This is a genomic window from Vibrio sp. V30_P3S12P165 (assembly GCF_009904905.1).
Classification (GTDB): Bacteria; Pseudomonadota; Gammaproteobacteria; order Enterobacterales; family Vibrionaceae; genus Vibrio; species Vibrio fujianensis.
On sequence record NZ_WXWH01000013.1, the window covers coordinates 1 to 57,671 of the forward strand.

Consider the following 57,671-nt stretch of genomic DNA (forward strand, 5'->3'; position numbering starts at 1 on the left):
TTATATGAATTAGAGATAATGTACTACCTACGATTAATTTTACAAAATTCTTATAATGGGGCGTTTTTCACAAAAAAACATTATTGCACTCACTTTTATTTGAATATATTTTTACGTAATATTGTACTATTATTGTCAAATCAATATTGCCAGAATAAATAACTACGTTTAGTATTATAATTGTAAAAAAATTAACCTCACAGGAAACAGAAATGTCGGAACTAACTAAAACGCTATTAAATATTCGTAGCTTACGCGCTTATGCTCGCGATCTTACTTTAGAACAACTTGAAGAAGCTCTTGATAAATTGACGGTTGTCGTGCAAGAACGTAAAGAAATTGAAGAACAAGAAAAAGCAGCTCAAGCCGAACAAGAAGCCAAACTCGCAGCCATTGCCGAACAAATCGCCAAAGATGGCATTGACGTTGATGCACTAATCTCGGCACTAGCTGGTGAAACAAAAACAAAAACCAAAAAAGGCAAAGCGAAACGTGCACCTCGCCCCGCTAAATATAAATACGTTGACAATGGCGTAGAAAAAACTTGGACAGGCCAAGGTCGAACACCTTCGGTTATCCAACAAGCATTAGATGAAGGAAAATCTCTCGAAGATTTTGCCCTTTAATCTCATTAAAAATATTATTAAAAATAAAAGGCTCATTACTGAGCCTTTTATTTTTCCTTATGATGGAAAAAGAGGAAGCCTACCGCTCCCAATAGGCTTCTTCTAAACTGTCTTCTCGTTCTGGTAAACCACGGGATAAACGAGGAGAGTGTTGTACCAGCACCTCATAGCTCGCACGGTTAGAGTATTTACACACCTGAGAAAAAGAAGAATAAGTTAAAAATTGATGCTGATGCTTACTGGAGTTCGGCACGTTTTCTTTATGATATTTATTGGCCGCCATATCATGTAATAGCGCGGATAGTGCGGCATCACCTGCACCATTGGTATTTTTTATTTTTTCAGGCCCCCCCATGTATGGGGCAATATGGGAATAAACTCGAATCGGATTATCACAGCTATAACGGCTGACAGGTCGACTAAACTCATATCGGTTAAATTCTGCAATAGAGCCAGGTAACAGCGGTAATGTCGTTTCTCGTTTTGCTGAATCTTCAGTATATCCCGCCATAAATAAGCCGACCGGCCCCGCAGTACACAGCACTAAGTCAACCCAATCTAACGCTTTATCAGAGGCCGCTAGTGGGTCTTGCTCTCCTGTCAACGCGCACGCTTCATCTTCATTCATAGCCACAACCGAAACATGGTCACGCAAAAAGTTTTGCCAAAATAGCGGATCTTCTTGAATCACAAATTTAGTTCCGAGTGTTAACACCACCGGCACGTTGTATTGTTTGGCATATTCTATTGCACGCATCGTTGCCTCTGGCATTGGATCGCCAGGTTTACAACGCACAAGATAAGCGGTCAGCACCAAAGCAGACGCATTTTGGAAAATCTTCTCAGGAATACTTTCTGGCCGTAATTGATTCATTTGCCCTTCACTGATAGCAAAGGTTCGTTCACCATCTTCCGTAATGAGAGCAAAACAGCGACCAATTGCTCCGTTCACACCTTGTAAATAATTCAAGTCAACTCGGCTGGATGTATTACATAAATAACGATACCCATAGCTACCAATTTTAATATCTTGGCTCATCACACCTAATAAGGTTGAACGATCATCCGCTAAGACCGAATAGTTATGAAGTGTATTTCCGATTGTTCCACCTGCGTACTCACTGCAGATCAATTGATTGTTTTTTAGCTCTTGGTATAGCGCTTCTGCCGCATCATCATCAATAACTAACGAATGCCCTTTACTTAAGCCATAACGTTCAATTAATTCTGAATCTACTTTCGCTTCAATATCGACTAAAGTTTGGTCAATACCAATAATATGAGTACGGGACATTTTTTTATTTTCTTGTGCCTGAATGACAAGAGGATCGCGAGCATGGACAGGAAAATAATGTTTTGACTTACGTTGGCCAGGGAATTTCATAACGGTGGTTCGGCATAGCAATAAAAGGATGGGCGATTCTAACTCGCGACACCGTAAAACAGCAACTGACAGAAAAAGAGCAAACGTTTTCGTAAGCGAGTTTTTTCCTCATCATACTCTACATCCATCAGTCAAAGCCGGAAAACATCGGGTAACCTCAAAATTGCGCCTTCTCAACTAAAAATAATGTATGCCATCAGTTTCTCCGGCTCTCTCAGCTCTCTTATTATTTCACATTAACTAAGAAATCAACGAGATGATTTGAGAATGAGAAGGTTACGCAGAGATAATTGACCGAAAGAAGTGTGATTGCAGTCTCGGATCTGTCCTCAAAAAAATCTTTCTGTTAGAATCTTCCCCCAAGTTCATCAAGTGGTATTGAGTTATGTCAGAAGCTCACAGTACAAATAGTCAAAAGAAAGTTATTGTTGGCATGTCAGGTGGTGTCGATTCGTCCGTTTCAGCGTATCTATTGCAACAACAGGGCTACCAAGTTGAAGGCCTGTTTATGAAAAACTGGGAAGAAGACGATAACGAAGAATATTGTACCGCAGCTGAAGATTTAGCCGATGCACAAGCCGTCTGTGATAAATTAGGCATCCACTTACATACCATTAATTTTGCAGCGGAATATTGGGATAATGTTTTTGAATACTTCCTTGCCGAATATAAAGCTGGAAGAACGCCTAACCCTGATATTTTATGTAATAAAGAGATCAAATTTAAAGCGTTTCTTGAATTTGCCGATGAAGTACTTGATGCCGATTATATAGCCATGGGTCACTACGTTCGGCGAACGTTTCCTGTCACAGGCGAAAAACCACAAATGTTACGCGGGCTTGATAGCAATAAAGATCAAAGCTACTTCTTGTATACACTTAGCCACCAACAGGTAGCCCGAAGCTTATTCCCAGTCGGTGAACTAGAAAAACCAGAAGTTCGTCGAATTGCAGAAGAGCAAGGCCTAGTGACGGCCAAGAAAAAAGATTCAACCGGTATCTGTTTTATTGGTGAACGCAAATTTACCGATTTCTTATCTCGCTATTTACCTGCACAACCCGGTAAAATTGAAACACCAGAAGGAAAAGTTGTCGGTGAACATCAAGGGTTGATGTACCATACGCTTGGCCAACGTAAAGGCTTACACATTGGTGGTCTTAAGGAAGGAACAGAACAACCTTGGTATGTTGCAGAAAAAGATCTCCAGCGAAATGTTTTGATTGCTGTGCAAGGCGCTGATCACCCTTTACTAAAATCTCGTGGTCTATTGGCATCACAACTGCACTGGGTAAATCGTCAACCAGTCACAGACACGCTACGTTGCACGGTTAAGACGCGTTATCGTCAAACAGATATTGCTTGTACCCTCATCCCTATCGATGACAATAACATCAAAGTAATGTTCGATGGGCCACAAGTTGCCGTAACCCCAGGTCAATCGGCGGTATTTTACCAAGGTGAAGTTTGCCTTGGCGGTGGTATTATTGAACAGCGTATCTCATAGTCAACCTTAGGAGTATTGACGTGGCTCACACGAATTATGATCGCACTATCGCTTTTGCTGGGCTCTGTCAAGCAGTGGCCCTGGTACAACAAGTTGCAAGAGATGGCCACTGTGATTCCAACGCGTTCGCCTCTTCACTTCAGGCCATTGTTAACACAAACCCGAGCAGTACACTGGATGTGTTTGGCGACGAGGCTAATTTAAAAGTGGGCCTCGAAAGTTTAGTCAATGGTATTGATAACACGCCTACGGGTAATGAAATGACCCGTTATATGATTAGCCTAATGGCATTAGAGCGGAAGTTAAGTAGCCGTAGAGATGCGATGGCACAACTGGGGGATCGCCTGCAAACGATCGAACGCCAAGTCGCGCACTTCGATTTACTTGATGAAACAATGATCAGTAATCTTGCTAATGTCTATCTTGATGTTATTAGTCCGATTGGCCCTCGCATTCAGGTTACCGGCACACCAGCGGTATTACAACAAACAGCCAATCAGCATAAAGTAAGAGCCTTGTTGCTTTCCGGAATTCGCTGTGCCGTACTTTGGCGTCAAGTCGGTGGTCGACGTCGCCATTTGATTTTTAGTCGTAAAAAGATGATCGAGCAAGCTCAACTGCTACTAGCAAGACTTTAAATGATCGACTTCAACTTCACCCACTTTCACATTTAACTCAAACTCCAGGAGAAAAACATGGAACTGTCAGCATTGACTGCTGTTTCACCGGTAGATGGCCGATACGGAAGTAAAACGATTGCGTTACGTAGTATCTTCAGTGAATATGGTCTCCTAAAGTACCGAACTATCGTTGAAATTCGTTGGCTACAAAAGCTGGCTGCTACTGCAGCAATTACTGAGGTCCCACAGCTCAGTGAGCAAGCAAATCAATTTCTTGATCAATTAGCTGACAACTTTAATGAACAAGATGCCCAACGTATTAAAGACATCGAACGTACTACGAACCACGATGTCAAAGCGGTTGAATATTTCTTAAAAGAAAAAGTCGCCGAAGTTCCTGAGCTGCATGCCATTAATGAATTCATTCATTTTGCCTGCACATCAGAAGATATTAATAACACGTCTCATGCCCTGATGCTGAAAGAAGCTCGTGATACGGTTATCCTGCCAGAAATTCGCAACATTATTGATGCGATTCGAAAATTAGCCGAAGAATATCGCGATATTCCCTTACTTTCACGAACTCATGGGCAGCCCGCTTCACCATCAACGATGGGGAAAGAAATGGCGAACGTGGCTTACCGTATGGAACGTCAGTATAAGCAAATCGCCAATATTGAAATTCTAGCTAAAATTAATGGTGCCGTCGGTAATTATAACGCTCATCTTTCTGCCTACCCTGAAGTCGATTGGCATAAATTCAGTGAAGAGTTTATTTGCGAATCTTTAGGGGTAGCATGGAACCCATACACAACTCAGATCGAACCTCACGATTATATTGCTGAGCTATTCGATGCGATTGCTCGTTTTAATACGATTTTGATTGATTTTGATCGTGATATTTGGGGTTATATCGCACTAGGTCACTTCAAACAAAGAACCATTGCTGGCGAAATTGGCTCCTCAACCATGCCACACAAAGTTAACCCTATTGATTTTGAAAATTCCGAAGGGAATCTCGGCTTAGCCAACGCCATTTTTACACATCTTGCGCAAAAGTTACCTATTTCTCGCTGGCAACGTGACCTCACTGACTCTACCGTTCTGCGTAACTTAGGGGTTGGTGTTGGCTATGCCATTATCGCTTATACTTCTACCTTGAAAGGGATCAGCAAATTAGAGGTGAATCGCGAGGCACTATTGGCCGAGTTAGATAAGAACTGGGAAGTGCTTGCCGAACCAGTACAAACGGTCATGCGCCGTTATGGTATTGAAAAACCATATGAAAAACTTAAAGAATTAACCCGAGGAAAACGGGTGGACGGTGAAGCCATGCGTGATTTTATTGATGGACTAGCGTTACCACAACCCGAGAAAGATCGCCTAAAACAGATGACTCCCGCCAGCTATATTGGCTATGCTATCGAACTGACTGATAAACTCTAACTCTAACTCTAACTGGATTAGATTAGTATTCAATACAAGGGCCATATATGGCCCTTTTTCATCACAACCATATGCTCTTGGTGATTATGGCTGCTTTTGAAAAAATAACGTAATTTTTCCGACTTCAATGCCGAATTTTTTAATCTTAGTCAGATTAAACATATGCTTTTCATCTTGACGATACATCCAATCATCAAATAAAACCTGAATCGCTTGTTGCTCAGTTTGTAATAAAAAAGTGTACTGCCAATGTAAAGTATTTCCGACCGCCTTTCCTTTAGCTTGGCCGATAATATCATCTGCTTCACCGAGGTATTCACCGCGATCAGTACGAGTAATTATCCAAATTCGCTGACTTTCTTCACCGTCATCAAACACAAAGTCTTCCACTAAAGTCAGAACCTCGCCTTCTACAGAGCCTTTAATTAAGACTTCAAAGCGTCGTGTTTGTTTATCTGTATAATCTTGCACCATCCCCCAGGCTTGAGTTGTGCCTGAAAAATATTCGAATAAATCAAACTTGGGTTCATTTTTTTGATAGTCCTGAATGTCTGCTGAGCAGGCAGTGAGTAAACATCCCCCCAACAACCAGAGCCATGCATAGAAGTATTTCATCAGTTTATTCCTATTAACTGCTTTCTTAATTGAGGATAATGGCTACGTGGCGATAGCCAAATAGCTAGGAAGGCCTCATTCATTACCGGATCTTGAACCAGGCCACGTATTTCAGACTCATCCTGTGAAGGAAAGAAAATAAGTTGACCCGTTTGTCCATCCGAGAGATACACCAAACGCTGCCCTTGTTCGACACTTGGAAACATGTGACTAAATTCACTCAGCCACCGCTCTATTTCTGCCGCTGAATAGCCAAGTTTTTGCCACTGCTTTTGGGTCGCCTCTAATAGTTGTTGCTGCGAGATTGATCGCAAGTAGTGAATTTCCAATGCAACTGGATGAGCTGGTAAATCATCAATATGATGATAGATACCATCTGGTGTACGGAGCTGGGAGGTATAAACATCAAACCATAACCACGAAAGGGTTGCCTGCCCAACCACTGGCCACATTGACCACATGGTTTGCGAATCTTGGATAGACGCCGCCCGAACAGGAAGTAATAAAGTTAAGCTTAAACTGAATTTAGTGATAGCGACTATCCATTTCATCGGTGAACACCTTTAGCAAAAAGAAGGTTAACAAGAACCACTGGATAAAGAGTATCCCTAATGTGATCGAAACTGGGTAAACCAGCGTAACAGCACCAAAACGATATCCTGCCCAATAGCTTAGAGCTCCCCCTAATCCGCCCAAAAACATCACCCATAGGCGAGGATAAGTACAAACAACGGTTAACAACCTTTGGCTATACCAAGCAAAGCCTCCCCATAGGGCAATGAGCCATAGCGGAATCCAAGTTGCCTCGGCAAAAATGAATAGCGCAAAGTAATGATTTGCCATATCCAGAGTTATACCGATGATCGTGATGACCAACACCGGAAATATGCGATAACGCGCATAGTAGACAGACGTCAACCAAGTCAAGAGTACCAAGCCAAGCGTGACGCCTTGCCAGTTGGTTTGCCCTAATACCGCGCACAACCAAATCACTTCAAACCATAATGATGGCCACAACAAGCTACGCATTATCCACTCTTCTGCAATGTCATATGAACAGCGCTGATCGTACGAGCGTTAAACCCACCCTCACAGTAGCAAAGATAATAGCGCCACATACGGACAAATCGTTCATCGTAGCCAAGTGCCCGTACCTGCTCCAGCGAAATTTCAAAACGTTGACGCCAGTCAGCTAACGTCTGTGCATAATCTAATCCGAGGTCAAAGAGATCACGAATCACAAGATCACTATATCGAGTGGCAGTTTCAGCCAGTACCGTAATTGAGGGTAAAAATCCACCGGGGAAAATATATTTCTGAATAAAATCAACATTATTACGATAATATTGATAACGTTGGTCGACAATAGTAATCGCTTGAATCGCCATTAGCCCTTGCGGTTTTAATCTCTCATTACACTGCTGAATATAGGACTTTAAGTAAGCATGACCGACTGCTTCAATCATCTCGATCGAAACAAGTTTGTCAAACTGCCCGGTCAACTGACGATAATCCTTTTTCAACAGAGTAATTTTATCGCTTAATCCGAGCTGTTTTACCAACGCTTCTGTATAGGCAAATTGCTGCTCTGAGATAGTCGTCGTGGTCACACGGCATCCATACTGCTGAGCCATATAGATCGCCATCGCTCCCCAACCTGTACCAATTTCTAATACATGATCTGTCGGTTGAAGTTGTAGCTGTTGACATAAACGATCCATTTTATTGATCTGAGCTTGCTCTAAGCTCTCTTCAGCAGAATGATAAAGCGCACTTGAATAGAGCATGTTTTTATCTAAAAAGGTTTGATAGAGCGTATTACCTAAATCGTAATGTGCCTCAATATTTTCCTTAGCTTGTCCAACCGTATTACGTTTTAACCAATGTCCAAGTTGGTTAACCGTACGTGTCCATACGCTACTTTTCGCTTCCAGTTGATCAAGTGCCGACAGGTTTCTCGCCATCAATTCCATCACCGCCGTCAAATCTGGACTATCCCACCACCCATCCATATATGCTTCTGCAGCGGCAATACTGCCTCCTTTGAGCAACCGAGCATAAAAATCAGGATGCTTCACTTCGATAAAGGCATGCAACTGGCCAGTATCACTAGAGCCAAATTGTTCCATGTTTTCATCATGATATGATTCTTTAATGGTCAAGCTACCAATACGTAATAAATGGAGAGACCTCAATGCCACCGCTCTGGCACCTTTGGAAAACATAGTCCGGGTTTTAGGCATTATTAAAGAAGCGGACGGTATCATTATTCTCTCTCCTTACTCTTGTCTTGTTCCGATTGTGGGTGTGCATAAAAGGGAGCACCTTTACGCCAAAGTTTAAAAGCATGCCAATAAATCCCCACCATCACTTTAACTGTCATCATCGGTGTTTTGAGCAATAACTTAATCAGTGCATTACTGGTAAAAGGTTGAGCACGCAAGGTCAATGTGGCATCAAACTCTTTATGCTGCCGATGACACTCTAAATGCACCATTAAATGATCAGTCAAGGGTTTCAGCTTCCAATGGTATTGTTGGTCGATGGGATTAAAAGGTGACACATGAAAGGCTTTATCTTGTTGCCAATGCTGATTATTGTTACCGGCATCTGCTGGGAGCGCATAATAGTGTCGCTCATTCCAGGGGGTATTGCTGACTTCAGCTAATAAATAACGCCACAGGCCTTGTTCATCATATAAGTAATAAAAATTAACGGGACTAAAATACAGCCCGAGGTAACGTAAATGGAGTACCGCGACGACTTTACCCGTTATCTTGTCACCAGTTAATTGCTCTACTTTACTTTGCACTGCACGCTTTAAATCACCCTCACCGAGATAATCTTGACGACGAAAGCGTGCCCAGTGCCACCATTTTTCACCTAACCCCCAGACTTGATTTTTCAATGCTTGCCATTCATCCAAATCAATACAGGGCATGAATAATCGGTAGTTCAGCGCATGTTGCACAGGGGTTAAGCGGCGATGCCGAATATGACCAACCATTAAGCAACTTCCGATATGAGATGGAACGTCACTCATTTCACAACTCCTTATTTAAACTTCGCCTGCAGAGCATTTAATTGTGTCACAACATCCAAGCCGCTTTTTACACCATCTTCATGAAAACCGTTGTGCCAATACGCACCACAAAACCAGGTATGATTAATACCATTCACCTCTGATTTACGTTGCTGGGCAGCAATCCCTTGTGTCGTAAACACTGGATGATGATAGATAAACCGCCTAAGCACTTTATCTGGATCAATATCTTGACCGCTATTGAGCGTGACACAAAAAGTGCTTGAAGAAGAAATATGCTGCAGAATATTCATATTGTAGGTTAAAGAGGGTAAACGGGTTTGCTGATCTTGCACGCCCTTCAACCAGTAGTTCCAAGATGCCCACGCAGCTTTCCTTTTTGGGAGTAACGAGGTATCGGTGTGTAAAATCACTTCATTCGCCTGATAAGTCATGGCCCCCAGAATGTTTTGTTCTTTTTCGGTCGGATCGGCCAACATCGCTAAAGCTTGATCGCTATGACAAGCAAAGATCACTTGATCAAACCGTTCTACTTGGTCATTGACGGTTAATTCTACCCCTGAGTCCATTCGGCGTACGGATGTGACCGGAGAATTTAGCCTGATCTGCTGCTGAAACCCTTTCGTTAAAGGCGTGATATACGACCGTGAGCCGCCTTGAATAACATACCACTGTGGACGATTAGCTACTTCAAGTAATCCATGGTTTAGAAAAAAGCGTAAGAAAAAACCCAACGGGAAAACTCGCATATCTGCCAATGAAGATGACCAAATGGCAGCTCCCATCGGTAAGATATAATTTTCACAGAAATAGTCAGAAAACTGATGGTGTTGTAAAAAGTCCCCCAACGTGAGTAACGTTTGTGCTGGCTGATGACTCGCCAACTTAGCCAACCGATTAAAGCGCAATATTTCGCCAATAAAACGATAAAACTTAGGGTTCAGCCAATTTCTTTTCTGCGCAAATAATGTCGTTAAGGTATGTCCGTTATATTCCAAGCCATTGCCATCATTACGGACACTAAAACTCATTTGTGTGGGCAGCCCTTTGACACCGATTTCGTCCATCATACGGATAAAATTTGGATAAGTGCGGTCGTTATAGACAATAAAGCCGGTATCAATTGCGTAATGCTGCCCTTCCCATTCAACATCGACCGTTGCCGTGTGACCCCCAATATAATCATTGGCCTCAAACACGGTGATATCATGATCAGTATGTAAATAGTGACCACACGTTAAGCCTGAAATTCCGCTGCCAATAATAGCAATTTTCATGATTTATCCTTTTTATACACGAACCAGCCACTTCACCCATTGCTGCTGCCAACGATAGGGTAATAAGGCGAGTAGTCGAATCATCCAAGTAAAACGGGCTGGAAAATAAATATTTTTTTTCCCCTTTGCTAACCCGGTACGAATGGCTTTTGATGCCTGTTGAACGGTAATCATCATAGGCATTGGGAAATTATTTTTGTCGGTTAAAGGCGTGGCGACAAAGCCTGGGAAAATGGTGGTGATAGCAACGCCTTTATTCTGCCAATCTAATGCCAGTGAACGAGCTAAATAACCCACGGCTGCTTTTGATGCTCCATAAGCTTCCGCTCTCGGAAGTGCTAACTCACTAGCTATCGATCCGACAATCGCCACTCGATGCCCTTTCATCAGTCTCGATTGAATCGCCTCAAGGCAAATTGCGACACCAAAAACATTGACAGCAAAAACACGAGCCAAGCGCTCTGTGTCCATTAATCCATCATCGATATATTCACAATTACCGGCATTTAAAATCCACAGCTCTGGAATAAATGGTAAGTTTGCAAACGCATTCAAGGTTTCTGTTCGATCTGTCACATCAGACACTAAAGGATAGATAGAACCATCATCTGCTGCGAGCTGCTCTAAAGCGGCTCGGTTGCGTCCACAAGCGATAACTTGCCAACCTTGTTGAGCATAATCTTGTGCCAGCTGTCGCCCGATTCCGGAACTGGCTCCGGTAATTAAGACTTTATTCATTGGCCCAATCTCCGCTTTATGCAACGAATCACACGACCAAGTAGCGGTAAGTGCTCGTACAACATCTCGCCTAGATCAAAGTAGTCACGATGATAAATCACTTTGCCATCCTCAAACTTAATACAACTGGTTCCTTGTACTGAAATCATAGTGCCGCCGGCTAACTTGGGATGTTGTAAATGCATCGTCCAAGTGAGAAAAGCATTTTGTCCCAACTGTTGCTGTTCATGGATGGTAAAATCACAACGCTGAACATTTTGATAAAGCTGAACAAAATAGCACTGCAACGCCGCTAAGCCTTCTATACGGTGAGCCGAATCTTCAAAGACGACATGTGGATGATAAAGTTCAGCAAGCTGATCAAGATTATGTTTACTTAACTGACGATAAAACTGACTGACGTCCTGTACATCCATACCATGCCCCATACTTATACAAAATTATTTCCCGTATAACCATTAATTAAGATAGTGCATTTTTCTATAGTTGTACAAATTTATTTTTGTACAACTATAGAAACCTCGACCTATCACTAAAAGCGCGGCAAGTAAAATAGAAAAATGACAAACGATCGTACGAATGAGGGGGGGTTGGTCATCTGATGTGGAAAAATTGAACCAGCATAACGCTGGTTCAATATAAAGTTAGAGTTGGCGCAAAGCGGCAATACGTTTATCTAAGGGAGGATGGCTCATCAAAAGTTCAGTTATGGTTCGTTTACCATTAATCCCAAATGCCATCATCGAGCCTTCAAGCTGAGGCTCATAGCTCATTTTTAACCGTTCTAAAGCGGCGATCATTTTGTGTCTTCCAACCAATTGTGCCGCACCAGCATCTGCATGATATTCTCGATGACGGCTGTACCACATAGTAATAAAGCTGGCTAAGAATCCAAAGACTAACTCAAGAACCATAGACACAGCAAAATAGACCATCATATTACTCCCTTCACCCTCATCGGAGTTTCGTGAAGAAATAATATTAGCAATGAAACGAGATAAGAAAATAACAAAGGTATTCACGACCCCTTGCATTAAAGTCATGGTAACCATATCGCCATTCGCAATATGACTAACTTCATGCGCTAACACCGCTTCAGCTTCATCTCTCGTCATGTTATGCAAAAGCCCAGTAGAAACGGCAACCAATGAGTCATCACGTTTCGCACCCGTAGCGAACGCATTCATATCCGGCGCATCGTAGATTGCGACCGTGGGCATGCCAATACCCGCTTGCTGTGCTTGGCGACGAACGGTTTGTAATAACCAATGTTCCATTTCATTACGAGGGCTTTCTATTACTCTTCCCCCGACCGAACGTAGTGCCATACCCTTTGACATCAGAAGTGAGATAAATGCACCGCCAAAACCAAATACCGCAGCCAGCACCAATAGGCCAGACAAGCTACCCGGTTGCATGCCTGTTACCGCATAAACAATATTCAAAACAACACTAAGAACCAGCACCACAGCTAAGTTTGTTGCTAAGAATAACAATACTCGCTTCATGACTTCTCTCCAAATCGGACTTTATTAAATAGACGCTGAATGAAGATCTTCAACGTCAGTATTTTAATACATAATGTCATCGATTGAATATTCAAGGCTAGCGGATAAATTGCAACATTTAATGTCTATAGCCAAACAACTTGGCGTTGCAGATAGGCACCGCGACGACTTCAACAAGTAGAACGGCGATCATCCAAAAGACTGATCCGATCAGTCCATCTTTATACTTTGGTCTTATTGAAGCGTCGACTTAAAGCCATTACATTGCCAGAAGTTAAGACAACGTTAAACCTCAGTAAAGGAAACGCTCATGACTGAAGTAAGTCGCTATCAAATGGCAATTGATTTATTACGCTGTCATCTAGGATTAAGTGAAGAAGAAGCAAAACAACAGTTAGGACTAAGCACAGAAGAGACCATTCCTTCTCACATCATGAATATGCCACACTCTTTAGTGGGGTTATCTCAAGAGAAATAGCAGAATAAAGAACAGGGCACATCCTCTGCCGCCCTGCTCTTTAGGGTTCTAAACGCGCGTTATTTGATGTTTAATAACGGAGAAATATCAATAAAGCGACCTAATTCGCGGCGCTTGACACTTGGCATATAGGGTATTTCACCTAATTTAGGTGCATCTAAGCGAGCTTCAAGTAGTGAAATAATATCGGCATAATGTTCAGTCCCTGGATTCACACGATTCGCCACCCAGCCAACTAAATTTAACCCGTCTGATCGAATAGACTCAGCAGTCAACAATGCGTGACTTAAACAGCCTAATTTAATCCCGACCACTAAAACGACGGGTAATTGCTCTTGTTGAACCCAACTCGAAAGACTTTCGTTATCTGAAATAGGCACACGCCAACCGCCAGCACCTTCGACGAGAACAACATCAGCATGAGCCTTTAATTTCAGCAGTTTTTCACTCAACACCGAATACTCAATGGTTTGGTGTTGATGTTTTGCTGCAATGTGTGGCGAAGTTGGTAGCTCTAATGCAAAGGGATTAATGTCCTCATACGGCATTTTTTCTGTTGCTGCTTGCAATAAATGCAGCGCATCACCGTTACGTAATCCTTGCTCTGTTTTCTCACAACCCGCCGAAACTGGCTTGTAGCCAATCGTCGATAACCCTTTTTCAGCATAGGCTTGAAGAATAGCTTTTGAAGCTACTGTTTTGCCTACATCAGTATCCGTACCCGCAATAAATAATGCATCTATCATCGATGTAAAACCCCTAAACAAACCTGATATGTTGCAGGTAGAAGACCTTGATGGTTACGAAACAATTGATATGCCTGCTCTACCTGAGCAAGTGTATGGCGTCGAGTCAATCCTTGCGCTCGACCTGGAACATGGTTAGCACCAATGCCTTTTAAGTCTCGCATCAAAGAGACTGCACTCTCATACCATACCGTGATTGCAGATAAGTCTAAGTGAATTTGTTGATAATCAGCTTGCGCTAACGCAATTTTTATCTGATTGAGCGACGTGAAGCGATTGACGTGTTGATATGAATCAACTTTTAGCCATGATTGTTGTAACTCAACTAACGATCCCTCTAATAGTGTTGAAAGACAAACCCGTCCTGTTGGCTTTAATACTCGATAGATTTCTTGTAAGGGCGTCGCTAAGTTTTCACACCATTGCAAAGCAAGACTTGAAAATACCACATCGAATACTGAAGAAGCAAAAGGCAACACTTCACCATCGGCTTGTAGGTAAGCCATTCGAGCAGTGCCACATCGTTGATAAGCTTGCTGCAACATCGCTAAAGAGAGATCGACACACACAACCGTCGCACCTCTTGATTGCAGTATTTGAGAGCAATACCCAGTTCCACACCCCAAATCAAGAATACGCCACCCATTCAGCTGTTGAGGTAGCTTATCAAGTAAACGCAGACCGACATCACGTTGGAAGGCGGCATGTTGATCATAGCGTGCTGCCGCTTTACTAAACGCTTGGGCAATGGCTACTTTATCACTTTGGACTGAAAATTCGTGATTCGTTACCTCGACCATTCATATTTCTCCAATGTATCCATCAAAGCTTGGGTCATCATTTTTACTTGTTCAATTGAATGGTTGGTGGTTAGGGTAATACGTAATCGCGCTGCGCCATGAGGAACCGTTGGTGGGCGAATCGCCGTTAGCCAAATCCCCCTTTCACGTAGGTGATGCGCAATTGTCATTGCACGTTGACTGCTCCCCAACAGAAAGGGTTTAATCGGCGTTTGACTGGCAATAAATCCAGCAACCGGAGACAATGCCTGATCATAAACCGCAGCAAGTTCTGCTAATTTATCACGTCGCCACGTTTGTTGCTGAACCATACCAATGGCATGAGTAATTGCATGGGCTTGTGCTGGTGGCATGGCAGTAGAATAGACATGGTGCCGAGCAAATTGGGTTACATAATCCCCAAGCTCGTCACGACAAAGAATAGCCGCACCGGCTACACCGAGAGCCTTACCAAACGTGACAACTAAAATATCAGGCCAAATCCCCGCCTGCTCACAACTACCTCGACCTTGCTGGCCTAAGACACCCACACCGTGTGCATCATCAACCATCAACCAAGCGTGCTGGTTAACCTGCTGATGTATCTCTGCTAATGGTGCACAATCACCATCCATACTAAAAACCCCTTCCGTCACCACTAAGCATGTCGCTGACTCGGTTAATAGCTGAGTTAGATGTTGTACATCATTGTGTTTGAAGCGTTTCATGGTGGCTAAAGACAACCTGCCCGCTTCCATCAGCGAAGCATGATTCAGCTTATCTTGCAGCAGTAAGTCACCTTTTTCTAATAAGGTAAAAAGTAACGCTTGATTCGCACTAAATCCGGAAGCAAATAAAATAGCGCGAGGATAACCGAACCAGTCACATAACGTTTTTTCAAGCCGTTCATGGGCAGCAGAAAATCCAGTGACCAGTGGCGATGCACCACTCCCGGCCCCATATAAACTCAAACCGTGTTGCCAAGCTTGAATTAAGCTTTTATCTGTCGCTAACCCTAAATAATCATTACTAGAAAAGTTAAAGTAGCCCTGGCCATTCCGCTCTAGATAAGGTTGATTGCCGCCTAGTAGAGGCTGTAACTGACGGATACCATCTTGCTGTTTTCGTGCCAGCAACGCTTGCTGAATACGAGCATTAAACCGTGCCGTCATAAAACGCTGGCATCATAAAATAGGTCATCGGGGCTAGGGCGAGCAGCGACACGCTCAATCACTTGATCAATCAGTTCATTCTCCGCCACTTGATCCGGTTTTTGTACCCGGTGTTGATGATTAATGCCTAATTTAGTAAATAGTAGCATATCGCTATCTTCGGCTGGATTGGGTGTGGTCAGTAGTTTACAACCATAGAAAATAGAGTTGGCTCCCGCCATAAAACAGAGTGCTTGCATCTGTTCGTTCATTTTCTCTCGTCCAGCCGATAAGCGAACGGCGGATTTCGGCATCATAATTCGTGCTGCCGCAATCAAACGAACAAAGTCAAAGGGTTCCACATCCTCCGCCGTTTCCAGCGGCGTACCTGGCACTTTCACCAACATATTAATCGGCACACTTTCCGGCTGAGTAGGAAGATTGGCCAACTCCACCAACAGTCCAGCGCGATCATGAGAACTTTCTCCCATACCAATAATGCCACCCGAACAGATCTTCATCCCTGCCTCTCGCACATGTGACAAGGTATCCAAACGGTCTTGATAGGTTCGCGTTGTAATAATGTGACTGTAAAATTCAGGTGACGTGTCTAAGTTATGGTTATAATAATCTAACCCCGCATTAGCTAGCTCTTTGGCTTGCTCAGGGGTTAGCATACCTAGCGTCATACAGGTTTCTAATCCCATCTCTTTCACACCGGCGATCATCGCTTTTAACAATGGCATATCACGCGCTTTCGGATTCTTCCATGCCGCTCCCATACAAAAGCGGGTCGATCCTGACTGCTTCGCTTTTTGTGCGGCCTCTAAAACGCGTGTAACTTCCATCAAACGTTCTTTATCAACATCGGTTCGATAATGAGCACTTTGCGGACAATACTTGCAATCTTCTGGGCAGGCTCCTGTTTTGATTGAAAGCAAGGTACTGACTTGTACATGGTTATGCGGATGATAATGACGATGAACTTGCTGTGCTTCAAACAACAGATCCATAAACGGTTTTTCAAGTAGTGCCTTCACTTCAGCCACTGTCCAGTTATGACGAACGTCCACAGGTAATCCTTAACAGGTAATGTTATTTCGTTAGCGTTATGCTTGGCTAGTTTACTGAGACACGCTAAACTGTCAATTAAAACAACAATCAATGGTTTACATCTGTTTATTGTTTAATCTTTTCTGGTTTGGATTTTTATGGATTTAGCGTTTGATCGCCAGCATATCTGGCATCCTTATACTTCGATATTGGCACCTCTACCCTGTTATCCTGTCAGTCGTGCCCAAGGTGTTTATCTCTATTTAGACGATGAAACACCATTGATTGATGGTATGTCTTCGTGGTGGGCTGCAATTCATGGATATAACCACCCCGAACTCACTCAAGCCGCTCACCAGCAATTGGATAAAATGGCCCATGTGATGTTTGGTGGAATTACTCATCAACCTGCGATTGAGGTCTGCCAACGTTTATTAGCATTAACGCCGAAAAACTTACAACACATTTTCCTTGCTGATTCCGGTTCTGTGGCGGTTGAAGTGAGCTTGAAAATGGCGTTGCAATATTGGCAAGCGAAAGGAGAGCCCCGGGCAAAATTTCTCACCTTACGTCATGGTTATCATGGCGACACCTTCGCCGCGATGTCAGTCACCGATCCTGACAATTCCATGCATCGCCTCTACAAAGGATTTCTTCCCGAACATATTTTTGCCGACTCACCACAAATCGGTTTTTGGCAACACTGGCAAGAACATGATATCGACAACTTCCGAACTCAACTCGCCGAGCATCACCTGCAGATTGCTGCGGTGATCTTAGAACCCATTGTACAAGGGGCAGGAGGGATGCGAATGTATCATCCCGAATTTCTACGCCAAGTTCGATCGCTGTGCGATGAATATGGCATCTTGTTGATCCTCGATGAAATTGCAACGGGTTTCGGACGCACTGGTAAACTATTTGCTTGTCAACATGCCGGTATTGAGCCAGATATTATGTGTGTAGGAAAAGCGTTAACTGGCGGTTATATGACTTTGGCGGCGACTCTCACCAGCAAACAGGTTGCCGAGACAGTTTGTCGTGGTGAAGCTCAGTGTTTTATGCATGGTCCAACCTTTATGGGTAATCCGTTAGCATGCGCAGTGGCTGCAGCAAGCCTAGCACTTATCGAGCAAGGCGACTGGCAAACACAAGTGGCACGAATAGAAACTCAATTTGCGGCCCGATTACCCAATTTCCAAGCTTATCCTATCGTCAAAGAGACTCGCTGGCTCGGCGCTATTGGTGTGATAGAAACCCACCACCCTGTCAACATGGAAGTCATTCAAGCCCTCTTTGTAAGCTTAGGCGTATGGATCCGACCCTTTGGTCATTTAATTTATTTAATGCCGCCTTATATCTGTACTGCTGAACAAATAGATACATTATTGCACGCGGTAGAGATTGCTTTACAAGACCAGCATAACTTTCAAATCACTTGACGTTTCTGATCATGAACCTATTGCAAAAAATGATAAAAAAACCGACGCCAATAGACGTCGGTTTTTTACAGTTCCATCCGGATTCATTAACCGATATGAGTCAGACCATTCATATATTTCTGTAGAACCGCTGGAATTTCAATCCGGCCATCCGCTTGTTGATAGTTTTCTAAAATCGCCACCATGGTACGGCCTACCGCCAAACCAGAACCGTTCAATGTATGCACCAATTCTGGTTTCTTTTCCCCTTTACGGCGGAAACGAGCTTGCATACGACGAGCTTGGAAATCCCACATATTGGAACATGATGAAATTTCACGATAGGTTTTTTGCGCCGGAACCCACACTTCTAAGTCATAGGTTTTACGCGCACCAAAGCCCATATCACCCGTACACAGCACCACTTTACGGTAAGGTAGGTCAAGCAACTGTAATACTTTTTCAGCATGACCCGTTAACTCTTCTAATGCCGCCATTGACGCTTCTGGTTTGGTGATCTGCACCAATTCCACCTTGTCAAACTGGTGCATACGGATCAAACCACGCGTATCACGGCCATAAGAGCCAGCTTCAGAGCGGAAACAAGGAGTATGGGCAGTCATCTTGAGCGGAAGTTCCGCTTCATCAAGAATTACATCACGCACCAAGTTCGTCACCGGCACTTCTGCGGTTGGAATCAATGACAAACGGCGAGGCTCTTCGTCACTCACTTTTTCTGTCAATGGCTCAGTATGAAACAGATCTTGGCCAAACTTTGGCAATTGCCCTGTTCCAAACAAGGTATCCGCGTTAACGAGATAAGGAACATACAACTCGGTATAGCCATGTTGCTCGGTATGCAAGTCGAGCATAAATTGAGCAATGGCACGATGTAGGCGGGCAAATTGACCTTTCATCACCACAAATCGGGCACCGGTAATTTTTGTCGCACTCGCGAAATCTAAGCCATCACCCATTTCGCCTAAATCAACATGATCTTTGACTGCAAAGTCATACTCTTTTGGCGTCCCCCAACGTGACACTTCCACGTTATCGTTTTCATCTTTTCCTTCAGGAACCGATTCATCAGGAAGGTTAGGGATACTTTGAGTTATCGCATCTAACCGTGCTTGAACTTTATCTAATTCGACCTTTTTAGCATCCAAATCATCACCCAGCGTCCCGATCTGTTTTTTGATCGCTTCTGCGCCCTCTTTATCGCCTTTCGACATCAGTTGGCCAATTTGCTTGGAGATGGAATTACGCGTGGATTGTAAATTTTCAACTTCTACTTGAATCGACTTGCGTTGTTCTTCAAGTGTGCGGATAGTTTCTACGTCAAGCTTAAAGCCACGACGTGCTAATTTTGCAGCTGTCTCATCCAGCTCAGTGCGAAGTAATTTAGAATCCAGCATTGCTAATCCTATGCTTTTAATGTTATGAAGAAACGTATGTGCTTGCTTTTTAAGCAAAGCCAGACGTATTGAAATTTACTTTGTCAAAGATAACGAAAAGCCACTACTTTTCATAGCGCTTTTGTGGGCTTTTTGCGTCTAACGCCGCCAGATACTCGAGTTTTTCAGAAATTTTAGTTTCTAAGCCTCGATTAGTCGGCTGATAATAGCGCTTACCCACCATTTCTGGCGGAAGGTAACGCTCTCCTGCCGCATAAGCTCCAAGTTCATCGTGAGCATAACGATATTCCGCTCCATAACCTAACTCTTGCATCAAACGTGTCGGAGCATTGCGTAGATGAACGGGTACCTCATACTCAGGGAGGTTGTGCACATCACTCAGCGCGTGTTTCCACGCCGTATACACGGCATTACTTTTCGGCGCACAAGCAAGATAAACCGCAGCTTGAGCGATAGCTCGCTCCCCTTCAGCTGGCCCAACTCGGGTAAAACAATCCCACGCAGAAAGCGCGACTTGCATCGCGCGTGGATCGGCATTCCCTACATCTTCAGAGGCTATCGCTAATAATCGACGAGCAATATATAACGGGTCGCACCCTGCAGAAATCATTCGCGCCATCCAATATAGCGCAGCATCTGGGTTAGACCCGCGTATTGATTTATGAAAAGCGGAGATTAAGTCATACCAAAGATCACCTTGGTTATCAAAACGAGCCACCTTTTCGCCCGCCACTTCGGCCAAGAGATTTAAGGTAATTTGCTTACAGCCTTGTGCATCAGTTTCTGCCATATCATACAAGAGTTCCAAGTAATTCAATGACATGCGAGCATCACCATTGACAAGTTCTGCTAGCCGCTCTAGCACTTGATCATGGAAACATGCTGGCGTTTTTCCTAAACCGCGCTCGACATCATGAACCGCTTGATTAAGTGCCTGAAGAATTTCTTGCTCGCTAAGCGACGTCAATTTATAGACTCGGGCACGTGATAACAGAGCGTTATTAAGTTCAAATGACGGATTCTCTGTGGTCGCACCAATAAAGGTGATGGTTCCATCTTCAATATGGGGTAAAAAGGCATCTTGCTGGGATTTGTTAAAGCGATGGACTTCGTCGACAAATAAAATCGTTCGTCTTCCGGCACGCTGGTTTTCTCGCGCTTTATCAATCGCCGCTCGAATCTCTTTCACCCCTGAAGTCACGGCAGAAACTCGCTCCACTTCCGCATTGGCATAATTGGCTGCTACTTCAGCTAGTGTTGTTTTCCCCGTTCCCGGTGGCCCCCATAAGATCATGGAATGGATATGGCCGGCTTGTAATGCGCGCCGGAGCGGCTTATCTGGCCCTAAAATATGCTGCTGGCCGATATATTGCTCGACTGTTTGAGGCCTCATACGTGCGGCAAGGGGACGAAAATCTTCGTCACCTGAAAAATCTAAACTGTAGTTACTCACGATTACTCATTATTCATGACATTAACGTTGGTCATCAACCTCAACCCCATCAGGGATGGTAAATTGAAACTGACTACTTGCTGGTGTTTGTAGCTTTACATTATAAAAGGTAAATCGGCTTTGTTGCCCATCTTGCTCAATCACATTGAACCCTTGCACAATACCTTGATCATTAATCTTTATTTGAAAATGACCTTGGTTAGATTCAAAAGAAATCGGAATGAGCGTAAACACATCCCCGACTTGTTCAACCTGATAAGCATCCCAATCACGAGCCTGATTGCGAGTCAGAAGAACAAACGGTGTTTGCTCTGTCGCTTGTTTTTGGTCATAAATGGTCACTTGTTCAATAAACGGACTGTAATACCAGAGTGATTGTCCATCAGAAACCAGTAGATTTTCGTCTGGCTCAGTGGTTTGCCAACGAAAAAATCCTGGCCGGGCAATATCAACAACCCCTTTGCCATCCATCACGGTATCCCCTTCGGGACTCACTACCTGTTGAGAAAATTGAGCACTAAACCCATCGGTTAACGCTAATCGTTCACTTAAGGTTTCTTTTGGCGTAGCGAACACAGAAAAACTACAAAAAATCAGGGCAACCCATTTTTTCATTCTCATTTGACTCCTAACAACCTTATTGACAAAGGTTATGGCTGTTTTTTATGGTTTATATGTCAATCTCAAGTTAATAAAGTTCTATTGCCCACAACACTGTTTAAACTTTTTACCACTGGCACAAGGGCAAGGATCATTACGCCCTACCGACTTATAAGGATTAACCTGTTGTGATTTGTCCCCCACCAACTGTTCATCTGCTGCAAGAGCGACTTCATGCACCATGAGATCGAGTTGTTCAATCATATGAGCTAGCGTCGGCAAGGCATCATAGCCTGCTGCTTGCATCTGTAAATGTGTTTGCTCTTCATCAATCGCCAACATCAAGGTGGTTAGTAGCGCCTGAAGCATACGATATGATCCATCAGATACTGGTGTCGATAACCATTGTGTTTCAATGCGTGGCCATAGCGTCATAAATCCTTCTGCAAAATCCGCTAACCCTTCTTCCCTACTTGGTGCGTGGGTTTTCAGTAATGACAACAGCGCATACTCATTACGTTTCAATTTTTGGTATTGGGCATGGATCTGCTGCGTCACGACAGGCTCAAGTTCATGAACATGATCAGGGAATAGCTCGCTAAGCCATGAGTTAGGATCAAGAGGTTGAATGGTTAAATTAGCAGCAAACACCATTCCTTCAATAAAAAGCGGAGACTCATCCACCGCTAATGATGACAAATTGACTAAGGGATAGATCATACTATGTTCTGTTTTTCGATAATAATGCCAACAGTATAAACGTAAAGACGATGAAGTTGCAGCCTAGGATCATTAGCGTTGAAGATCTGCCAATAAAAGAGGGTGACTCGGCTTGCTTCTCACTCTACAATCTCGCCTCGTTTCATCATTACAGTTCTTATTATGCGTGTTATTCTTGGCCCAATGGAGGGCGTTCTTGATCATTTGATGCGGCAGATGCTCACCGAAATCAATGATTATGATTTTTGTGTGACCGAATTCGTTCGGGTTATTAACCAGATTTTACCTGATCATCTATTCTATCGCCTCTGCCCAGAATTAAAACATGCCTCATGTACCCCATCAGGCACCCCCGTTAAAGTTCAATTGCTAGGACAAGAGCCTCTTTGGATGGCAGAGAATGCGCTGCGGGCTGCAGAGCTTGGAGCCAGTGGAATCGATCTGAACTTCGGATGCCCAGCAAAAACCGTCAATAAAAGTAAAGGGGGAGCGGCATTATTAGAGCACCCAGAATTGATTTATCAAGTGGTAAAAGCCTGTCGCGAAGCCGTTCCTAGCCACCTTGCTGTCAGTGCCAAAATTCGTTTAGGCTGGGAAGACCCGAATGACTGTTTTGAAATTGTTGATGCGATTACTCAAGCTGGCGCTGATGAATTAACCATTCATGCACGCACCAAAGCGGGTGGTTACAAAGCCAGTGAAATTCAATGGGATTATATCGGACAAATCCGCCAGAAAACCACTATTCCGCTGATAGCCAATGGTGAAATTTGGAATCATGCTGATGCACAAGCCTGTATCGAAACCACTGGCGTTGATTCTTTAATGGTTTGTCGTGGCGCGCTAAACATTCCAAACCTGGGCAATATGATTAAGTATAATCATCCACCGATGGCTTGGCATCAAGTGCTTGATCTCTTGCTCAAGTACTCCGATTATGAAGTTCGTGGAGATAAACGAAAATATTACCCTAATCGAGTCAAACAGTGGTTTGCCTACCTACGCCACGCTTATCCAGAAGCTGCGGATCTCTTTCGCGAAATTCGAACTTTTACCGATGTGGCCACTATTGTTACTCACTTTCATCACTACCGAGAAACATTAGCACGTTAACTTATATTGGTTGCCGTGCTAGCCATACTCGCCAATCGCGACGTTAGCGTAAGAAAAGTAGAATTTGAGATAATAAAAATAACTCGGCGATGGGAATGAGCTAGCGATTGAAAAATAGTCCACGGCCTTCTTGAGCATCGGAGAATGATAGAAGAAGGCGCAACATGATCAGGGGCGTAATATACAACAATTGGCATTCATCAGAACCAGCGTTCTAACACAGTTTTGTCGAGCTGACGAAACGCGCGATTCAAAACTAAAGCTAACTCTTTATAACGTGGCTTTGACTTCACCGGTTCAAGTGCAAACCCAGTTTCAATGATTTTTTGATGTAACTCCCGATACCATCCTGCTAACGAAGGAGGTAATTGAGTATTCGCTCGACTACCTAACCACCAAATCCCCTGCAATGGCAGGCTGATAGCAAACAATGCCATCACCACCGTTTGTGGCATGGCTTGCATATTCTGAAAGCTCATTTGGGTTAACACACTAATCGCGGCGATAGCTGGCATCACTTTAATACCAAATCGAGTCGCCTTAATAATACGAGTTTCAGGAAACAGTAGGTTCAGCTCTTTGCGTATCGGCCAAGTATCCATGTACTTTTGGCCATCTCGTAAACTATGAATAATGCCAGCTTTGTTACTCATACTCATTGCCCTCACTGTTTTACGACACTAACTACCGCCGACCCTTACTAAAAAATAGTTGAACAATTCAACGAAAGACGTAAAAAATTGACTAAAACTAGTATCGCTTCAAATTTTTTTTGTTATATTGAGTCATTATCGCTATCCTTTGCGAACTCTCAATCTCATTGTTGCCCTTATTTACAATTTAGGCAACTGTGAGAGGAAAAAAGCACGGAAAGCAACATGGATGAGGCCCTTTTGTCTCTCCTTTTTAATAGGGATATTCGCTGTTTTATTGACCAAGATTAGTTCTCACTTTCATCGAGTTCGGCTATTCTTGTGATTGAATTTTATCCTAACCGATCATTACAGGTAGTTATACATGTCTAAGCTAGTTTTAGTTTTAAACTGCGGTAGTTCTTCTTTAAAGTTCGCGGTTGTTGATGCAGAAAACGGTACAGAGCATCTCTCCGGTCTTGCAGAATGTCTACACCTTCCTGAAGCACGCATTAAGTGGAAACTTGATGGTAAACATGAAGCACAACTTGGAAATGGTGCAGCCCACGAAGAAGCACTTGCATTTATGGTAGATACCATTCTTGCTTCTAAACCAGAACTAGCTGAAAACCTTGCAGCTATTGGTCACCGTGTTGTGCATGGTGGTGAACAATTTACTCAATCAGCGCTAATTGACGATGCAGTAATCAAAGGCATTGAAGACGCTGCAACCTTCGCACCGCTGCATAACCCAGCGCATATTGTTGGTATTAAAGCCGCCAAAAAAGCATTCCCGAATCTGAAAAATGTTGCTGTATTCGATACTGCATTCCACCAAACAATGCCAGAACAAGCCTATTTGTATGCGCTGCCGTACCATCTATACAAAGAGCATGGTATTCGTCGCTACGGTATGCACGGAACATCTCATCTCTTTATTGCTCGTGAAGCAGCTGAACGCTTGGGCAAACCGGTTAATGAATTAAATATCATCAACTGTCACTTAGGCAATGGCGCTTCTGTCTGTGCAATTAAGAATGGCCAATCCGTTGATACCTCAATGGGCTTAACCCCACTAGAAGGTTTGGTCATGGGTACTCGTTGTGGTGAGATTGACCCAGCCATTATTTTCCACCTACATGATGCACTCGGTTATTCTGTCGAGCAAATTAACACCATGTTGACCAAAGAGTCTGGGCTGCTTGGTTTAACTCAAGTCACTTCTGACTGCCGATTTGTGGAAGATAACTACGGCCAAAAAGAAGAAGCGACTCGTGCGATGGATGTTTTCTGCCACCGCCTAGCAAAATATGTCGCTGGTTATACGGCAAGCCTTGATGGCCGTTTAGACGCTATCGTATTTACCGGTGGTATCGGTGAAAACTCAGCACCTATTCGTGAAATGGTATTAAACCGTCTTGCTATTTTTGGCATTGAAGTAGACAGTGAAGCAAACCTTAAAGCTCGTTTTGGCGGAGAAGGTGTGATCACGACGGCTAACAGCCGCATTCCTGCGATGGTGATTTCGACCAATGAAGAGTTGGTAATCGCAGAAGATACAGCTCGCCTCGCTGGTCTCTAATTTATTGTCTGGCTAACTTCGCGGTTAGCCAGATTTCTTTGGGGCTTAAGACCTATTCTTAATGGAATACGGCCTTAGGCTTTGTTCTTTTCAATCTAATTCTCTTTAGATTGCAATCAATAGTGTTGAGGTACTTTACGAATGTCCCGTACTATTATGCTTGTCCCTATCAGTGCTGGTGTTGGTTTAACCAGTGTCAGCATGGGGCTCCTGCGTGCAATGGAGCGCAAAGGTGTAAGTGTTTCTTTTTATAAGCCAATTTCACAACCTCGTAGCGGTGGCGATCAGCCTGACCTCACCTCTACCATCATCAGTCATAATAGCGACATGAAAATTGGTGAACCAATGCCAATGTCTGCCGCAGAAGCATTGATTGGTGGTGAAAAAATGGATGTTCTACTAGAAACTGTCGTAGAACGTTATAACCAAATTATCGTTGACTCTGATGTCACTTTAATTGAAGGGTTAGTACCTACGCGCAAACACCCTTTTGCCAACCAAGTTAACGCAGAAATTGCCAAAACTCTTGGCGCTGAAATTGTGTTTGTTGCAACGCCTGGAACGGATAACCCAACCCAACTCAAAGAACGTATTGAAGTTGCTTGCTCAAACTTTGGTGGCACTAAAAATAAAAATATCTCAGGTGTGTTGATCAATAAATTAAACGCCCCTGTCGATGATGCAGGGCGTACGCGTCCTGATTTATCTGAAATCTTTGATGATGCAGATAGCGCTAAACAAGCCAATCTTGAAGTGATGCAGATTTTTAACAGCAGTCCGATTCGCGTGTTAGGCTGCGTGCCTTGGAATGTTGATTTAATTGCAACTCGAGCCATTGATATGGCTAAACATCTGAACGCAGAAGTGATCAATGAAGGCGATATTAATACCCGTCGTATTAAGAGTATAACCTTCTGTGCCCGCTCTATCCCACATATGATCGAGCATTTTAAACCGGGTTCACTGCTTGTTACTTCCGCTGACCGTCCTGACGTGATCGTCGCTGCCGCCCTTGCTGCGATGAATGGCGTAGAAATTGGTGCCGTGCTGCTAACTGGTGGTTACGATATGCCTAATGAAATCGTTAACCTATGTAAACCTGCGTTTGATACTGGCTTACCGATTTTTAAAGCTCAAGGTAACACTTGGCAAACCTCGCTAAACCTCCAAAGTTTTAGCCTTGAAGTTCCTGCTGATGATAAAGAACGCATCGAATTTGTCAGTGAACATGTGGCAAGCCATATTGATGGCCCATGGATTGATACGTTGACAGAAGGCACACAAGCCACTCGACGCCTCAGCCCACCTGCATTCCGTTACCAGTTAACTGAATTTGCTCGTCGTGCTAACAAACGCATTGTACTACCTGAAGGTGATGAACCTCGTACTGTAAAAGCCGCCGCTATTTGTGCAGAACGTGGAATCGCTCGCTGTGTGTTGCTAGGTAATCCCGATGAAATCAAACGCGTTGCTGCACTACAAGGTGTTGAATTGGGCGCTGGCGTTGAAATCATTGATGCCGATGCGGTACGTGAAAACTATGTGGCACGCTTAGTCGAGCTTCGTGGTGCAAAAGGCATGACTGAAGTCGTAGCGCGTGAAAAACTCGAAGACTCCGTTTTCCTCGGTACCATGATGCTGGAAGCAGATGAAGTGGATGGCTTGGTTTCTGGTGCGGTTCATACTACGGCCAACACCATCGTACCGCCTTTCCAAATCATTAAAACTGCGCCTAATGCGTCTATCGTTTCTTCTGTTTTCTTCATGCTCCTGCCGGATCAAGTTCTAGTCTATGGTGACTGTGCGATCAACCCAGATCCAACCGCAGAACAGTTAGCAGAAATTGCGATTCAATCAGCTGATTCAGCAGCTGCATTTGGTATTGACCCACGCGTAGCAATGATCTCTTACTCTACAGGAACCTCCGGTAAAGGTGCCGACGTTGATAAAGTGCGTGAAGCAACACGTATTGCACAAGAAAAACGACCCGATCTGATTATCGATGGCCCACTGCAATACGATGCTGCAATTATGGAGAACGTAGCAGCGTCTAAAGCACCAAACTCTCCTGTTGCTGGTAAAGCAACTGTGTTTGTGTTCCCTGATTTAAATACCGGTAATACCACTTATAAAGCGGTACAACGTTCAGCAGATCTTGTCTCTATCGGCCCAATGCTGCAAGGCATGCGCAAACCGGTCAACGACTTATCTCGTGGTGCTTTGGTGGATGATATTGTCTACACCATCGCACTAACAGCGATTCAAGCGGCTCAGGATCAGAAATAATCCTTCGTTACTGAACAACATAGAGTAAAATTAAAGCCCTCGATTTTGATCAAGGGCTTTTTATTAATTTAAATCACCTCGCCCATGATTAGATTCTAAATCTAAATCAGGCCCAACCGGTACAACTTGGGTTGGATTAATCATATTATGACTAAAATAGTAATGCCGTTTGATATGATAAAAATCTGTCGTCTCTTTAATTCCTGGCATTTGGTAAAGCTCTTTCAAATAGCCATTTAGATGCTGATAATCGGCAACACGCTTTTGATTACACTTAAAATGGCCCACATACACCGCATCAAAGCGAATCAAGGTGGTAAAGAGTCGCCAATCCGCTTCTGTCAAAACTGGCCCTGCCAAATAACGATGGGTCGCTAAATGGTGGTCGACTTTATCCAGTGCTGCGAACAACGATTCATACGCCTCTTCATAAGCTTCTTGAGTGGTTGCGAACCCGCAACGATAAACACCATTATTAATATTGGGATAAATAAAAGTGTTCCACTCATCAATGACTTCGCGCAATGCCAATGGGTAATAGTCGATATCATTGTCAGTTAATAAGTTAAACGCCGAGTTAAACATACGAATAATATCTGCAGACTCATTGCTCACAATTGTCTGAGTCTTTTTATCCCACAGAACTGGCACCGTAACACGGCCTGTATAATCAGCCTTAGCCTGAGTATAGAGTTGATGCAGTTTACTATAGCCAAATAAAGGTTCTGGAATACCAAATTGCCACCCTTGGCTGAGCATATCAGGGCAAACAATCGTAATATCGATATGCTCTTTAAGTTGTTTCAACTGGCGGAAAATTAAGGTTCGATGCGCCCAAGGGCAGGCTAAAGAAACGTAAAGGTGATAACGACCAGATTCTGGTGTAAATCTCGCACCCGGTTTATTTTCGATCCAATCACGGAACCCAGCCTCTTCCCGGACAAAATTTCCACCATTGGTTTTAGTATCATACCATCCCTCATGCCACTGCCCTTCAACTAACTGACCCATCATTCACCTCATACCCAAGTCTGCTGGCTTATTCACCATTATAGGTATGCTCTATTGCGATCACACCGGAGCAAGTTGGTTAAGTTATTCGAATTTTTTGAAGGTAAAATAAGAATCATAAAAAAGCCACGCACTACGAGAGAGTTAGTGTGCGTGGCAAACAGAAAGCTTACCCCTTGTTACTTCAAGCAATGTGTGGACAACATCCATCCACTACAAACATATCGAGCCTCTGTGGGCCTTTTGCTATAGCAATGTATTGTTCACTGAGTCGCCACCTACCTGCAACTCTAGATTGCTTGGCGATAACGGATATTAGTGAATATCTACCCGACGATTTTTAGCGCGCTGTTGCGCTGTATCATTACTAATCAGCGGCCTTTTCTCACCATAAGAGATGGTATCAATCGTCATCGATTGCTCAGATTGTTGTTGCAAGTAATCTGCCACTGATTGGGCTCGACGTAAACCGAGCGAAAAGTTGTACTCATCACTACCAATATTATCCGTATGTCCTTCTACCTTAAGAGTTTGATCATGCTGTAGACGTTCTATTATTTGCGCTAAAACATAGCGTGAAGAATCCGTCAATTCTGACCGATCAAAAGAGAAATAGACTCTGGCCAAAAGTTCACTGTCTTGAGTTGACAAAGACTCTGCATGATTGAGTAGATATTCAACACACATCTCTTCGATACCAGCAGAGTGCATCTGCTGTGCAACAAAGGCGACACTGGCAGAATAACGTGCTTGATCTTCAATCTGAGGAAAAGCACCTTGATTTAGATACACTCGACGTCCTTGCCCAATTTGAACTTGCTGCTCAAACTCCATATCAAGACTATTGCAATAATAATACATCGCATTTTGTGTTGGTTGTTTGGTAGAGGAGGCAACCCAAGGGCTGACCGTCAATAATAACAGTATAAATAGGGTCGTTACTGTTCTTTTCATTATAAAAAGTCCTTATTTAAAGAGGTAAATGAACGCAGCAAACACCGCTGTATCTTCAAGTAAGAAGAGCATATAATTCTATTGACTGGTAACCATAATAATATTGATTTTTTCATCGTGCTAAATGCCCAATCTCTTCGGTAATTAATTCAAGTATTTTATTTTTAATGTCATTTCTATTCTCTGCGGAGAAAACATTTTCCTGTCCTACACAATTTCTCATTTGTGGAAATGCATTAATATTATAGTCAAACCCAACTGCCACCATACGAGCGGTAACATCATCACCTTCTACTGTTTTTTGATTATTCAATTCATTTAATATTCTATTACATAAACCTAATGCGGTAGGACTGCTGGGTGGAAAACCTGGACTTGCCGGATTAATAAGTTTATCAGTTGTTCGCCAATAACTATCTTGTCCATCGGACAATAAAATAATTAATCGTCGAGGATTATTTCCAGCCAATGCCATTTGTGCTCCTCGAATAATACCTGCATATGAAGATGTTCCACTTCCTGTAGAGCGCATAATATTAAAACTATTAGATTTTATTTTTGATCTAATAAAACTCATATTATCTGTCAAATTAACATCTTCAAATATAGAAATATTAGTAATTGAACCGGCAACGGGGTTATGAGCGTTAGAATTTAAATTAAAAACATCTCTTATTGTTGCCTCAGCGTTGACATATCGGTGATCATCCCCCGGATAATCACTTTTACAACGCCCTTCAACCCACTGCCGATTCCAAACCCAACAAGTTAAATGATCATAATAGGTTCGAGTATTATTTACGACTCTACTGGTATAAAAATCAAACCCAACAACCGCCAACTTATTACGTTTTTCTGAATTAACATTATATCCATTAAATGTTTCTAATTCGGTTGATATATCAGATATAATATCTTTTAAATCAAGAAACTTCCTTTTTGAACCGCCATCCCAAAACTCATACATAGATGCTGAAAAATCAGCAACTAAGACAACATCCACTGTTTCAGAGTGATATTTTCTAGTGATAGACGCATCAGAAACCTGATAATTTTTACCAAATCCAATAATGGCCTCATTGCCGGGAAACCAAGTGGGTTGAGTGATACTTGCGGTAACACGATATTCAAAAAATCGTCGTTCTTGATCACGGCAGTTTTGGTTATCTTCACAATTCAATTTTTGGATTTCAATATCTTTATCTTCTATTTTTGCTAATGGAAAATAATACTGAACATAGCTTTTGGCTAACGTTTTATCATCAGAACCTTGCCCTGCAACCGCAAGGCTGGCTACTTCAACCGCTTCAAGTAATCGAGCTTTATCTTGTATTGCACGAGCACCATCAGTACCTAATGTAAATACACCAAACAAAACAGGAATAAAAAGAGCAAATAAAATTGCCGCATGACCAGATTGTTTATTAAGATTGTGATTCATCGTTATCTCCCCATCGTTATCGATCGGCTAGAAACTCGGGAAAAATCTTGTCCAATTAAGTCACCAAACCAACTCTCGGTGTCATAACAAAGTGTGACTTGGTATAAAGTTGCATGTCGACCAAACGTTGTGACAAAATCGAGAGACGAGTCAGGATGTTGACTTTCACAATCGATCCCTCGGTGGTAAGGCAAAACAACATCCACCCCATTACGAACAATATCTAATTGAAAACCAAATTTTTTATCATCAAAGCTTCCCGACGTTCGATGTAACGAGCGACGAATAATATCGTAAATAGTATCAACTTCTGTTTCTCCCACCGAAAAGTTATCAGCGCCTGCCAATTCAGTTCTTTCTTTAATAATACTGACCGCAGAATAAGACATGCGATCTAACTTTCCTTTATAGGCAAGCTTTACGACTATATCCGCACTGAACACTAATAGCAGAGCAAAGAATACTCCGATAATAGCAAATTCCACGGTAAAGTTACCAAGTTGATTATTGCGCGAATGTTTCACGTTGATATTCCTGAATCACAATAGCTTCACGGGCGAAAAGTGTTTCGCTACTTAAAAAGAAATTAAAAATAGGTTGGTAGTCATAACTAATATGATAAACCGCAATCGCCATATCTTTAGGGTCATTGCAATTAAATGCATCTCCCGTTTCCCCTAAACAGCGTGTTTCATAAGAATGTAAGTCATCTAAATGTTTAACAAATTGCACTTTTGCTTGAAATTTATTTGCATCAACAACATAGCGCCACAAACTATTTTCTTCACTCAATAATTTATTAAATTCGGCGACATAATTAATACCATCTGTTTTTTTAGCTTCTCTTGCTGCTTTAGCTATTGCAAGATCACCCAAGCTAGAAATATAAGACATAAAACTCATTTCTACCCAAGCCATACACATCAACCAAAAGGCAAAAAAACCGCCAACAAACTCGATTGTTGCCACCCCTTTTTGCGAGAAACGTGCATCATTGTTCATATTTTTCTCCTGATGATGGACTGGTCTTTTTTGCTTTTAGTTCATCAGGTGCTACGGTATCACTATCTAAAACTATTTTAGCATCAGCCTGATCGGCAAAGTTAATGTTAGAGGCTAAATTTAAACTTCTTAATGATTGATATAATTTAACAATTTCATCTTGACTATATTGGTCAGCATAAAAAACCAATAAATGGTTTAAACTACCTTTTTTGGCCATAATAATAGCTAAGTTTGCTTTCACCTGCTCATCCGCTTGTTCATTCATATATATAGGTAATAAACGAGCCGCAGCGCTATCATAATCGCCTTCTAACATATCAATTAACGCTAAATTATTTTTGATAGTAATATCATCAAACATTAATTCTCTAGCTTGAGTAAACAGTGCCCTTGACTGTACTAAATCACCCTGTTGAGCATAAATAATAGCGAGTAGGTTAATCACCTTAGCATCCATTGGGCTTTTATCTCGTGCGAGATGAAGAGAATGTTTCGCCTCTTCTATTTTCCCTAAACGAAATAACGCTAGTCCTTGTAAATAAAAGACTTGCCCTGTATTCGATTTATGGTTGATTAAAGGGGCCAAGGTAAATAATGCCGATTCAGCATCTTGATAATTTAAATAGACTTCAGCCAACTTTAGTCGTGTTTCACTTTCTTCCCCCTGCTTCAATTGCCTTTTATAAAGCTCAATCAGGGCTGAATAATTCGATGTTTTTGTATAAATCTGTTCTTGATCAACAGAAGTTAGATCTAAGTTTCCACTCACTACTTCACCTTGAGTTCCAGCCGTCGTAACACAACCGGAAAGTATGATGACAAAAAGAAACATCACGATTTTTTTATGCATTAGCCATCATCCTCATTATACCTGGAGCAGCGATTAAAATAACAATAGGTACCATGATAAAAATAATCAAAGGGATCGACATTTTCGCAGCTAACTTGCCAATTTTTTCTTCAATTTGTAGCATTTGTACCTCACGAATATCAGCTGATAACGTCGTTAGTACGCTGTATATTGAGCTGCCATACTGCAAACTTTGTTTTAATGTCATCACAAAGCTACGCATTTCATTCGAGGGAACTCGTTGATAAAGTTCATCAAGAGCTTGCTCTAAACCAACTAAACGCGCGCGATCATCTGTTTTTACCAGCAAGTAGCTAATATCTTTATCAAACCCTTTCATCTCCTTCGCTAAATAACTGATGGATGATTCAATCGTCATCCCGGTTTGAACACATACCGCCATTAAGTCTAATAAATAAGGTAATTTAGCAGAAATTTTGTAGCTCAATTGCTTGGCGCGTATCGCTAAATAGCTATCGGGTAAAATTAGACTAATGACTAACCAAATTGCCACGCTAATAAATAAACTATGGCCAGTCCAATGAAAACGTAGCGATAAGGCATAACAAGCAAGACAGCCCAATAACAACAGAGTATATTTTATCGGCATAAAATAAGTAGCAAGTTTCGGATTATAAAATCCAGCGGCTAAAAATTTCTGTTGGACTTGTTGCTTATCAGATGAGAAAAGACTATTAAGTAAACGAGAGAGCTGATCAACCCATGTCGATTTAACTTTCTTTTGCTCATGATAATGAAAGTCTTGCCATAACTGCTTCTTACGCTCACTACGTAAAGAGGCAATTAACAAAACGGTACCAATCATAATGGCGATAATTGAAAACAGGCTACCGATTGAAGTATGTAACCAATAAAAAATACTATCGAACACTTTTCATTAGCCCCCATACAATGGCAATACCAATCGCCTCACTGATCAACACATAATAGAGAATAGGTCGGCCACCGGGATCAAACATGACAAACTCATAATTCTCTGGGCTCAGGTACTGCAAAATAAATAAGAAGAAGAAAGGAATCGCGGCAACAATTTTTGCAGAAGTACGCGCTTCTGAAGTCAGAGCATATTTTTTCTTTTCAATCGAGCGAGCATTAAAAAGTAGTCGATTTAAGCGTAGAATAATTTCTTTTAATTGTCCTCCGCGCTGCATATTAGCCCGTAGAGTAATGACAAAAAAATGAAACGAAGGATAAGGAAACCGTAAGCAAGCTTTACGAAACACATCATCTGGTGATTCGCCTAACTGTAATCGCTTGCCCATAATTTTAAACTCTTTACCGACTTCATTGTTGAGTGTGTTCCCTACATACATAATGGCATGAGTAATACTTTCCCCTGCCGAAACCGCACTGCTAAGCATGTTAAGTGCATCTGGAAAACTTTCTTCAAACTGATTTTTTTCGCGTTTTTTTAGCCAAAAATAAGCGAACGCTAACCCAGATAGTACTGTAATTACGACAACTAGCATCACTGAACCACGAACAAAACGTTGGTTAAACTCCATCCCTAAAAAAATCAAGAGGCAGAGATAACTCACTACTTTTATGACAGCAAGTTTACCAAGTTGCTTATTCAGATTACGCCAGCCTTGGGTTGCTCTGTCTGTCCATGTTCGATCAGAAAGCGATTTTATATCAATTGCTTGCTGCTCAGAGGTCATAGAATCAACATAAACCGTTCGGCTAAACTGGTCTAAGTAATCATAACGTTCACGAGTGCGCTTGCGCTTTGCAAACCACAACAAAACCACTCCAATCAAAATCAGCAAGATGGCTATCATGCTCGCTTCTCTCCCACCTCACGAAAGGCTTTGGCCAAGTTCTCTTCTAACCCGAAAAAACGCGCTTTTTCATATAAAACAGATCGTTGCATTAAGCCTGAAGTGATGAAACTGCCGTTTACTTTGCCATCTTCACTTTGACGAAGGTTGGGTTGAAAACGAAAAATCTCTTCTAAGACGACACTTGAACCCTCTAGCCCCATGACCTCAGTAATGCTCATGACTTTTCGGCTACCATCATGCAGCCGATTAATCTGGATAATGAGGTCAACAGCACTGACGATAGTGCGACGAATCGCTTCGAGTGGTAAATTGCTGGTTGCCATCATCACCATCGATTCTACCCGCGCTAAAGCATCTCGTGGGGTATTGGCGTGCAGTGTAGACATCGACCCGTCGTGCCCTGTGTTCATGGCTTGTAGCATTTCAAATGCCTCAGCGCCACGACACTCGCCAACAATGATGCGATCTGGTCGCATCCGTAGCGAGTTAATGACTAAGTCTCGCTGGTTAACTAACCCAGTATTTTCAATGCCTGCTGTGCGGGTTTCTAAGCGCACAACATGAGGTTGCTGTAAGCGCAATTCCGCTGCATCTTCAATGGTAATAATACGTTCGTTTTCAGAAATAAACTGAGATAACGCATTTAGCATCGTCGTTTTCCCCGAGCCAGTCCCTCCTGAAATTAAAATATTTAATCGGCAGCGAGCTGCAACCATTAATACCTGAGCCATTTCAGGGCTCATCGCTCCAAACTCGCATAATTTGCTAAGGTCTATACTTTGCTTTTTAAACTTACGGATGGAAATGGCAGTGCCATCAATGGCTATCGGCGGAATCACTATATTAACTCGGCTTCCGTCCTGTAAGCGTGCATCACAAGTTGGGGACGACTCATCCACCCGTCGACCAACACGTGCAGCAATTCGTTTTGCTATATCTAGTAATTGTCTTTCATCAATAAAATCTATGTGGGCTTTTTCAACCAATCCACCACGCTCAATAAAAATATTTTCATGGCCATTGATCATAATATCGCTAATGGATTCATCGTCCATTAACGCTTGTAGGGGCCCTAACCCAACAAGCTCATCCACCAAGTTTTTCACAAATTCTTGACGGATCACTTTTGGTACCGTTAACCGTTCACGCTCAATCAATAATTCAACCGCACCATCAAGCTGCTTGGCGAGCTGCTCTTTACTCATCTGCGCGATGGCTTCGGGCTCCAACGCATCAAAAATTTGTTTGCGTAGTCCGACATAAATTGCTTTTGCGCCGATCATGATTTTTTCAACCATTGCTGAATTTGTTGTAATAAGCTTCCCTTGGCTTGAACAAGCGTTTCGCCTAATAATAAGCAAGTCAATTGTTTCAACGGCTCAGCCGCTTTCAATTTGGATGCAACAACACGTTTATCTTCTAAAATGGTGGTATTAATTGCTTCACAGTAAGGGATTTCTACATCGATCGGCTGCTTAAGAATGGTTTCTGCTTCTTGCCTTCCTGCCGTTGCTAACTTGCTGGCAACCGTATGATTAAGAACCGTAATTAAGCGTAGCGCAGGGTTACTATTGAGTTTATGCACTCGCTCTTTCAAACGTGCAGCCTCTCGCACTGAAGAAACGGTCGGATCAATCACCAACACCACCATGTCTGCATGAGCAAGAAATTTATCGGCTTCTAAGCTAAATCCAACCGAAGAGGAAAGGTCTTCTAAGATAAAGTTAACCTCTTCTGAAAGCTGATCCACCACAACATTGGAGTAATCCAGCAAAGATAAGGTATCTAACTGTTCCGACGTGATAGCCAACATAGACAACATCGGATTCTGTTTGTGTAATAAACTTTGTGCAGAAGCACTGTCTAATGACGAAGCAAGTGAACCTTTTTGGATTTTCCGTTTTTCTAATTTACGAATCCCCATCAAGATATCTAAGTTACCGCCGTAGTAATTTTGATCCACAATCAAACACGAGGTTTTACGAGCGCTACTCAACTGGTACGCCACTTCCGCAGTAATCAAACTGGCTCCTACGCCACCTTTTGTCCCTAAGATGCTAATGTATTTGGCTCGACGTTTTTTTCCAGGGCCTCGGTGGCTACTACGCTGTCGGTTATCATAAACACTACGGACAAAATCGATAAACTCTTGCTTGCTGACCGGCCAAAAAACATAATAAAAACCCATCGCTTTTAAATTACGAATGGTCGAAATTGCATCTTCACTGCCCACCACAATAACTGAAGCATGGTTAGGCAATAAGTGGCTAATTCGCTCTGCATCAGCGCTAACATCTCGGCTATTATTTAGCTCAACAATCACGATCTCAATATCTGACTGACGCACATGTTCAGCGATTTGATCATCTTGGTTTTTCGCCATTGCTGGAGGAATAATGCCTTCAAATCGAAAGGCTTCTTGCACCAATTCTTGACATTCAGCGGTTTGATAAAACAGCACCGAGGTGATTTTTTGCTGCTCTATGGTTTCAGTTTGCTGCTTTTTACTGAGTAAATCGACTAAATCAAACATTATTTAGCGACTCCCGTGCTGAAGGTGACTTTCTGACTGGAGCATTTTTTGGGGATTAACCATCGACTGCCAGCGTGAACTTTCTATAAAACATCCGGTTCCTTCTTGACCAAAACGACTCACCTGAGCATAGGGACAGACCGGAACAACCACTTTATGTGCTAGAATGTCTACTTTAAAATCAAAATGTTGTCCAAAACTATTAGAAGATTTTTCGAGACGTAACTGCTCAGAAGCCACCCCTAAACTACGTAACTTCTGCCGAGTTTTTATTGCAAAACGTTCGCCATCAGGAGTACGCCAATATAGAACGATTTGCTGCGTCACCAATGCGGCATGCTGTTCATGTAAAAAATCGTCTAATCGCGTTTGTGCCTTCGCAAGCTGCTGACGGTTGGTTTGTAAAGCCAGTGAGGTAAGCACAGGATAGACCTCTATTGCAGGGCCAGATTGATCCGGGCGACCAGAACTACAACCGATAAGAACCCATAAGAGTCCAAACATTACCATTGATTTTTTCATTGCTTAAACCCTCCCGTGGCGAGAATTTGCTGGCTCAACTGCTGTTCTACTGGGCTTTTTTCCGGGTCTAGAGCAAAGAAACGCTCTAACGTTGAAGTACGCTGCATACTCGGTAACTGAATGCCAGATGGTTGAATGGGTTGAACTAAATTGACTGTGGCAATGATGACTAATTCAGTTTTGTTACGGCTGGTTTCGGTATGACGAAATAATGCACCCAGGATAGGAATATCGCCGATAAAAGGAATTTTTCTCAATAATTCGCTCTCTTCTTTATTGAGTAACCCCCCCAAAACAAAACTTTGTCCATCGCCTAATTCAACGGTGGTTCTTGCGCGACGAGTTTTTAAGGCAGGTAAATTGTAAGTATCATTGGCGTATTGAGTATCTAGCGAACTGACTTCGGGCATCAGTGAGAGGCGAATTTTATCGTCACGTTGTACTTTCGCCATCATCTCTAATCGGACACCAAACTCTTTATAAAGAACATTCGTACCACCATCAACGATAGTAACGACCGGTAATTCTCCCCCCACTAAAAAACTGGCGGTTTCTCCTGAAATAACCGATAAATTAGGCTCGGCTAACACTTGCCCAACGGTATCATCTCCTATAGCACTGATCAGTGTCATGATGTCAGTGCTGCTAAATTGCCTGAGCGGATTGACAAAAATCCCACTATTTTGCCCACTGCTTCCAAGCTGAATGCCGAATTTCTCCATAAACGATTGAGAAACTTCAGCAATCGATAATTTCACATTCACCTGCTTTGTACTGGCTACTTCAATATTATTTACCACCCCTTCAAAGCGACGACGCTGCATAAACTCCATTTTGTAACTGTTATCACCGAGTTTCCATTCCACATCACTATCAATAGAATTTTTTCCCAATAACTCCCCAACCAACAGGTTGATTTCATCACGTTCTTTTTCGCTTGCGACCATACCACTGAGCACCACCTGTTCACCTAAATTGTAAACCGTGACTTCCGCATGTGGATACTTCATTTGAATTTGCTGTTGAATATGCACCATACTTTTATTGACCACTAATCGTCGGCTAGTTAGTGTTTGGCTGTTTTCACCAAAAACGATCAGATTTGCATTACCCACTTGTTTGCCAAAAACAACCACCGTATGTCGATCAATGACTTGATAATCAGCCACGTTAGGATCGGAAATAAAAATCGATTGGATTTCACCTTCCGTCCTTAAGGTTTGCGCATCACCTTCCGCTAAGTTAAGCATTCGTTGTGCATTGACAGGTAAACTCAGCACGCCCAATAGAATGAAAAGTAATAAAGAAAAATAGCGATGAATCATAATCCGTTCCTTAGCGTACCGTGGCTTTATCTGCCCGATATTCTTGTATGGCTTTGTAGTCATTGAGTACATCACCCGCATTGGCCGAAAGCTCACTCGCTTTACGATGACCACTAGAGAGGTGGATCTCTAACTGTGCAATATGCCGAGCAATGGTTAAGGTGGCCACTTGTTTACGGGTCAACTCTAAAATGACACTGGCCTGTGACGTTGTTGCTTGCTCGCGTCCTTTTCCTTCTATGAGTTGCTGTTGGTTCACTTGCAACACTTTGACTCCCATCAAAACCGGAGCTAAGGAGACCGTTTCAAAACTGCGCACAGTTTGATCATTAGCTAAATTCTGTTTTAAGGAAGCAAGCGCTAAAACATCGACCAAGGATCCCGGTCGAATCACGCCACCAATGACCGATTCCGCTTTTACCTGCAGAGGAAAAGGAACATGATCTGGCGTTAAAATAAGATCGATATAGCCAGCTTGATTAGGCCGTAATAGCATTTCTGGCCACACCACCCCTCCTTGAGCCAAGGGCTGGTTAATCCGCATCTCTGGCGCGAAATCTATCGTGATATCTTGGTTGACTCCCAACGCGAGCGCTTGACGCTCATCCATTGAACGTAGTTCAAGATCCGCTCGAGTAATGGGTTGTCCTTTTTCTAATGGATGACGAGCAAGCCAAACTTGCCACTGTTTCACAGGCAATGGGGGGGGCTCTACAGCGAGAGTAGACGGAGTGGGCGGAGGCGTGGCTGGAGCAAATAATCCATAGCCACCAACGGCTATCGCAAGGAGAGCCAATGCAATTAAAAGCTTGGAATTCATTTCACCGTCCCAAGTGAGAGAAAATTATTTATAAAGAGGAGAGATAAATGGCACAACCACCAACTAAACTGATCGGCACTCCATAAGGAATGCCTTTTTGGCATACAACCGTTAAATCAGTACACAGACCATAAAGCAAGTAGCCGAGAGCCATAATTCCACCTATCACTGTGATACCAACTATGGTTAATGGTAGATAATCTGGATGAATACCTAAACTAAGGACTGCCAACAGTTTAGTATCTCCCGCAGCCAATAACCGAAAGTAAAACAACACACACCCTACAGCTAATATAACTAGAGTATAGGGTAAAATTGACCAGTTAGGCTGGGTCAACCAGCCTAAAAGTATTACCACGGTCAATGCCTGTAAATAATGGTGGTGAATCGTTCGCTGACAAAAATCTCCAATTACTATCAGAATTAAAATAATCAGAGTAACCAGCAATAACATTGTCACAGTTTATTCAGCATTATTTATGTTTGTTGTTATTTTTGTAAATGCCGCTTTCAGTGATCCTTGCAGTGAATCTGGGCCATCACCACTAAATACAGCTAACACAATCGCAGAAATTGCCACACCAATAATCGCGTATTCAATCGCGGTAACACCGCGTTGATCGTGAGCAAAAGAGTCCAACAGTAAGCGAGATTTAATATATAATTTTGTCAACATGGAATTTTCCTTTTTTTATCATATAAACGAAAATTTGGAACAATATCACCAAATTTCATTTCAATAGGGTAAGTTTAGTATTCAAAACTTGCATGTCCATCGAAAATTACATCAAAGTTATTGATTTAAATCTTTAATCTCAACCATGAGACAAAACAGAGCATTAACTCTAATTTAACTTATCATTCGCTTGATATAATCAGCAAATATAATGATATAAATCACATTAATGGTGGAGCTATTACATTTATTGCATTAGTTCACAATGAGACGAATTTACTGAGAATTGACTAAAAAATATCAAGGATGCTAGAAAAACACTGAAACAATACGAATAACAAGAGGAAAATATTACTATTTACATTGTCCCTAACCTATATGGCTAGGGACATAAAGGGCGATACCCAAACCATTTGGAATTGCAGTTAGGCGGCAAGTAAGTGACAAATTTGTCTGGAACAAACTTGAACAGCCGTAGACTAGCCTTTGATGAGAACCACAGATGGCTCTCATCATCCCCATAAGCATAGACAGGCGATGTGGTTGGGGTGAACGAACGTAGCCGACACCCCTGCAGCTTCAAGTAGGAAGGTATATTGGTTAATTACAAATTAACCTGCAGGCAAGAGACCGCATGTTGATCGTCGCCTTGAATGCTGGGCCGAATTTGCGCACAGGCGTCATTCGCTTGCGGACAACGAGTACGGAAAACACAACCTGAAGGCGGGTTAATCGGTGAGGGTAAATCCCCTTCCAACATTTGAATGGTTTTACTGCGTTCAATTTTAGGATCAGGAATGGGTACGGCTGACATTAATGCTTTAGTGTAAGGATGCAAAGGATTAGCAAACAAGGCTTCCGCTACTCCGAGTTCTACCGCGTTGCCTAAATACATCACCAAAACACGATCAGAAATGTGCTTCACCACGGAAAGATCATGCGCAATAAAAACCAGTGACAAGCCTAACTCTTGTTGTAGATCTTTTAATAAATTGACCACCTGAGCTTGAATTGATACATCCAATGCAGAGACGGGTTCATCACAAATGATCATTTTAGGGTTTAAAATCAATGCTCGTGCAATGCCAATTCGTTGGCATTGGCCGCCGGAGAATTCATGTGGATAGCGGTTAATGACATTGGGCAGTAGGCCTACTTTGGCCATCATTTCCTTGACACGATCTTTGACTTCTTGCTTAGACAGCTCGGGATAAAATGTCTGTAAAGGCTCAGCAATAATGTCTCCAACCGTCATCCTTGGGTTGAGTGAGGCAAGCGGATCTTGGAAGATCATTTGAATGTCTTTTCGGGTCTGACGGCGCTTAACGGCATTTAAGCGAGTCAGATCTTGTCCTAACCAAACAACCTCGCCAGCGGTTGCCTCGACCAAGCCGATAATCGCTCGCGCGAAGGTTGATTTACCACAACCAGATTCACCGACCACACCTAAGGTTTCACCTTCATATAAACGAACGTTTACCCCATCAACGGCTTTTAAAGTCGCCGGCTTACTCCAAGGCCACGCTGATTTGGCGGCGATAGAAAAATGGACTTTTAAGTCTTTAATATCTAATAAGAGTGATTTTTGATTGCTCATTTAGTCCAAGCCTCCCAATCAGAAAAACAGGCACGCTGACGTCCATCTGCAAACGGTGTCAAGATCGGCGCTTCACGCATACATCGGTCCATCACTCGATGGCAGCGTTCTTGATACGGGCAGCCTGTCGGTAGGTGCAGTAAGTTAGGCGGATTACCCGGTATGGTCGGTAGTACATCGCCTTCGGTATCTAACCGAGGAATGGCCTTAAGTAATCCTTCGGCATAAGGATGGCTAGGGCGATAAAAAATATCATCAACGGATCCATACTCCATTGTTCTTCCGGCATACATCACTAATACTTTGTCACAAGAGCCTGCGACCACCCCTAAATCATGAGTAATCATAATGATCGCGGTGTTAAACTCTTTTTTCAGTTCATTGAGCAAGTCCATGATCTGTGCCTGGACGGTCACATCCAAAGCGGTCGTTGGTTCATCGGCAATCAATAATTTAGGGCGACAAAGCAGCGCCATCGCAATCATTACTCGTTGACGCATACCACCTGAAAACTCATGCGGGTACATGGTAATCCGTTTACGTGCTTCAGGAATTTTTACTGCTTCAAGCATGCGGACTGATTCTTCAAATGCTTGCGCTTTACTCATTCCCTTATGTAGCATCAAGACTTCCATCAGTTGGTCGCTGACCTTCATATAAGGGTTCAACGAAGTCATTGGATCTTGAAAAATCATGGCAATTTGCTCGGCGCGCACTCTGTTCAGCTCACGCTCGGGTAAATTGAGAATTTCTTTTCCCTCAAATTTAGCGCTGCCTGAGATTCGACCATTTTTAGCCAGCAACCCCATAATGGCAAATACCGTCTGCGATTTTCCTGAACCGGACTCACCCACAATGCCTAATGTTTCTCCTTGTGTCAGAGAAAAGTTTAAATCATTGACCGCAGTGACGGTGCCATCTTGGGTGGTAAACTCCACCCGCAGATCTTTGACATCTAATAAACTCATTATTCTTTCCTTACCATCTAATTCCTGTGGGGTTATCTGTCTTTTGGATCCAGCGCATCGCGTAAACCGTCGCCGACATAATTAAAACAAAAGAGAGTGACCACCATAAATGCGGCAGGAAACGCCAGTTGCCAAATAGCAATTTCCATGGTTTGCGCGCCTTCTTGTAACAACGCGCCCCAACTGGTCATCGGTTCCTGTACGCCAAGACCAAGGAAAGAGAGGAAGGATTCGGTCAAAATCATACTGGGGATCAGCAAGGTTGAATAAACCGCCACTATCCCTAATACATTAGGTACAATATGCCGAGTAATGATCCGCCATTGGCTCACCCCACACACATGCGCCGCCTCGATGAATTCTTTGCTCCGCAGGCTTAACGTCTGGCCTCGCACAATACGCGCCATATCCAGCCACGCAATGGCACCAATCGCCACAAAAATCAAAATAATATTACGGCCAAAAAAGGTCACCAAAACAATGACTAAAAACATAAAGGGCACAGCATAAAGAATTTCTAAAATACGCATCATCACCCGATCGACTTTGCCACCAATGAAGCCAGACGTTGCACCATACAAAGTACCAATCAATACGGCAACAAACGCGCCCATCACCCCAACCATCAATGAGATACGACCACCGATTAAGGTACGGACATAGATGTCGCGTCCAAGGCTGTCGGTGCCAAACCAATGCTCGGCATTAGGAGCAACATGCATGGCATACCAATCGGTATCATCAAATGCATAAGGGGCCATCATGGGTAAAATAATCACCGCTAAAATCATTAAGGATAAAATGACCAAACTGACCATTGCAGCTTTGTTACGCATAAACCGATAACGCGCATCTTGCCATAAACTGCGGCCTTCTATTTCTAAATTCTCAGAAAATGTTTCAATCGCCGCGACATTATCTTTTTTTATTAACATTGCTCTATTTCCCTGTCGTTTAATAGCGAATTTTCGGATCAATCATGGCGAGTAAAATGTCTACAATGGCATTGAACAAAATAAACAGGAAACCGATTAAAATCGTTACCCCCATCACCAATGAATAATCTCGGTTAAACGCAGCGTTGACGAAGAGTTTGCCGATACCTGGTAAGCCAAAAATCGTTTCGATCACCACTGAACCGGTGATAATACCGACAAAAGCAGGCCCCATATAAGATACCACGGGTAAAAGCGCGGGTTTCAATGCATGTTTCACTACAATGTACCGGTAACTCAACCCTTTGGCTCGCGCTGTGCGAATAAAATTACTGTTAAGTGTCTCAATCATGGAACCACGGGTTATCCGTGCAAAGGTGGCAACATACAGTAAAGACATCCCTATAACGGGAAGCACTAAGTATTTCGCGCTGCCATCCATCCATCCGCCCGCCGGAAATAAATTCCAGTGTAGAGAAAATAGATAAATCAGGGCTGGGGCTAACACGAATGAGGGCATCACCACCCCTAACATCGCCGTCGACATAATGGTGTAATCGATCCAAGTGTTATGTTTTAAGGCGGCGATAGTTCCCACACTGACCCCCATAATGAGGGTAAAGATAAACGCGACCAATCCTACTTTTGCCGAAACAGGTAAAGCAACAGCAATGAGTTCATTCACCGAATAATCTAAATATTTAAAAGAGGGGCCAAAATCCCCTTGTAATACATTTACGAGGTAGGTGGTGTATTGTTCAAAGACGGGTTTATCTAAGCCATATTTAGCTTCAATATTAGCCATAACTTCAGGCGGAAGTGAACGCTCACTAGAAAACGGATTTCCTGGTGCAAAGCGCATAAGAAAGAAAGATATCGTGATCAACACCAACATGGTCGGAATTGCTTCAAATACCCTTTTTGCGATGAATTTAAACATAAACTCACTCTTGCTGTCTGTGACAATTGAAAACAGGTAGACGCTGTATGCGCAAGCACATACAGTGTCTCAATCGTTATTTCGTGGTTACCAACAAAATTACTCAGCTTTGATATAAAGATCTTTCGAGTAAATTTTTTCTTCTGGGTTATTGGACGGGAAACCACCCACTTTAGGCGAAAGTAACCGAGATTTCACATATTGATAGATAGGTGCAATCGGCATTTCTTTGGCGATCAGTGCTTCGGCCTGAGCATAGTTCTCTTGTCGTTCTGACTCAGAAGTCGATGTTAAGGCTTTCATGATGATGGCGTCATAATCGGTATTGCCCCAATGTTGACCACCCGTTGTGTTATTGCTCATCATCAAAGTTAAGAACGAAGAAGCTTCATTGTAATCACCACACCAACCAGCACGTGCTACTTCAAAATCGCCTTGATCTTTTGAAGAGAGATAAGTTTTCCACTCTTGGTTTTCAAGCGTCACATCAAGCCCCAGTGTTTTCTTCCACATTGAACCTAGTGCGACAGCGATTTTTTTATGGTTTTCTGAAGTGTTATACAGCAAGCTAAATTTCAAAGGGTTTCCTTTCCCGTAGCCAGCTTCTTTCAGTAGGCGTGCCGCTTCTGCGTTACGCTCTTTTTGGCTCATTTTTCCGTAAGCAGGGTATTCTGGATGGAAACCGGCAGTAATTTCAGGGGTTAAGAAATAAGCAGGTTTTTCGCCTTGAGCCATAATAGCATCAGTGACAATGTTACGGTCAATAGCGTAGGAAATCGCTTTACGTACACGAACATCATCAAATGGCTTTTTCTTGGTATTAAATGAATAATAATAAGTACATAAATTACCTACCACAGAAACCGATTCCGGATACTCTTTTTTCAGCCGGCGGAAGTGTTCAATAGGCAATTCATAAGTAATATCAATTTCACCCGCTAAAAAGCGGTTCATCTCTGCGACTTGGTTTTCAATCGGAAGAAAAGTCACTTTATTGATTACGGTATGGGCATTATCCCAATATTGTTCGTTACGAGTCAGAACTAGCCGTTCATTCACCACCCAACGATTAACCACATACGCTCCATTACCAACAAAATGCTCTGGCTTAGTCCAGTTGTCACCATATGTCTCAATGGTTTTTTGGTGAACTGGCGTCATTGTGGTGTGCCCGGTCATCATGACAAAATAAGGCACCGCCTTTTCAAGTTCCACGACTAAGGTATGATCATCCAACGCCTTTACCGCAAGTGTACTTTTGTCTTTTTTTCCTGCGACAATTTCTTTGGCATTTTTAATTTTGGTGTATTCCATGTACCAAGCATAAGGCGAAGCCGTAGCGGGATCGAGTGCGCGTTGCCAACTATAAACAAAATCTTGTGCGGTGACTGGATCACCATTCGACCATTTTGCTTCTTTTCGTAAATGGAAAGTGTACGTTTGGTTATCTGTGGTTTCCCAGGATTCAGCAACGCCAGGAATGACATTACCATCTGCGTCTTGATTGACCAACCCTTCTAACAAATCACGGATAACATGTGACTCGGGAACGCCTTGCGATTTGTGCGGATCAATGGTCGCCACTTCGGTCCCATTGCCTCGCACTATTTCTTGTATCTCTGCTAGTTTTGTTCCGGGAGGGACATTCGCTGCGAAAGCAGTAAAAGAGGTGGTGCCCACTGCTAAACTTGCGCTCAGCAACAAGGTTTGAGTGATTTTATTCTTATTCATCGTCGAAAAACTCCAAGTTTTTATCTTGCATCCATGACTTCACTATTGAGTTTCTAGAACGGCCAGAATAAAGGTCATAAACCAAACTCAATAGAGAACTTGGCACATTAGCAATCATTGAAGTAACTTGCCAATAAAATGTAGCTTGAGCAGATGATATTCTTAATCTACATCAATAATCAGCGTATAACTTCAGTTGAAATTGGCTAAACAAGGATGATCTAATGTCAGCGCAATATCGTTGATAATATATGCCATAATGTCTCGCCCATGCTTAAAATAGAGACCTTAGACATTGATCAAAAAATTAACATTCGAAGCCAAGTGCGTCGAACAAAAAACACCAATCAACGCGTTAATAGCTCGAATCTGTGAAGGCAATCGCTACCTTGCACCAAGATAAATCGGATGCCCCACTTTGCTTCATTCAAAAATAGAATTAAAAATTAATCGGACATAACCAAAGCGCCTATATCAATACATGACTTCTCAAGCAATATTGAAGAGCGGCGGTACTTTGGTTCCAATCACAGGCACTACAGATTGGAACCACTTCAGAGGAAGAGAGAAAGGAGTCGCATTTTACGCGATAGCACGAGTCAAGATTTCCAAAATTTGTGGTCGAAAAATAAAAAAGACCGCGCCCAACAAGCAAAGCCCCGCCCAAACAAAGTCCATCCTAAATGGTTCTTTCATATAGATCAGCGCAAACGGCACAAAAACCGATAAAGTAATCACCTCTTGTAAAATTTTGAGCTGGCCTAAATTGAGCACAGTATAACCAATCCGATTTGCCGGGACTTGAAACAGATATTCAAATAAAGCAATTCCCCAACTCAATAATGCAGCAACAATCCAAGGTTTATGGCCCAGTTCACGTAGATGCGCATACCAAGCAAAGGTCATAAAAATATTGCTGATCAAAAGCAGCCCTATGGTAACCAACATAGGAGGAAGAACGAACATAATGAAAACTCCAATCAAAGAGAAATAGCTGAAGCACAAAACGCGTGCAGTGTGCGCTGAGTCCTGATATTCGTCAATCTACAATTTGAAATTTTCATTAAACTGGGAACGATACCGAAAAGTAAATCAAAAAGCTCGCCATTTTATTCATTTGTTCTTTATTGATCACAATTTGGCAAGTCAAAGACTAGACCCGCTAGCGAAAGACTTTGCAAGATTTTTTCAACCATTACACTAAAGAAAATTCTTGTGGGAGACAGTCAATGAGTAAAGTATGGGTCACAGGCGACGCGGTTGTCGATCTTATTCCTGATGGTGAGCAACACTATTTAAAATGCCCCGGTGGCGCACCCGCTAACGTTGCCGTTGCGATTGCCCGCTTAGGCGGACAGAGTGCTTTTTTTGGTCGAGTTGGGAACGATCCTCTTGGTCGATTTATGCAGCAGACACTCACCAATGAAGGTGTGGATAGCACATATTTGCTGTTGGATGATCAGCAGCGCACCTCTACCGTGGTGGTAGATTTAGATGACACAGGTGAACGCAGTTTTACGTTTATGGTAAAACCCAGTGCCGATCAGTTCTTACAGCCCAATGATATTCCTGAATTTCATCCCGGTGAATGGCTACACGTTTGCTCAATTGCACTCGCCAATGAACCCAGCCGTAGCTCAACCTTTGCCGCGATCGATCGCATCAAACAAGCAGGGGGATACGTCAGTTTTGACCCTAATTTACGTGCAGAGGTCTGGCAAAATCCTTCAGAACTCATTGATGTGGTCATGCAGGCCGTGACCAAAGCCGATGTGGTGAAATTTTCAGAAGAAGAACTCACGCTTCTCACCCAAACAGAGACCATTGATGCAGGGCTCGATGCGCTAAAAGCACTGAATATTCCTCTTGTCGTGATTACTCAAGGAGCAAAAGGCGCATTAGTTGTCACGAATGAATACCAACAATTAGTCACAGGAAAGGTAGTTAAGCCTGTCGATACCACAGGCGCTGGTGATGCTTTTGTGGGAGGGTTATTGTATCAACTTTCCACCAGTAATCCGTGGCACCAAAATTTGGAAGCGGCGATTTTATGGGCGCACGGCTGCGGCGCGTTAGCGACTACGAAAAAAGGGGCGATGACCGCTTTGCCAACCCAGCAAGCTCTACTTGATTTCATTCGTTAACTGCCTCTTTCTTCTCTTTTTTGTTAGCGAGCTTTCTTGTCAAAAGAAGGTTCGCTTTTTGACTTTGAAATAGTGTGATCAAACACAATGCATCAGATCACAAAAAACTGCGATTGTGTGATTACGCTTAAATTTCCCATTAATTTATAGGGATCGTTCCCTATTTATCTTATACAGTTATATCGAACTAAAGATAACGTAAATCTCATTTATATCGAATTGTTCAGGATAAAATGGGTAAAATTGGTCTATTTTTCTACGCTAATTCAACGATCAATCGGGAACGTTTGCAAACTCTTGATTTATCATCCAATTCATGTGGAGAAAAAGCACAATGAAAACGAAAACATTAGCACTAGCCATTGCCTCAACCCTACTCCCAACCTCTGCGGTATGGGCAAATAATGATATTGCGGCGTTGGAAACTCGAATTAATGAGCTGGAATCACGCCTCATGACCACAGAACAAACCGCTCAACAGGCCTTCAATACTGCCTCTCAATTCGAGTTTACTGGCTATGCGCGCGCAGGATTGTTAACCAATGATGACCTTAACGGCGCAACAGGAACAGGGCCTTATATGACCGCGGCCGGCAGTTTAGGAGCCCCCATTGGCCGTTTAGGTCTGGAAGCCGATAAATACTTAGAAGCTAACCTTATCCATAATCGTGTATTGGATGATGGCTCTAAAGCACGCTTTCATATCATGTTGGCCGATAGTGTAGAAACCAATAATGAGTGGACGGCGGATGACAGCCAGTTAAACGTACGCCAAGTCTATGCGGAGCTGTCTAATTTAACCTCTTTTAGTGGTGCATTTGAAAATGCTACGGTTTGGGCGGGTAAGCGTTTTGACCGTGATAACTTTGATATTCATTTCTTTGATTCCGATATTGTCTTCCTTTCGGGTACCGGAGCTGGGGTCTATGATGTTCAACTTGCCGATAACTGGAAAGCCAACTTCTCTCTCTATGGGCGAGATTTTGGAGAGATTGATAGCGCCAACACCAACATCGAAAACTACATAGCGACCATGAATAACCGATTCGGTCCTTTGCAAGTGATGATCAGCGGTATGGTTGCCGCAGATAATAAAGATCAAGCGATAGCCGCCGAGTCAGCGACAAAACGGGCAGAAAACGGGATCCATGCGTTATTTGCTTATCATGGCAGTGATTTCTTTGGCTTTAATGAGGGATCATCTTCAACTGGGTTACTGCTTGGTCAGGGACTTGGCGCAGAGTTAAAAGGTATTGGCTCTAATGGCAATTTAAACGATGATGCTAAAGCACTTCGTCTCTTTAGTTATGGGGTGACCCGCTTTGCTGAAAATTGGCGCTTTGCTCCCGCACTCATGGCGGAATATAGCCAAGATCGCATTAAGAAGGATGATAAATTCAAGTGGGCTTCACTTAACATACGCTTAGCTCAAGAGTTGACAGAAAACTTTGAGATGGTGTACGAAGGGTCATATCAATATATGGACTTAGATAATAGCGTTGAACAAGCCAGTGGCAACTTTTACAAAGCAACTTTAGCGCCAACCTTAAAGTTATCGACCGCATCCGGCTTTTTTGATCGCCCAGAGCTGCGTTTTGCTGTTAGCTATGTGGATTGGAGCCGAGATTTAGATAACTACGCCATTAGCCTTGCCAATGATGCCAGTACAATGGGTAAAGGTGGTGAAACGATGTTTGCTCTCCAAATGGAAACGTGGTTTTAATAGCTCAAGACTTTAAGCATGACAAAGGCCCCTCACAGGATGTGAGGGGCCTTTATATTAAAAAGGTTATTTTAGGTTCACATTAGTAAGGGGCAAAGCCACCGTTCATTGCGCTTAATTGTGCAAATTGTGCACTAACTTCAGCGCCAATCAACGAAATACGGGTAGCATCCATCGCCGTGAAAACACGCCCGGTCATCACCTGTTCCCCTTGGTTAATAAAGATTTCTAATGAGGAATGATCAGCTAAAATCTGCAAATGGACTTCTTCTGACTCTAAAGCGAGTTCACGGACAGTATCTCCTTGACGAATCTCCGTTTGGCTACGATCAAAACGAAGCACCTTGCTGTCAGCATCAAAGGACAACACCACTTTATGCTGCGCATTTTCCATTAAATGTAACTCACCGCCCAACGGTAGGTTCAGGATCAATTCGAAGCTTTTTGTCGCCACATCAACCCCTCGTTCATTTAATGTCAGGGTTTGAACGTTTCTCCGTAACAGCTCAAGCTCAGCAACAGGACGTTGAATGACTTTTCCTTGCTGCCAGCTCAGCTCGCGCAATGCTGTAAATTGGTGTATCCAGCCATTGTCACAGCTTGGGTGATCTATCTCATCAGGGAGCCCCATCCAGCCGCAGAGCACACGTCGTCCATCAGGAGTTTGAGCCGTTTGTGGGGCGTAAAAATCAAACCCTGCATCCAACTGCCAACCTTGTAGAAAATGAAAGTGCCCTTGTTCATCCTGCTCTACAGTAAAGATTCGGTTTTGGTGCTCAATCGTATGATGAGGATTTTCAGAGCGAATCCCTTGAGGGCCAAAAACAATGAAGGCTTGCTCTTCGAGTTCAAACCAATCCGGACATTCCCACATATACCCATAAGGGGCTAATTCTTCACCGTATAAGCGATCAAATTGCCAATCTTGTAAGTTGGGAGAATGGTAAACCGCCAATCGCCCCTGTAATGTCTCGGTCTGCGCACCAAGTAACATCTGCCAACGCCCTTGTTGATACACCACTTTAGGATCACGAATATGCTCAGTAACACCATCTGGTAAAGAGCGAATAACGGGGCCTAGCTTAGTGAAACCGCCTTCAGAGTTAGCTTTGGCAACGCACTGCATGGTCTGCCGTTGTCTATCATGCCCTAATCGTGTATTTCCGGTATAAAACAACCACAGATCGTCACCATCACTAACAGCATGACCAGAAAAAACCCCATGGCTATCAAACCAATCCGATGGCGTCAGGGCAATCGACTGCCATTGCCAATGGATTAAATCTTGGCTTTTAAGCAATACCCAATATTTATCTTTATGCTCACAAGCAAAGGGATGCCACTGATAAAACAGATAATATTCCCCTTGATGGTAAATAAATCCATTTGGATCATTCAATAAACCTTGTGGTGGAGAAATATGCCATTGAGGGCGATAGGGGCATGAAGTGGGCTGAAGGTAAACCGACGCCTGTTCACGTTGCTGCTCTGCTATCTGACGGCCAACCGTTGCTAAGTGTTCATCCGTAATGGTTTCATCACGTACCATCGAAAGTTGCCATTCACCTAGAACCGACTCAGCAACAATGTGATCGGGCAAAGGTTTCACACGCTGAGCATCATGCACAGCAACCGTGATCCGCCCTTTTGGAGCGAGAATACGTAGTATATTGGTGATACCACCAGCGAGATCAATCAACGAATCAAGAGACATATGCTTACCTAACCATTAAATTCGGGAACGTTCCAAAAATATAAAACATCACTCAACTAGGCAAGTTTTTCCGTCGTATAACCAAGTATAGGATAGTTGAATGTGAAGCAGAGCACAGAAACCTCTCTTTGATTGTCAGGATAATTCGCTATCTTGACAACAATGCGAGTGGATGCGACTCATCAACAAGTTTGACGATCAATGTTTTGGAAAGTTAGCACCACTTTGCTCATCTCTAACCCTTGCCCAGAAATACGCTCCAACAGCATTTTCGCCGCATTTTCTCCTGCTTTATCAAAAGCATAGTTAAAGGTAGATAAACTAGGATTACTCACATAGGCCAGCTCATCGTTCCCAACCCCTAGCACTTTTACTTGCTGACCCACGGCAATCCCCTGCTCTTGTAATGCTTTAATCGCTCCTACCGCTAGCCGGTCGGTCGCACAAAATAGCCCATCCAAGTGTGGATAAGCGGCGATTTGCTGCTTAGCTAAGCGATAGCCCGACTCAATCGAAAAGTCACCCCGCACATGAAACAATAACTCTTGTTGATGCAAAGCCAGTGATTGTTCAAGCCCTTGAGAACGTAAAACATCTACCGCCACATCATCACTTTGCACCCCAATAAAGCCGATATTTTGACAACCGGCGGCGACTAAGCGATTACCGGCCTCAAAACCAACACGTTGATCATCATGAACGACACTAGGAATATTATACAGTGAACCATCTTGACCAATTAAGACCACGGGCACCGGAGACTGTTGAATCGCTTTGATCAAAGCGGTATCAAGGTGGGTTGCATAAAAAACAATACCTTCGACGCGTTTTTGATTAAAGATTTGAATATATTCGAGTTCCTTGGCATGCACTTGATGAGTATTAGCCAGTAAAACATGCTTACCCGCCTGCTCAAAAATGGCAGTTAATCCATCCACACCTTGCGCTGTGGCATGGGAAGAGACGCGAGGAACAATCACTCCGATCAGATTGGTTTTTTGTGATTTCAGATCTTTCGCCACTTGATTGACCACATAACCACAATCAGAAACCGCCTTTAATACTTTGATTTTTGTGGACTCTTTGACACCATATTCATTATTGATCACCCGAGATACCGTAGATTTAGATACCCCGGCTAAGCGGGCAACATCATGTAAACTTGCCATTGCGACTCTTTTCCATCATCAGTTTGGGATTGATTGCAAAATTACTTGATAACCATTTTGCTGATAGCGTGATTCTACCCTTGTTTTATGCATTGTTGCTTAAGCTTTTAGCGATCTTCTTCACATATTTTTTGATTTTATTTTGACCATCACAGATTTATTGACAAGAATTAACATTGCAAACGTTCCCGAAATTAAAATTAGCCAAACGAAAGACTATCATACAGACAAGTAACAAGAACCGGGGTGAGTTATGGACTATCCAGTCATAGCAAAACAACTTATGGAACACTTGGGTGGTAAAACAAACATCCAAGCGCTCGCACACTGTGCAACTCGATTACGCCTAGCCGTCAAAGACGAGTCTTTGATTAATGAACAAGCCATTGAAGAACTTGATGGTGTAAAAGGTCAATTTAAAGTCGCAGGTCAATATCAAATTATATTTGGATCTGGCGTCGTTAACCAAGTCTATGCCGAAATGGCAAAACTAACGGGCTTAGCTGAAATGTCCACTAATGATGTGGCTTCAGCCGGTGCGCAAAAACAGAATATAGTACAACGGGCAGTCAAAGGGTTATCGGATATTTTCGTGCCCATTATTCCGGCGATTGTCGCCGGTGGCTTACTGATGGGGTTATATAACGTCCTGACGGCTACAGGATTATTTATCGATGGGAAATCATTAATCGATGCCAATCCGGGCTTGGCTGATTTAGCCAGCATGATCAATACCTTTGCTAATGCTCCTTTTGTTTATTTGCCCGTTCTGTTGGCTTTCTCTGCTTCACGAAAATTTGGCGGTAACCCGTTCCTGGGTGCCGCTCTCGGGATGTTGATGGTACACCCCGACTTACTCAATGGCTGGGGATTTGGCAGTGCTTCCGTTTCTGGTGACATTCCAGTTTGGAACATCCTTGGCTTAGAAATTCAAAAAGTTGGTTATCAAGGTTCGGTTCTGCCTGTTTTAGTCGCGGCCTTTATTCTAGCTAAAATTGAAAATGGTCTGCGCCGTATCGTTCCATCGGTCTTGGACAACTTATTAACGCCGATGCTGGCGATTTTTATCACCGGTTTCCTGACCTTTACGGTGGTTGGCCCTCTTACTCGTGATGTTGGCTTCCTATTGGGTGATGGACTGAACTGGTTGTATGAATCCGCTGGCTTTATCGGTGGCGCACTCTTTGGCTTTATTTATGCGCCATTTGTCATCACAGGCATGCACCACAGTTTTATCGCGATTGAAACCCAACTGCTGGCAGATATTGCCGTAACTGGGGGGACGTTCATCTTCCCAATAGCAGCGATGTCAAACGTAGCTCAAGGGGCCGCCGCTCTTGCGGTAGGCCTCACCACTAAAGAAGTAAAAATGAAGGGTATTGCGATTCCTTCCGGTATCACCGCGTTACTCGGTATTACTGAACCCGCAATGTTTGGGGTTAACTTAAAACTGCGTTATCCTTTTATTGCTGCGATTTGTGGTGCCGCGATTGCCAGTGCCTTTATCACCCTATTCACCGTTAAAGCACACGCACTGGGTGCCGCCGGGTTGCCAGGCATTATCTCTATCAGCCCAGATAAAATTGGTTACTATGTGGTCGGTATGATCATCGCGTTTATCGCCTCTTTTGGTCTTACTCTACTGCTTAGTATGCGTGAAAAAGCGAAACTGGGTGCTCAAGCCAACGCGTAATACGTCCCCCTATAGCGTTTACGCCTTACCCGCTCTAAAGAGCGGGTATTTTTATGGCTTCAAAAAATGAATAGTGACATCTCGCCCATGTAAATATTTCACCGTTTCACACCGCCAGTGATACTGCTTAATAATTCGGTTAGTGAGTTCTAATCCGAGGCCAAACCCTAAATCTTCTATTTTTTGCGGCTATCTTCTCGATTTGAAATCAAAACCTGAGCGTCCTCTTGGCGAATCACCACTTTTCCACATTGGGTATGCTGATATGCATTTCTAATTAAATTACTCAGTACAATTCGGTATAACGTTGCAGGAAGCCGATAAGATTGATGATGTATATTCACCTCTAGCTGCACTTTTTTATTATCAAGCAAATAGCTAAGCTCTTGGCAGATCTGTTCAATTGAGCTTCCTAAGTCAACCTCCACCAGAGGGAGCTCTGTTTCTTTTCCTCGGTTGAGCCACAATAAAGTTTCACACAGATCACTCATTGTTACGCCAGCGCGACAAATACGTTCCAATACTTGTTGACGCTTTTCCGGTGAACTTTGTTTTTCAAGCAGTTTCATCAATAACTCACTATTACTACGAACAACAGCTATCGGTGTTCGTAATTCATGACTTGCATGAGCGAGGAATTTTTGTTCTCGACGAAGCGCACTATCAACTGAAACGAGACTGTTTTTGACCACCTTAGCTAAGCGATTCAGTTCGTTATAATGAAAATCAGGCGCAGGAATCACTAACTGTTCAGGCGTTAATTGTTTTGCCCAAAGTGCTAGCCGCTCGACAGGTTTTGCTACTCGTTGTACTAAAAAATACATACACAAACCAAATAAACCAATACCAAGCACGGCATAACTAATCAGTTGAACAAAATGGGGAATTTCTCCCCAAGGCCGATTTTGTATCAGTTCAGGACGTTGAACATCATCCAACACACGATAAATGTAGAGGGGGTCGCCAGCCGTTTGATCATAACGCATTAAAAACACAGCGCGCTCAGGTGCTGAAAACCAATGCTGATTTTCGATATATTTTACAAATTGCATCGGTTGTTCTAGTGGTTCAAATAACGCGGCAATGTCTGATGGAATGGCTTGCCAATGATGAGCAACGTGAAACCCCATCATCATTTCTGTTTTTTGTCCCGTTAATGCGACCTCTCGACCAATATCCATCATCATCATCCGCATTCCACCATCCAATCCTTGCTCGAAATAGTTTGCCGCTAAATGGGAGAAGCTGACAACCGTGATGCTGGCCATTGCCATCATCACACAGATAAGGAAAATCTTCAGGCTACGGCGTAGTTTCATCGTTATCCTGCTGTTGGATACTGAACCCAAACCCTGGCACCGTCTTAACCATCGTCGGCCATCCCTCTTGGTCTATCTGCTTACGTAGCTTAAACATATGCACTTTTAGGCTGTTACTGTCTGGCTGTGCTTCTCCCCAGATCATCTGAATAATTTTTTCCCGAGTGACAACAGACGGATATTCTCGCATCAATAATTCCAAAATTTTTATCAAGATCGGTGAGAGCTTCAACTCTTGCCCATAACGGCAGGCTTTACGCAGCGATAAATCGAGTTCGAGTTCACCAATCCGTAGTTTTGTAGCCTGTCCGCTCCGCCGTTTAGACAACACCAACATGCGCACCATGAGCTCTTGCATAGCAAACGGTTTTACTAAGTAATCATCGGCTCCGTGTTGAAAACCTTGCAGCTTATCATCCAAAGTATCACGCGCTGTCAACATCAAAACCGGTGTTTCAATGCCTTGTTCACGAATACGTCGACACACTTCTAAACCTGCAATTTTCGGTAAGTTGAGATCCAGAATAATCACGTCGTATTGATAAGATGTAATCAGGTTATAACCCACTAGACCGTCGGCGGCAAAATCACACTCTATTCCTTCTA

56 protein-coding genes (1 of these 56 running past the window's edge) are annotated in these 57,671 nt (G+C 43.0%); 12 read left to right on the top strand and 44 right to left on the bottom strand.

Going from position 1 to position 57,671, the window contains the following annotated elements; all coding sequences use genetic code 11:
• The first annotated feature begins 212 nt into the window (after positions 1-212).
• Positions 213-626 (top strand): H-NS family histone-like protein, encoded by a 414-nt coding sequence (locus CAG57_RS02595; RefSeq protein WP_099612563.1) that lies wholly within the window; start codon positions 213-215, stop codon positions 624-626.
• Between the two features lie 79 nt (positions 627-705).
• On the opposite strand, the gene CAG57_RS02600 is transcribed toward CAG57_RS02595, so the two are convergent.
• Positions 706-2,010 (bottom strand): inosine/guanosine kinase, encoded by a 1,305-nt coding sequence (locus CAG57_RS02600; protein WP_161430606.1) that lies wholly within the window; start codon positions 2,008-2,010, stop codon positions 706-708.
• Positions 2,011-2,395: 385 nt separating this feature from the next.
• Here CAG57_RS02600 and mnmA point away from each other — a divergent pair, with 385 nt between their 5' ends.
• Genes mnmA through purB form a run of 3 tightly spaced genes read left to right on the top strand, consistent with a single transcriptional unit; the run spans position 2,396 to position 5,580 of the window.
• The gene (gene mnmA / locus CAG57_RS02605; protein ID WP_161427882.1) at positions 2,396-3,514 is read left to right on the top strand and encodes a tRNA 2-thiouridine(34) synthase MnmA; all 1,119 of its coding nucleotides are present in this window, start codon (positions 2,396-2,398) and stop codon (positions 3,512-3,514) included.
• A 20-nt stretch (positions 3,515-3,534) separates the two neighbouring features.
• Entirely contained in the window at positions 3,535-4,152 is a 618-nt protein-coding gene (hflD, locus tag CAG57_RS02610; protein WP_161427881.1) for a high frequency lysogenization protein HflD, read from the top strand.
• Positions 4,153-4,209: 57 nt separating this feature from the next.
• A complete protein-coding gene (gene purB, locus CAG57_RS02615) occupies positions 4,210-5,580 on the top strand; it encodes an adenylosuccinate lyase (RefSeq protein ID WP_099612567.1) in 1,371 nt (456 codons plus the stop codon).
• A gap of 84 nt (positions 5,581-5,664) precedes the next feature.
• Here the strand turns inward: purB and CAG57_RS02620 are convergent, their stop codons facing one another.
• From CAG57_RS02620 to htpX, 9 genes are all read right to left on the bottom strand, one after another.
• On the bottom strand, positions 5,665-6,195 hold the full coding sequence (locus CAG57_RS02620; RefSeq protein ID WP_161430442.1) for a DUF3833 domain-containing protein: 531 nt from the start codon (positions 6,193-6,195) through the stop codon (positions 5,665-5,667).
• A complete protein-coding gene (locus CAG57_RS02625; protein WP_237665738.1) occupies positions 6,195-6,746 on the bottom strand; it encodes a chalcone isomerase family protein in 552 nt (183 codons plus the stop codon). Before CAG57_RS02625 ends, CAG57_RS02620 begins: the two co-directional genes overlap by 1 nt.
• Positions 6,721-7,224, bottom strand: coding sequence for a DUF2878 domain-containing protein (locus CAG57_RS02630; protein WP_161427532.1), 504 nt, complete (start codon positions 7,222-7,224; stop codon positions 6,721-6,723). The genes CAG57_RS02625 and CAG57_RS02630 overlap by 26 nt, the downstream gene beginning before the upstream one ends.
• Entirely contained in the window at positions 7,224-8,462 is a 1,239-nt protein-coding gene (locus CAG57_RS02635; RefSeq protein ID WP_161427531.1) for an SAM-dependent methyltransferase, read from the bottom strand. The genes CAG57_RS02630 and CAG57_RS02635 overlap by 1 nt, the downstream gene beginning before the upstream one ends.
• Entirely contained in the window at positions 8,462-9,238 is a 777-nt protein-coding gene (locus tag CAG57_RS02640) for a DUF1365 domain-containing protein (protein WP_099612571.1), read from the bottom strand. The genes CAG57_RS02635 and CAG57_RS02640 overlap by 1 nt, the downstream gene beginning before the upstream one ends.
• An 11-nt stretch (positions 9,239-9,249) precedes the next feature.
• Positions 9,250-10,515, bottom strand: coding sequence for an NAD(P)/FAD-dependent oxidoreductase (locus tag CAG57_RS02645; protein ID WP_161427530.1), 1,266 nt, complete (start codon positions 10,513-10,515; stop codon positions 9,250-9,252).
• A 12-nt stretch (positions 10,516-10,527) separates the two neighbouring features.
• On the bottom strand, positions 10,528-11,253 hold the full coding sequence (locus CAG57_RS02650; RefSeq protein WP_161427529.1) for an SDR family NAD(P)-dependent oxidoreductase: 726 nt from the start codon (positions 11,251-11,253) through the stop codon (positions 10,528-10,530).
• Positions 11,250-11,669 carry a nuclear transport factor 2 family protein gene (locus CAG57_RS02655; protein ID WP_161427528.1) on the bottom strand — a complete coding sequence of 140 codons (420 nt, stop codon included), beginning with the start codon at positions 11,667-11,669 and terminating at the stop codon, positions 11,250-11,252. Before CAG57_RS02655 ends, CAG57_RS02650 begins: the two co-directional genes overlap by 4 nt.
• A 228-nt stretch (positions 11,670-11,897) precedes the next feature.
• On the bottom strand, positions 11,898-12,761 hold the full coding sequence (htpX, locus tag CAG57_RS02660) for a protease HtpX (protein ID WP_099612575.1): 864 nt from the start codon (positions 12,759-12,761) through the stop codon (positions 11,898-11,900).
• Positions 12,762-13,071: 310 nt separating this feature from the next.
• Here htpX and CAG57_RS16025 point away from each other — a divergent pair, with 310 nt between their 5' ends.
• Positions 13,072-13,239 (top strand): hypothetical protein, encoded by a 168-nt coding sequence (locus tag CAG57_RS16025; protein WP_099612576.1) that lies wholly within the window; start codon positions 13,072-13,074, stop codon positions 13,237-13,239.
• A 59-nt stretch (positions 13,240-13,298) separates the two neighbouring features.
• On the opposite strand, the gene bioD is transcribed toward CAG57_RS16025, so the two are convergent.
• The 4 genes from bioD to bioB are packed head-to-tail and all read right to left on the bottom strand — an operon-like array spanning position 13,299 to position 16,988.
• Complete coding sequence (bioD, locus tag CAG57_RS02665; protein ID WP_099612577.1) at positions 13,299-13,985, bottom strand: dethiobiotin synthase; 687 nt, start codon at positions 13,983-13,985, stop codon at positions 13,299-13,301.
• Entirely contained in the window at positions 13,982-14,785 is an 804-nt protein-coding gene (gene bioC / locus CAG57_RS02670; protein ID WP_161427397.1) for a malonyl-ACP O-methyltransferase BioC, read from the bottom strand. Before bioC ends, bioD begins: the two co-directional genes overlap by 4 nt.
• Complete coding sequence (bioF, locus tag CAG57_RS02675; RefSeq protein WP_161427398.1) at positions 14,773-15,936, bottom strand: 8-amino-7-oxononanoate synthase; 1,164 nt, start codon at positions 15,934-15,936, stop codon at positions 14,773-14,775. The genes bioC and bioF overlap by 13 nt, the downstream gene beginning before the upstream one ends.
• Positions 15,933-16,988 carry a biotin synthase BioB gene (gene bioB / locus CAG57_RS02680; RefSeq protein ID WP_161427399.1) on the bottom strand — a complete coding sequence of 352 codons (1,056 nt, stop codon included), beginning with the start codon at positions 16,986-16,988 and terminating at the stop codon, positions 15,933-15,935. The genes bioF and bioB overlap by 4 nt, the downstream gene beginning before the upstream one ends.
• A 138-nt stretch (positions 16,989-17,126) precedes the next feature.
• On the opposite strand from bioB, the gene bioA reads away from it, so the two are divergent.
• Positions 17,127-18,410, top strand: a complete 1,284-nt coding sequence (gene bioA, locus CAG57_RS02685) for an adenosylmethionine--8-amino-7-oxononanoate transaminase (RefSeq protein ID WP_161427400.1) — start codon at positions 17,127-17,129, stop codon at positions 18,408-18,410.
• An 86-nt stretch (positions 18,411-18,496) separates the two neighbouring features.
• Here bioA and serS read toward each other — a convergent pair whose 3' ends face one another.
• The 4 genes from serS to CAG57_RS02705 form a co-directional block, all read right to left on the bottom strand.
• Positions 18,497-19,804, bottom strand: coding sequence for a serine--tRNA ligase (gene serS / locus CAG57_RS02690; RefSeq protein WP_099612581.1), 1,308 nt, complete (start codon positions 19,802-19,804; stop codon positions 18,497-18,499).
• 103 nt (positions 19,805-19,907) lie between these two features.
• Positions 19,908-21,257 carry an AAA family ATPase gene (locus tag CAG57_RS02695; protein WP_161427401.1) on the bottom strand — a complete coding sequence of 450 codons (1,350 nt, stop codon included), beginning with the start codon at positions 21,255-21,257 and terminating at the stop codon, positions 19,908-19,910.
• Between the two features lie 21 nt (positions 21,258-21,278).
• Positions 21,279-21,872, bottom strand: coding sequence for an outer membrane lipoprotein chaperone LolA (gene lolA, locus CAG57_RS02700; RefSeq protein WP_099612583.1), 594 nt, complete (start codon positions 21,870-21,872; stop codon positions 21,279-21,281).
• A gap of 84 nt (positions 21,873-21,956) precedes the next feature.
• Complete coding sequence (locus CAG57_RS02705; RefSeq protein WP_099612584.1) at positions 21,957-22,577, bottom strand: YecA family protein; 621 nt, start codon at positions 22,575-22,577, stop codon at positions 21,957-21,959.
• Between the two features lie 162 nt (positions 22,578-22,739).
• Here CAG57_RS02705 and dusC point away from each other — a divergent pair, with 162 nt between their 5' ends.
• A complete protein-coding gene (gene dusC, locus CAG57_RS02710; protein WP_161427402.1) occupies positions 22,740-23,690 on the top strand; it encodes a tRNA dihydrouridine(16) synthase DusC in 951 nt (316 codons plus the stop codon).
• Positions 23,691-23,890: 200 nt separating this feature from the next.
• Here the strand turns inward: dusC and yfbV are convergent, their stop codons facing one another.
• Entirely contained in the window at positions 23,891-24,343 is a 453-nt protein-coding gene (gene yfbV, locus CAG57_RS02715) for a terminus macrodomain insulation protein YfbV (RefSeq protein WP_099612585.1), read from the bottom strand.
• A gap of 364 nt (positions 24,344-24,707) precedes the next feature.
• Here yfbV and CAG57_RS02720 point away from each other — a divergent pair, with 364 nt between their 5' ends.
• Together CAG57_RS02720 and pta are read left to right on the top strand one after the other, a co-directional pair.
• Positions 24,708-25,904, top strand: coding sequence for an acetate kinase (locus CAG57_RS02720; protein WP_099612586.1), 1,197 nt, complete (start codon positions 24,708-24,710; stop codon positions 25,902-25,904).
• Between the two features lie 141 nt (positions 25,905-26,045).
• Positions 26,046-28,190 carry a phosphate acetyltransferase gene (gene pta / locus CAG57_RS02725; protein WP_099612587.1) on the top strand — a complete coding sequence of 715 codons (2,145 nt, stop codon included), beginning with the start codon at positions 26,046-26,048 and terminating at the stop codon, positions 28,188-28,190.
• A 63-nt stretch (positions 28,191-28,253) separates the two neighbouring features.
• On the opposite strand, the gene CAG57_RS02730 is transcribed toward pta, so the two are convergent.
• From CAG57_RS02730 to CAG57_RS02830, 21 genes are all read right to left on the bottom strand, one after another.
• Positions 28,254-29,201, bottom strand: a complete 948-nt coding sequence (locus CAG57_RS02730) for a glutathione S-transferase family protein (protein ID WP_161433821.1) — start codon at positions 29,199-29,201, stop codon at positions 28,254-28,256.
• A gap of 315 nt (positions 29,202-29,516) precedes the next feature.
• A complete protein-coding gene (locus tag CAG57_RS02735) occupies positions 29,517-30,155 on the bottom strand; it encodes an OmpA family protein (protein WP_161433819.1) in 639 nt (212 codons plus the stop codon).
• A 112-nt stretch (positions 30,156-30,267) separates the two neighbouring features.
• On the bottom strand, positions 30,268-31,596 hold the full coding sequence (locus CAG57_RS02740; protein ID WP_161439490.1) for a TadE/TadG family type IV pilus assembly protein: 1,329 nt from the start codon (positions 31,594-31,596) through the stop codon (positions 30,268-30,270).
• Between the two features lie 2 nt (positions 31,597-31,598).
• Positions 31,599-32,120 (bottom strand): tight adherence pilus pseudopilin TadF, encoded by a 522-nt coding sequence (gene tadF / locus CAG57_RS02745; protein ID WP_157928716.1) that lies wholly within the window; start codon positions 32,118-32,120, stop codon positions 31,599-31,601.
• Positions 32,101-32,598 (bottom strand): TadE family protein, encoded by a 498-nt coding sequence (locus CAG57_RS02750; RefSeq protein WP_161439491.1) that lies wholly within the window; start codon positions 32,596-32,598, stop codon positions 32,101-32,103. Before CAG57_RS02750 ends, tadF begins: the two co-directional genes overlap by 20 nt.
• Positions 32,588-33,451: a tetratricopeptide repeat protein gene (locus CAG57_RS02755; RefSeq protein WP_161433961.1), complete on the bottom strand. Its 864-nt coding sequence runs from the start codon at positions 33,449-33,451 to the stop codon at positions 32,588-32,590. Before CAG57_RS02755 ends, CAG57_RS02750 begins: the two co-directional genes overlap by 11 nt.
• On the bottom strand, positions 33,444-34,343 hold the full coding sequence (locus CAG57_RS02760; RefSeq protein WP_245869628.1) for a type II secretion system F family protein: 900 nt from the start codon (positions 34,341-34,343) through the stop codon (positions 33,444-33,446). Before CAG57_RS02760 ends, CAG57_RS02755 begins: the two co-directional genes overlap by 8 nt.
• Positions 34,333-35,253, bottom strand: a complete 921-nt coding sequence (locus CAG57_RS02765) for a type II secretion system F family protein (RefSeq protein WP_161427029.1) — start codon at positions 35,251-35,253, stop codon at positions 34,333-34,335. The genes CAG57_RS02760 and CAG57_RS02765 overlap by 11 nt, the downstream gene beginning before the upstream one ends.
• Positions 35,250-36,539: a CpaF family protein gene (locus CAG57_RS02770; protein ID WP_161431031.1), complete on the bottom strand. Its 1,290-nt coding sequence runs from the start codon at positions 36,537-36,539 to the stop codon at positions 35,250-35,252. Before CAG57_RS02770 ends, CAG57_RS02765 begins: the two co-directional genes overlap by 4 nt.
• Positions 36,536-37,789, bottom strand: coding sequence for an AAA family ATPase (locus CAG57_RS02775; RefSeq protein WP_161427911.1), 1,254 nt, complete (start codon positions 37,787-37,789; stop codon positions 36,536-36,538). Before CAG57_RS02775 ends, CAG57_RS02770 begins: the two co-directional genes overlap by 4 nt.
• Positions 37,790-37,792: 3 nt before the next feature.
• On the bottom strand, positions 37,793-38,311 hold the full coding sequence (locus CAG57_RS02780) for a hypothetical protein (protein ID WP_161427910.1): 519 nt from the start codon (positions 38,309-38,311) through the stop codon (positions 37,793-37,795).
• On the bottom strand, positions 38,308-39,636 hold the full coding sequence (locus CAG57_RS02785; RefSeq protein ID WP_161427909.1) for a type II and III secretion system protein family protein: 1,329 nt from the start codon (positions 39,634-39,636) through the stop codon (positions 38,308-38,310). The genes CAG57_RS02780 and CAG57_RS02785 overlap by 4 nt, the downstream gene beginning before the upstream one ends.
• A 10-nt stretch (positions 39,637-39,646) precedes the next feature.
• A complete protein-coding gene (cpaB, locus tag CAG57_RS02790) occupies positions 39,647-40,456 on the bottom strand; it encodes a Flp pilus assembly protein CpaB (protein WP_161427908.1) in 810 nt (269 codons plus the stop codon).
• 28 nt (positions 40,457-40,484) lie between these two features.
• A complete protein-coding gene (locus CAG57_RS02795) occupies positions 40,485-40,910 on the bottom strand; it encodes a prepilin peptidase (RefSeq protein WP_237665801.1) in 426 nt (141 codons plus the stop codon).
• A 9-nt stretch (positions 40,911-40,919) separates the two neighbouring features.
• Positions 40,920-41,132: a Flp family type IVb pilin gene (locus CAG57_RS02800; RefSeq protein ID WP_161427906.1), complete on the bottom strand. Its 213-nt coding sequence runs from the start codon at positions 41,130-41,132 to the stop codon at positions 40,920-40,922.
• A gap of 604 nt (positions 41,133-41,736) precedes the next feature.
• Complete coding sequence (gene oppF / locus CAG57_RS02805; RefSeq protein WP_161428410.1) at positions 41,737-42,729, bottom strand: murein tripeptide/oligopeptide ABC transporter ATP binding protein OppF; 993 nt, start codon at positions 42,727-42,729, stop codon at positions 41,737-41,739.
• Complete coding sequence (locus CAG57_RS02810; RefSeq protein ID WP_161428409.1) at positions 42,726-43,697, bottom strand: ABC transporter ATP-binding protein; 972 nt, start codon at positions 43,695-43,697, stop codon at positions 42,726-42,728. The genes oppF and CAG57_RS02810 overlap by 4 nt, the downstream gene beginning before the upstream one ends.
• 32 nt (positions 43,698-43,729) lie before the next feature.
• A complete protein-coding gene (gene oppC / locus CAG57_RS02815; RefSeq protein ID WP_161428408.1) occupies positions 43,730-44,632 on the bottom strand; it encodes an oligopeptide ABC transporter permease OppC in 903 nt (300 codons plus the stop codon).
• Between the two features lie 19 nt (positions 44,633-44,651).
• On the bottom strand, positions 44,652-45,572 hold the full coding sequence (oppB, locus tag CAG57_RS02820) for an oligopeptide ABC transporter permease OppB (RefSeq protein WP_099612604.1): 921 nt from the start codon (positions 45,570-45,572) through the stop codon (positions 44,652-44,654).
• A gap of 99 nt (positions 45,573-45,671) precedes the next feature.
• Positions 45,672-47,303 (bottom strand): ABC transporter substrate-binding protein, encoded by a 1,632-nt coding sequence (locus tag CAG57_RS02825; protein WP_161428407.1) that lies wholly within the window; start codon positions 47,301-47,303, stop codon positions 45,672-45,674.
• A 582-nt stretch (positions 47,304-47,885) separates the two neighbouring features.
• Positions 47,886-48,269 carry a DMT family protein gene (locus CAG57_RS02830; protein ID WP_161428406.1) on the bottom strand — a complete coding sequence of 128 codons (384 nt, stop codon included), beginning with the start codon at positions 48,267-48,269 and terminating at the stop codon, positions 47,886-47,888.
• A 263-nt stretch (positions 48,270-48,532) separates the two neighbouring features.
• Between CAG57_RS02830 and CAG57_RS02835 the strand changes: the two genes are divergently transcribed.
• Entirely contained in the window at positions 48,533-49,447 is a 915-nt protein-coding gene (locus CAG57_RS02835; RefSeq protein WP_161428405.1) for an aminoimidazole riboside kinase, read from the top strand.
• 334 nt (positions 49,448-49,781) lie between these two features.
• Positions 49,782-51,170 (top strand): carbohydrate porin, encoded by a 1,389-nt coding sequence (locus tag CAG57_RS02840; protein ID WP_161427595.1) that lies wholly within the window; start codon positions 49,782-49,784, stop codon positions 51,168-51,170.
• Between the two features lie 82 nt (positions 51,171-51,252).
• Here the strand turns inward: CAG57_RS02840 and CAG57_RS02845 are convergent, their stop codons facing one another.
• Positions 51,253-52,884 (bottom strand): glycoside hydrolase family 32 protein, encoded by a 1,632-nt coding sequence (locus tag CAG57_RS02845; protein ID WP_161427596.1) that lies wholly within the window; start codon positions 52,882-52,884, stop codon positions 51,253-51,255.
• Between the two features lie 182 nt (positions 52,885-53,066).
• Positions 53,067-54,053: a LacI family DNA-binding transcriptional regulator gene (locus CAG57_RS02850; protein ID WP_099612609.1), complete on the bottom strand. Its 987-nt coding sequence runs from the start codon at positions 54,051-54,053 to the stop codon at positions 53,067-53,069.
• A 253-nt stretch (positions 54,054-54,306) separates the two neighbouring features.
• On the opposite strand from CAG57_RS02850, the gene CAG57_RS02855 reads away from it, so the two are divergent.
• Complete coding sequence (locus tag CAG57_RS02855; RefSeq protein ID WP_161427597.1) at positions 54,307-55,746, top strand: sucrose-specific PTS transporter subunit IIBC; 1,440 nt, start codon at positions 54,307-54,309, stop codon at positions 55,744-55,746.
• A 176-nt stretch (positions 55,747-55,922) separates the two neighbouring features.
• On the opposite strand, the gene CAG57_RS02860 is transcribed toward CAG57_RS02855, so the two are convergent.
• On the bottom strand, positions 55,923-57,065 hold the full coding sequence (locus CAG57_RS02860; protein ID WP_237665780.1) for a sensor histidine kinase: 1,143 nt from the start codon (positions 57,063-57,065) through the stop codon (positions 55,923-55,925).
• On the bottom strand, positions 57,049-57,671 hold the 3' portion of the coding sequence (locus CAG57_RS02865) for a response regulator transcription factor (RefSeq protein ID WP_161427598.1). Its footprint extends 67 nt past the window's final position; only the last 623 of its 690 coding nucleotides appear in the window; its start codon lies off the right edge, out of view; the stop codon is at positions 57,049-57,051. The genes CAG57_RS02860 and CAG57_RS02865 overlap by 17 nt, the downstream gene beginning before the upstream one ends.

Excerpts from the sequence above, each read along its gene's own strand:
- CAG57_RS02595 (WP_099612563.1), top strand. The coding sequence starts at position 213 with ATGTCGGAACTAACTAAAACGCTATTAAATATTCGTAGCTTACGCGCT.
- CAG57_RS02600 (WP_161430606.1), bottom strand. The coding sequence starts at position 2,010 with ATGAAATTCCCTGGCCAACGTAAGTCAAAACATTATTTTCCTGTCCAT.
- mnmA (WP_161427882.1), top strand. The coding sequence starts at position 2,396 with ATGTCAGAAGCTCACAGTACAAATAGTCAAAAGAAAGTTATTGTTGGC.
- purB (WP_099612567.1), top strand. The coding sequence starts at position 4,210 with ATGGAACTGTCAGCATTGACTGCTGTTTCACCGGTAGATGGCCGATAC.
- CAG57_RS02620 (WP_161430442.1), bottom strand. The coding sequence starts at position 6,195 with ATGAAATACTTCTATGCATGGCTCTGGTTGTTGGGGGGATGTTTACTC.
- CAG57_RS02625 (WP_237665738.1), bottom strand. The coding sequence starts at position 6,746 with ATGAAATGGATAGTCGCTATCACTAAATTCAGTTTAAGCTTAACTTTA.
- CAG57_RS02630 (WP_161427532.1), bottom strand. The coding sequence starts at position 7,224 with ATGCGTAGCTTGTTGTGGCCATCATTATGGTTTGAAGTGATTTGGTTG.
- CAG57_RS02635 (WP_161427531.1), bottom strand. The coding sequence starts at position 8,462 with ATGATACCGTCCGCTTCTTTAATAATGCCTAAAACCCGGACTATGTTT.
- CAG57_RS02640 (WP_099612571.1), bottom strand. The coding sequence starts at position 9,238 with ATGAGTGACGTTCCATCTCATATCGGAAGTTGCTTAATGGTTGGTCAT.
- CAG57_RS02645 (WP_161427530.1), bottom strand. The coding sequence starts at position 10,515 with ATGAAAATTGCTATTATTGGCAGCGGAATTTCAGGCTTAACGTGTGGT.
- CAG57_RS02650 (WP_161427529.1), bottom strand. The coding sequence starts at position 11,253 with ATGAATAAAGTCTTAATTACCGGAGCCAGTTCCGGAATCGGGCGACAG.
- CAG57_RS02655 (WP_161427528.1), bottom strand. The coding sequence starts at position 11,669 with ATGGATGTACAGGACGTCAGTCAGTTTTATCGTCAGTTAAGTAAACAT.
- htpX (WP_099612575.1), bottom strand. The coding sequence starts at position 12,761 with ATGAAGCGAGTATTGTTATTCTTAGCAACAAACTTAGCTGTGGTGCTG.
- CAG57_RS16025 (WP_099612576.1), top strand. The coding sequence starts at position 13,072 with ATGACTGAAGTAAGTCGCTATCAAATGGCAATTGATTTATTACGCTGT.
- bioD (WP_099612577.1), bottom strand. The coding sequence starts at position 13,985 with ATGATAGATGCATTATTTATTGCGGGTACGGATACTGATGTAGGCAAA.
- bioC (WP_161427397.1), bottom strand. The coding sequence starts at position 14,785 with ATGGTCGAGGTAACGAATCACGAATTTTCAGTCCAAAGTGATAAAGTA.
- bioF (WP_161427398.1), bottom strand. The coding sequence starts at position 15,936 with ATGACGGCACGGTTTAATGCTCGTATTCAGCAAGCGTTGCTGGCACGA.
- bioA (WP_161427400.1), top strand. The coding sequence starts at position 17,127 with ATGGATTTAGCGTTTGATCGCCAGCATATCTGGCATCCTTATACTTCG.
- serS (WP_099612581.1), bottom strand. The coding sequence starts at position 19,804 with ATGCTGGATTCTAAATTACTTCGCACTGAGCTGGATGAGACAGCTGCA.
- lolA (WP_099612583.1), bottom strand. The coding sequence starts at position 21,872 with ATGAAAAAATGGGTTGCCCTGATTTTTTGTAGTTTTTCTGTGTTCGCT.
- CAG57_RS02705 (WP_099612584.1), bottom strand. The coding sequence starts at position 22,577 with ATGATCTATCCCTTAGTCAATTTGTCATCATTAGCGGTGGATGAGTCT.
- dusC (WP_161427402.1), top strand. The coding sequence starts at position 22,740 with ATGCGTGTTATTCTTGGCCCAATGGAGGGCGTTCTTGATCATTTGATG.
- yfbV (WP_099612585.1), bottom strand. The coding sequence starts at position 24,343 with ATGAGTAACAAAGCTGGCATTATTCATAGTTTACGAGATGGCCAAAAG.
- CAG57_RS02720 (WP_099612586.1), top strand. The coding sequence starts at position 24,708 with ATGTCTAAGCTAGTTTTAGTTTTAAACTGCGGTAGTTCTTCTTTAAAG.
- pta (WP_099612587.1), top strand. The coding sequence starts at position 26,046 with ATGTCCCGTACTATTATGCTTGTCCCTATCAGTGCTGGTGTTGGTTTA.
- CAG57_RS02730 (WP_161433821.1), bottom strand. The coding sequence starts at position 29,201 with ATGGGTCAGTTAGTTGAAGGGCAGTGGCATGAGGGATGGTATGATACT.
- CAG57_RS02735 (WP_161433819.1), bottom strand. The coding sequence starts at position 30,155 with ATGAAAAGAACAGTAACGACCCTATTTATACTGTTATTATTGACGGTC.
- CAG57_RS02740 (WP_161439490.1), bottom strand. The coding sequence starts at position 31,596 with ATGAATCACAATCTTAATAAACAATCTGGTCATGCGGCAATTTTATTT.
- CAG57_RS02750 (WP_161439491.1), bottom strand. The coding sequence starts at position 32,598 with ATGAACAATGATGCACGTTTCTCGCAAAAAGGGGTGGCAACAATCGAG.
- CAG57_RS02755 (WP_161433961.1), bottom strand. The coding sequence starts at position 33,451 with ATGCATAAAAAAATCGTGATGTTTCTTTTTGTCATCATACTTTCCGGT.
- CAG57_RS02765 (WP_161427029.1), bottom strand. The coding sequence starts at position 35,253 with ATGATAGCCATCTTGCTGATTTTGATTGGAGTGGTTTTGTTGTGGTTT.
- CAG57_RS02770 (WP_161431031.1), bottom strand. The coding sequence starts at position 36,539 with ATGATCGGCGCAAAAGCAATTTATGTCGGACTACGCAAACAAATTTTT.
- CAG57_RS02775 (WP_161427911.1), bottom strand. The coding sequence starts at position 37,789 with ATGTTTGATTTAGTCGATTTACTCAGTAAAAAGCAGCAAACTGAAACC.
- CAG57_RS02780 (WP_161427910.1), bottom strand. The coding sequence starts at position 38,311 with ATGAAAAAATCAATGGTAATGTTTGGACTCTTATGGGTTCTTATCGGT.
- CAG57_RS02785 (WP_161427909.1), bottom strand. The coding sequence starts at position 39,636 with ATGATTCATCGCTATTTTTCTTTATTACTTTTCATTCTATTGGGCGTG.
- cpaB (WP_161427908.1), bottom strand. The coding sequence starts at position 40,456 with ATGAATTCCAAGCTTTTAATTGCATTGGCTCTCCTTGCGATAGCCGTT.
- CAG57_RS02795 (WP_237665801.1), bottom strand. The coding sequence starts at position 40,910 with ATGTTATTGCTGGTTACTCTGATTATTTTAATTCTGATAGTAATTGGA.
- CAG57_RS02800 (WP_161427906.1), bottom strand. The coding sequence starts at position 41,132 with ATGTTGACAAAATTATATATTAAATCTCGCTTACTGTTGGACTCTTTT.
- oppF (WP_161428410.1), bottom strand. The coding sequence starts at position 42,729 with ATGAGCAATCAAAAATCACTCTTATTAGATATTAAAGACTTAAAAGTC.
- CAG57_RS02810 (WP_161428409.1), bottom strand. The coding sequence starts at position 43,697 with ATGAGTTTATTAGATGTCAAAGATCTGCGGGTGGAGTTTACCACCCAA.
- oppC (WP_161428408.1), bottom strand. The coding sequence starts at position 44,632 with ATGTTAATAAAAAAAGATAATGTCGCGGCGATTGAAACATTTTCTGAG.
- oppB (WP_099612604.1), bottom strand. The coding sequence starts at position 45,572 with ATGTTTAAATTCATCGCAAAAAGGGTATTTGAAGCAATTCCGACCATG.
- CAG57_RS02825 (WP_161428407.1), bottom strand. The coding sequence starts at position 47,303 with ATGAATAAGAATAAAATCACTCAAACCTTGTTGCTGAGCGCAAGTTTA.
- CAG57_RS02830 (WP_161428406.1), bottom strand. The coding sequence starts at position 48,269 with ATGTTCGTTCTTCCTCCTATGTTGGTTACCATAGGGCTGCTTTTGATC.
- CAG57_RS02835 (WP_161428405.1), top strand. The coding sequence starts at position 48,533 with ATGAGTAAAGTATGGGTCACAGGCGACGCGGTTGTCGATCTTATTCCT.
- CAG57_RS02840 (WP_161427595.1), top strand. The coding sequence starts at position 49,782 with ATGAAAACGAAAACATTAGCACTAGCCATTGCCTCAACCCTACTCCCA.
- CAG57_RS02845 (WP_161427596.1), bottom strand. The coding sequence starts at position 52,884 with ATGTCTCTTGATTCGTTGATTGATCTCGCTGGTGGTATCACCAATATA.
- CAG57_RS02850 (WP_099612609.1), bottom strand. The coding sequence starts at position 54,053 with ATGGCAAGTTTACATGATGTTGCCCGCTTAGCCGGGGTATCTAAATCT.
- CAG57_RS02855 (WP_161427597.1), top strand. The coding sequence starts at position 54,307 with ATGGACTATCCAGTCATAGCAAAACAACTTATGGAACACTTGGGTGGT.
- CAG57_RS02860 (WP_237665780.1), bottom strand. The coding sequence starts at position 57,065 with ATGAAACTACGCCGTAGCCTGAAGATTTTCCTTATCTGTGTGATGATG.